Annotated in this window: 74 protein-coding genes, 2 pseudogenes, 1 CRISPR repeat array and 2 riboswitches (2 of these 79 cut by a window edge); of the genes and pseudogenes, 14 read left to right on the forward strand and 62 right to left on the reverse strand. The window is 39.0% G+C overall.

What is annotated here, in order from left to right:
* From GFC28_RS11090 to GFC28_RS11115, 6 genes are all read right to left on the reverse strand, one after another.
* A protein-coding gene (locus GFC28_RS11090; RefSeq protein ID WP_044745003.1) for a GNAT family N-acetyltransferase crosses the window boundary here: on the reverse strand, positions 1-464 show its 5' portion. The gene continues 82 nt to the left of window position 1, outside the view; only the first 464 of its 546 coding nucleotides appear in the window; its start codon is at positions 462-464; its stop codon lies off the left edge, out of view.
* Between the two features lie 293 nt (positions 465-757).
* A complete protein-coding gene (locus GFC28_RS11095) occupies positions 758-2,083 on the reverse strand; it encodes an NCS2 family permease (RefSeq protein WP_044745002.1) in 1,326 nt (441 codons plus the stop codon).
* A 121-nt stretch (positions 2,084-2,204) separates the two neighbouring features.
* A riboswitch (purine riboswitch) is annotated at positions 2,205-2,306 on the reverse strand.
* 86 nt (positions 2,307-2,392) lie between these two features.
* Positions 2,393-3,913 carry a glutamine-hydrolyzing GMP synthase gene (gene guaA / locus GFC28_RS11100; protein ID WP_044745007.1) on the reverse strand — a complete coding sequence of 507 codons (1,521 nt, stop codon included), beginning with the start codon at positions 3,911-3,913 and terminating at the stop codon, positions 2,393-2,395.
* Between the two features lie 96 nt (positions 3,914-4,009).
* Positions 4,010-4,111, reverse strand: a riboswitch (purine riboswitch).
* Between the two features lie 32 nt (positions 4,112-4,143).
* Positions 4,144-6,297, reverse strand: a complete 2,154-nt coding sequence (locus tag GFC28_RS11105; protein WP_044745001.1) for a transglutaminase TgpA family protein — start codon at positions 6,295-6,297, stop codon at positions 4,144-4,146.
* 2 nt (positions 6,298-6,299) lie between these two features.
* On the reverse strand, positions 6,300-7,406 hold the full coding sequence (locus GFC28_RS11110; RefSeq protein WP_231883408.1) for a DUF58 domain-containing protein: 1,107 nt from the start codon (positions 7,404-7,406) through the stop codon (positions 6,300-6,302).
* A 103-nt stretch (positions 7,407-7,509) separates the two neighbouring features.
* Complete coding sequence (locus GFC28_RS11115; protein ID WP_044744999.1) at positions 7,510-8,460, reverse strand: AAA family ATPase; 951 nt, start codon at positions 8,458-8,460, stop codon at positions 7,510-7,512.
* A 1,323-nt stretch (positions 8,461-9,783) separates the two neighbouring features.
* Between GFC28_RS11115 and GFC28_RS18885 the strand changes: the two genes are divergently transcribed.
* Positions 9,784-9,951 carry a helix-turn-helix transcriptional regulator gene (locus GFC28_RS18885; RefSeq protein ID WP_442854557.1) on the forward strand — a complete coding sequence of 56 codons (168 nt, stop codon included), beginning with the start codon at positions 9,784-9,786 and terminating at the stop codon, positions 9,949-9,951.
* 152 nt (positions 9,952-10,103) lie between these two features.
* On the opposite strand, the gene GFC28_RS11120 is transcribed toward GFC28_RS18885, so the two are convergent.
* Positions 10,104-11,705, reverse strand: coding sequence for an SIR2 family protein (locus tag GFC28_RS11120; RefSeq protein WP_044744998.1), 1,602 nt, complete (start codon positions 11,703-11,705; stop codon positions 10,104-10,106).
* Between the two features lie 190 nt (positions 11,706-11,895).
* Between GFC28_RS11120 and GFC28_RS20110 the strand changes: the two are divergent.
* Positions 11,896-12,147 (forward strand): annotated as a pseudogene (locus tag GFC28_RS20110) (recombinase family protein); the annotation flags it as partial.
* On the opposite strand, the pseudogene GFC28_RS20275 reads toward GFC28_RS20110, so the two are convergent.
* The 4 genes and pseudogenes from GFC28_RS20275 to GFC28_RS11135 form a co-directional block, all read right to left on the reverse strand.
* A pseudogene (locus GFC28_RS20275) lies at positions 12,137-12,295 on the reverse strand (sporulation protein YhbH); the annotation flags it as partial. The pseudogenes GFC28_RS20110 and GFC28_RS20275 overlap by 11 nt on opposite strands.
* A gap of 251 nt (positions 12,296-12,546) precedes the next feature.
* Positions 12,547-13,095 carry a hypothetical protein gene (locus GFC28_RS11125; RefSeq protein WP_044744997.1) on the reverse strand — a complete coding sequence of 183 codons (549 nt, stop codon included), beginning with the start codon at positions 13,093-13,095 and terminating at the stop codon, positions 12,547-12,549.
* Positions 13,096-13,113: 18 nt separating this feature from the next.
* Entirely contained in the window at positions 13,114-14,004 is an 891-nt protein-coding gene (locus GFC28_RS11130; protein WP_044744996.1) for an SAR2788 family putative toxin, read from the reverse strand.
* A gap of 15 nt (positions 14,005-14,019) precedes the next feature.
* Positions 14,020-15,057 (reverse strand): S8 family peptidase, encoded by a 1,038-nt coding sequence (locus GFC28_RS11135; protein WP_231883407.1) that lies wholly within the window; start codon positions 15,055-15,057, stop codon positions 14,020-14,022.
* Between the two features lie 164 nt (positions 15,058-15,221).
* Between GFC28_RS11135 and GFC28_RS19325 the strand changes: the two genes are divergently transcribed.
* Both GFC28_RS19325 and GFC28_RS18895 read left to right on the forward strand, forming a co-directional pair.
* Positions 15,222-15,398, forward strand: coding sequence for a transcriptional regulator (locus GFC28_RS19325; protein WP_156487533.1), 177 nt, complete (start codon positions 15,222-15,224; stop codon positions 15,396-15,398).
* Positions 15,399-15,464: 66 nt separating this feature from the next.
* Positions 15,465-16,999, forward strand: a protein-coding gene (locus GFC28_RS18895) for an IS3 family transposase (RefSeq protein ID WP_231883406.1) whose coding sequence is annotated in 2 segments (ribosomal slippage) — positions 15,465-16,083 and positions 16,083-16,999 — 1,536 coding nt in all. Because the reading frame shifts where the segments join, the coding sequence is not laid out codon by codon here.
* Positions 17,000-17,060: 61 nt separating this feature from the next.
* Here GFC28_RS18895 and GFC28_RS11150 read toward each other — a convergent pair.
* The 34 genes from GFC28_RS11150 to GFC28_RS19330 form a co-directional block, all read right to left on the reverse strand.
* Positions 17,061-17,657 carry a membrane lipoprotein lipid attachment site-containing protein gene (locus GFC28_RS11150; RefSeq protein WP_052661002.1) on the reverse strand — a complete coding sequence of 199 codons (597 nt, stop codon included), beginning with the start codon at positions 17,655-17,657 and terminating at the stop codon, positions 17,061-17,063.
* Positions 17,658-18,041: 384 nt separating this feature from the next.
* Positions 18,042-18,404: a CRISPR direct-repeat array (repeat unit 30 nt; unit sequence GTTTCAATTCCTCATAGTTAAGATAAAAAC).
* A 224-nt stretch (positions 18,405-18,628) separates the two neighbouring features.
* Positions 18,629-19,366 (reverse strand): N-acetylmuramoyl-L-alanine amidase, encoded by a 738-nt coding sequence (locus tag GFC28_RS11155; RefSeq protein WP_066329600.1) that lies wholly within the window; start codon positions 19,364-19,366, stop codon positions 18,629-18,631.
* Positions 19,366-19,782: a phage holin family protein gene (locus tag GFC28_RS11160; protein WP_044743187.1), complete on the reverse strand. Its 417-nt coding sequence runs from the start codon at positions 19,780-19,782 to the stop codon at positions 19,366-19,368. Before GFC28_RS11160 ends, GFC28_RS11155 begins: the two co-directional genes overlap by 1 nt.
* 37 nt (positions 19,783-19,819) lie before the next feature.
* Positions 19,820-19,957, reverse strand: coding sequence for a hypothetical protein (locus GFC28_RS19515; RefSeq protein ID WP_172798652.1), 138 nt, complete (start codon positions 19,955-19,957; stop codon positions 19,820-19,822).
* A 1-nt stretch (position 19,958) separates the two neighbouring features.
* Positions 19,959-20,174 carry a hypothetical protein gene (locus GFC28_RS11165; RefSeq protein WP_044743188.1) on the reverse strand — a complete coding sequence of 72 codons (216 nt, stop codon included), beginning with the start codon at positions 20,172-20,174 and terminating at the stop codon, positions 19,959-19,961.
* Positions 20,174-20,743 carry a hypothetical protein gene (locus GFC28_RS11170; RefSeq protein ID WP_044743189.1) on the reverse strand — a complete coding sequence of 190 codons (570 nt, stop codon included), beginning with the start codon at positions 20,741-20,743 and terminating at the stop codon, positions 20,174-20,176. Before GFC28_RS11170 ends, GFC28_RS11165 begins: the two co-directional genes overlap by 1 nt.
* On the reverse strand, positions 20,743-21,048 hold the full coding sequence (locus GFC28_RS11175) for a hypothetical protein (RefSeq protein ID WP_044743190.1): 306 nt from the start codon (positions 21,046-21,048) through the stop codon (positions 20,743-20,745). The genes GFC28_RS11170 and GFC28_RS11175 overlap by 1 nt, the downstream gene beginning before the upstream one ends.
* Complete coding sequence (locus GFC28_RS11180) at positions 21,049-21,471, reverse strand: hypothetical protein (RefSeq protein WP_044743191.1); 423 nt, start codon at positions 21,469-21,471, stop codon at positions 21,049-21,051.
* Between the two features lies 1 nt (position 21,472).
* Positions 21,473-22,018: a YmfQ family protein gene (locus tag GFC28_RS11185; protein WP_044743192.1), complete on the reverse strand. Its 546-nt coding sequence runs from the start codon at positions 22,016-22,018 to the stop codon at positions 21,473-21,475.
* On the reverse strand, positions 22,008-23,030 hold the full coding sequence (locus GFC28_RS11190) for a baseplate J/gp47 family protein (RefSeq protein WP_044743193.1): 1,023 nt from the start codon (positions 23,028-23,030) through the stop codon (positions 22,008-22,010). Before GFC28_RS11190 ends, GFC28_RS11185 begins: the two co-directional genes overlap by 11 nt.
* A complete protein-coding gene (locus tag GFC28_RS11195) occupies positions 23,023-23,445 on the reverse strand; it encodes a DUF2634 domain-containing protein (RefSeq protein ID WP_044743194.1) in 423 nt (140 codons plus the stop codon). The genes GFC28_RS11190 and GFC28_RS11195 overlap by 8 nt, the downstream gene beginning before the upstream one ends.
* Positions 23,446-23,449: 4 nt before the next feature.
* Entirely contained in the window at positions 23,450-23,719 is a 270-nt protein-coding gene (locus tag GFC28_RS11200) for a DUF2577 family protein (RefSeq protein WP_044743195.1), read from the reverse strand.
* On the reverse strand, positions 23,716-24,699 hold the full coding sequence (locus GFC28_RS11205; protein WP_044743196.1) for an XkdQ/YqbQ family protein: 984 nt from the start codon (positions 24,697-24,699) through the stop codon (positions 23,716-23,718). Before GFC28_RS11205 ends, GFC28_RS11200 begins: the two co-directional genes overlap by 4 nt.
* On the reverse strand, positions 24,696-25,373 hold the full coding sequence (locus GFC28_RS11210) for a LysM peptidoglycan-binding domain-containing protein (protein WP_044743197.1): 678 nt from the start codon (positions 25,371-25,373) through the stop codon (positions 24,696-24,698). Before GFC28_RS11210 ends, GFC28_RS11205 begins: the two co-directional genes overlap by 4 nt.
* Positions 25,366-28,542, reverse strand: coding sequence for a transglycosylase SLT domain-containing protein (locus tag GFC28_RS11215; RefSeq protein ID WP_052660958.1), 3,177 nt, complete (start codon positions 28,540-28,542; stop codon positions 25,366-25,368). Before GFC28_RS11215 ends, GFC28_RS11210 begins: the two co-directional genes overlap by 8 nt.
* 191 nt (positions 28,543-28,733) lie before the next feature.
* A complete protein-coding gene (locus tag GFC28_RS11220) occupies positions 28,734-29,165 on the reverse strand; it encodes a phage tail assembly chaperone (RefSeq protein WP_044743198.1) in 432 nt (143 codons plus the stop codon).
* Between the two features lie 51 nt (positions 29,166-29,216).
* Positions 29,217-29,660, reverse strand: coding sequence for a phage tail tube protein (locus tag GFC28_RS11225; RefSeq protein WP_044743199.1), 444 nt, complete (start codon positions 29,658-29,660; stop codon positions 29,217-29,219).
* On the reverse strand, positions 29,661-31,004 hold the full coding sequence (locus tag GFC28_RS11230) for a phage tail sheath family protein (protein ID WP_044743200.1): 1,344 nt from the start codon (positions 31,002-31,004) through the stop codon (positions 29,661-29,663). It lies immediately after the preceding gene.
* Positions 31,005-31,205 (reverse strand): YqzN/YkzM domain-containing protein, encoded by a 201-nt coding sequence (locus GFC28_RS11235; protein WP_003252898.1) that lies wholly within the window; start codon positions 31,203-31,205, stop codon positions 31,005-31,007.
* A 1-nt stretch (position 31,206) separates the two neighbouring features.
* On the reverse strand, positions 31,207-31,647 hold the full coding sequence (locus GFC28_RS11240; protein ID WP_044743201.1) for a phage tail terminator family protein: 441 nt from the start codon (positions 31,645-31,647) through the stop codon (positions 31,207-31,209).
* 10 nt (positions 31,648-31,657) lie between these two features.
* Positions 31,658-32,158 (reverse strand): HK97 gp10 family phage protein, encoded by a 501-nt coding sequence (locus GFC28_RS11245; RefSeq protein WP_044743202.1) that lies wholly within the window; start codon positions 32,156-32,158, stop codon positions 31,658-31,660.
* Positions 32,155-32,508, reverse strand: a complete 354-nt coding sequence (locus GFC28_RS11250) for a DUF3599 family protein (RefSeq protein ID WP_044743203.1) — start codon at positions 32,506-32,508, stop codon at positions 32,155-32,157. Before GFC28_RS11250 ends, GFC28_RS11245 begins: the two co-directional genes overlap by 4 nt.
* Positions 32,505-32,885, reverse strand: a complete 381-nt coding sequence (yqbG, locus tag GFC28_RS11255; protein ID WP_044743204.1) for a protein YqbG — start codon at positions 32,883-32,885, stop codon at positions 32,505-32,507. Before yqbG ends, GFC28_RS11250 begins: the two co-directional genes overlap by 4 nt.
* Before the next feature lie 6 nt (positions 32,886-32,891).
* Complete coding sequence (locus GFC28_RS11260) at positions 32,892-33,071, reverse strand: hypothetical protein (protein ID WP_044743205.1); 180 nt, start codon at positions 33,069-33,071, stop codon at positions 32,892-32,894.
* A gap of 15 nt (positions 33,072-33,086) precedes the next feature.
* Positions 33,087-34,028, reverse strand: coding sequence for a phage major capsid family protein (locus GFC28_RS11265; protein ID WP_044743206.1), 942 nt, complete (start codon positions 34,026-34,028; stop codon positions 33,087-33,089).
* 18 nt (positions 34,029-34,046) lie between these two features.
* Complete coding sequence (locus GFC28_RS11270; protein ID WP_044743207.1) at positions 34,047-35,258, reverse strand: XkdF-like putative serine protease domain-containing protein; 1,212 nt, start codon at positions 35,256-35,258, stop codon at positions 34,047-34,049.
* A 20-nt stretch (positions 35,259-35,278) separates the two neighbouring features.
* A complete protein-coding gene (locus GFC28_RS11275; protein WP_044743208.1) occupies positions 35,279-35,488 on the reverse strand; it encodes a hypothetical protein in 210 nt (69 codons plus the stop codon).
* A gap of 11 nt (positions 35,489-35,499) precedes the next feature.
* Positions 35,500-36,414 (reverse strand): phage minor head protein, encoded by a 915-nt coding sequence (locus GFC28_RS11280; protein WP_044743209.1) that lies wholly within the window; start codon positions 36,412-36,414, stop codon positions 35,500-35,502.
* Positions 36,411-37,937 (reverse strand): phage portal protein, encoded by a 1,527-nt coding sequence (locus tag GFC28_RS11285; RefSeq protein ID WP_044743210.1) that lies wholly within the window; start codon positions 37,935-37,937, stop codon positions 36,411-36,413. Before GFC28_RS11285 ends, GFC28_RS11280 begins: the two co-directional genes overlap by 4 nt.
* 3 nt (positions 37,938-37,940) lie before the next feature.
* Positions 37,941-39,239, reverse strand: coding sequence for a PBSX family phage terminase large subunit (locus GFC28_RS11290; protein WP_044743211.1), 1,299 nt, complete (start codon positions 39,237-39,239; stop codon positions 37,941-37,943).
* Positions 39,236-40,000: a phage terminase small subunit gene (terS, locus tag GFC28_RS11295; protein WP_044743212.1), complete on the reverse strand. Its 765-nt coding sequence runs from the start codon at positions 39,998-40,000 to the stop codon at positions 39,236-39,238. The genes GFC28_RS11290 and terS overlap by 4 nt, the downstream gene beginning before the upstream one ends.
* A 78-nt stretch (positions 40,001-40,078) precedes the next feature.
* A complete protein-coding gene (locus tag GFC28_RS11300) occupies positions 40,079-40,282 on the reverse strand; it encodes a hypothetical protein (RefSeq protein ID WP_044743213.1) in 204 nt (67 codons plus the stop codon).
* Positions 40,283-40,517: 235 nt separating this feature from the next.
* Entirely contained in the window at positions 40,518-40,976 is a 459-nt protein-coding gene (locus GFC28_RS11305) for a helix-turn-helix domain-containing protein (RefSeq protein WP_044743214.1), read from the reverse strand.
* A gap of 21 nt (positions 40,977-40,997) precedes the next feature.
* Positions 40,998-41,150: a hypothetical protein gene (locus GFC28_RS19330; protein ID WP_044743215.1), complete on the reverse strand. Its 153-nt coding sequence runs from the start codon at positions 41,148-41,150 to the stop codon at positions 40,998-41,000.
* A gap of 285 nt (positions 41,151-41,435) precedes the next feature.
* Here GFC28_RS19330 and GFC28_RS11310 point away from each other — a divergent pair, with 285 nt between their 5' ends.
* A complete protein-coding gene (locus tag GFC28_RS11310; RefSeq protein WP_044743216.1) occupies positions 41,436-42,443 on the forward strand; it encodes a hypothetical protein in 1,008 nt (335 codons plus the stop codon).
* Between the two features lie 240 nt (positions 42,444-42,683).
* On the forward strand, positions 42,684-42,821 hold the full coding sequence (locus GFC28_RS18900) for an aspartyl-phosphate phosphatase Spo0E family protein (protein ID WP_139788024.1): 138 nt from the start codon (positions 42,684-42,686) through the stop codon (positions 42,819-42,821).
* Between the two features lie 52 nt (positions 42,822-42,873).
* On the opposite strand, the gene GFC28_RS18905 is transcribed toward GFC28_RS18900, so the two are convergent.
* On the reverse strand, positions 42,874-43,005 hold the full coding sequence (locus tag GFC28_RS18905) for a DUF3954 domain-containing protein (RefSeq protein ID WP_082063637.1): 132 nt from the start codon (positions 43,003-43,005) through the stop codon (positions 42,874-42,876).
* A 274-nt stretch (positions 43,006-43,279) separates the two neighbouring features.
* Here GFC28_RS18905 and GFC28_RS18910 point away from each other — a divergent pair, with 274 nt between their 5' ends.
* On the forward strand, positions 43,280-43,381 hold the full coding sequence (locus GFC28_RS18910; protein WP_082063639.1) for a YjcZ family sporulation protein: 102 nt from the start codon (positions 43,280-43,282) through the stop codon (positions 43,379-43,381).
* Between the two features lie 400 nt (positions 43,382-43,781).
* Here the strand turns inward: GFC28_RS18910 and GFC28_RS11315 are convergent, their stop codons facing one another.
* The 13 genes from GFC28_RS11315 to GFC28_RS11360 all read right to left on the reverse strand — a co-directional run bounded on the left by GFC28_RS11315 (position 43,782) and on the right by GFC28_RS11360 (position 50,067).
* A complete protein-coding gene (locus tag GFC28_RS11315) occupies positions 43,782-43,994 on the reverse strand; it encodes an XtrA/YqaO family protein (RefSeq protein WP_257722548.1) in 213 nt (70 codons plus the stop codon).
* 413 nt (positions 43,995-44,407) lie between these two features.
* Positions 44,408-44,575, reverse strand: a complete 168-nt coding sequence (locus GFC28_RS19520) for a hypothetical protein (protein WP_172798653.1) — start codon at positions 44,573-44,575, stop codon at positions 44,408-44,410.
* 68 nt (positions 44,576-44,643) lie between these two features.
* Positions 44,644-44,835, reverse strand: coding sequence for a Fur-regulated basic protein FbpA (gene fbpA, locus GFC28_RS11320; protein WP_231883405.1), 192 nt, complete (start codon positions 44,833-44,835; stop codon positions 44,644-44,646).
* Positions 44,823-45,017: a hypothetical protein gene (locus GFC28_RS11325; protein ID WP_231883404.1), complete on the reverse strand. Its 195-nt coding sequence runs from the start codon at positions 45,015-45,017 to the stop codon at positions 44,823-44,825. The genes fbpA and GFC28_RS11325 overlap by 13 nt, the downstream gene beginning before the upstream one ends.
* Before the next feature lie 45 nt (positions 45,018-45,062).
* Positions 45,063-46,040 carry a DnaD domain-containing protein gene (locus GFC28_RS11330; RefSeq protein WP_044743217.1) on the reverse strand — a complete coding sequence of 326 codons (978 nt, stop codon included), beginning with the start codon at positions 46,038-46,040 and terminating at the stop codon, positions 45,063-45,065.
* Between the two features lie 50 nt (positions 46,041-46,090).
* Positions 46,091-46,936, reverse strand: a complete 846-nt coding sequence (gene recT, locus GFC28_RS11335; protein ID WP_044743218.1) for a recombination protein RecT — start codon at positions 46,934-46,936, stop codon at positions 46,091-46,093.
* A complete protein-coding gene (locus GFC28_RS11340) occupies positions 46,936-47,895 on the reverse strand; it encodes a YqaJ viral recombinase family nuclease (RefSeq protein ID WP_044743219.1) in 960 nt (319 codons plus the stop codon). Before GFC28_RS11340 ends, recT begins: the two co-directional genes overlap by 1 nt.
* Positions 47,892-48,086: a hypothetical protein gene (locus GFC28_RS11345; RefSeq protein ID WP_044743220.1), complete on the reverse strand. Its 195-nt coding sequence runs from the start codon at positions 48,084-48,086 to the stop codon at positions 47,892-47,894. Before GFC28_RS11345 ends, GFC28_RS11340 begins: the two co-directional genes overlap by 4 nt.
* Before the next feature lie 81 nt (positions 48,087-48,167).
* Entirely contained in the window at positions 48,168-48,302 is a 135-nt protein-coding gene (locus GFC28_RS19985; RefSeq protein ID WP_255363049.1) for a hypothetical protein, read from the reverse strand.
* A 23-nt stretch (positions 48,303-48,325) separates the two neighbouring features.
* The gene (locus GFC28_RS19525) at positions 48,326-48,478 is read right to left on the reverse strand and encodes a hypothetical protein (protein ID WP_172798654.1); all 153 of its coding nucleotides are present in this window, start codon (positions 48,476-48,478) and stop codon (positions 48,326-48,328) included.
* A 15-nt stretch (positions 48,479-48,493) separates the two neighbouring features.
* Positions 48,494-49,015, reverse strand: coding sequence for a helix-turn-helix domain-containing protein (locus GFC28_RS11350; RefSeq protein WP_044743221.1), 522 nt, complete (start codon positions 49,013-49,015; stop codon positions 48,494-48,496).
* 51 nt (positions 49,016-49,066) lie between these two features.
* Entirely contained in the window at positions 49,067-49,765 is a 699-nt protein-coding gene (locus GFC28_RS11355) for a Rha family transcriptional regulator (RefSeq protein WP_044743222.1), read from the reverse strand.
* Positions 49,762-50,067: a hypothetical protein gene (locus tag GFC28_RS11360; RefSeq protein WP_082063642.1), complete on the reverse strand. Its 306-nt coding sequence runs from the start codon at positions 50,065-50,067 to the stop codon at positions 49,762-49,764. Before GFC28_RS11360 ends, GFC28_RS11355 begins: the two co-directional genes overlap by 4 nt.
* 71 nt (positions 50,068-50,138) lie before the next feature.
* Here GFC28_RS11360 and GFC28_RS19990 point away from each other — a divergent pair, with 71 nt between their 5' ends.
* On the forward strand, positions 50,139-50,267 hold the full coding sequence (locus GFC28_RS19990; protein ID WP_255363048.1) for a hypothetical protein: 129 nt from the start codon (positions 50,139-50,141) through the stop codon (positions 50,265-50,267).
* A gap of 520 nt (positions 50,268-50,787) precedes the next feature.
* Here the strand turns inward: GFC28_RS19990 and GFC28_RS11370 are convergent.
* Positions 50,788-51,012: a helix-turn-helix transcriptional regulator gene (locus GFC28_RS11370; RefSeq protein ID WP_044743224.1), complete on the reverse strand. Its 225-nt coding sequence runs from the start codon at positions 51,010-51,012 to the stop codon at positions 50,788-50,790.
* A 144-nt stretch (positions 51,013-51,156) separates the two neighbouring features.
* Between GFC28_RS11370 and GFC28_RS11375 the strand changes: the two genes are divergently transcribed.
* Positions 51,157-51,567 carry a helix-turn-helix domain-containing protein gene (locus GFC28_RS11375; RefSeq protein WP_063504913.1) on the forward strand — a complete coding sequence of 137 codons (411 nt, stop codon included), beginning with the start codon at positions 51,157-51,159 and terminating at the stop codon, positions 51,565-51,567.
* A gap of 41 nt (positions 51,568-51,608) precedes the next feature.
* Entirely contained in the window at positions 51,609-51,971 is a 363-nt protein-coding gene (locus GFC28_RS11380; protein WP_044743225.1) for a hypothetical protein, read from the forward strand.
* Here the strand turns inward: GFC28_RS11380 and GFC28_RS19335 are convergent.
* Together GFC28_RS19335 and GFC28_RS11385 are read right to left on the reverse strand one after the other, a co-directional pair.
* Complete coding sequence (locus tag GFC28_RS19335; protein ID WP_156487534.1) at positions 51,943-52,107, reverse strand: hypothetical protein; 165 nt, start codon at positions 52,105-52,107, stop codon at positions 51,943-51,945. The genes GFC28_RS11380 and GFC28_RS19335 overlap by 29 nt on opposite strands.
* Before the next feature lie 42 nt (positions 52,108-52,149).
* Positions 52,150-52,377 (reverse strand): helix-turn-helix transcriptional regulator, encoded by a 228-nt coding sequence (locus GFC28_RS11385; protein WP_044743226.1) that lies wholly within the window; start codon positions 52,375-52,377, stop codon positions 52,150-52,152.
* Between the two features lie 266 nt (positions 52,378-52,643).
* Between GFC28_RS11385 and GFC28_RS11390 the strand changes: the two genes are divergently transcribed.
* The 4 genes from GFC28_RS11390 to GFC28_RS11405 all read left to right on the forward strand — a co-directional run.
* Entirely contained in the window at positions 52,644-53,081 is a 438-nt protein-coding gene (locus GFC28_RS11390) for a helix-turn-helix domain-containing protein (protein ID WP_044743227.1), read from the forward strand.
* Positions 53,082-53,104: 23 nt separating this feature from the next.
* On the forward strand, positions 53,105-54,205 hold the full coding sequence (locus GFC28_RS11395) for an SAP domain-containing protein (protein ID WP_044743228.1): 1,101 nt from the start codon (positions 53,105-53,107) through the stop codon (positions 54,203-54,205).
* A 4-nt stretch (positions 54,206-54,209) separates the two neighbouring features.
* Positions 54,210-54,623 (forward strand): ImmA/IrrE family metallo-endopeptidase, encoded by a 414-nt coding sequence (locus GFC28_RS11400; protein WP_231883403.1) that lies wholly within the window; start codon positions 54,210-54,212, stop codon positions 54,621-54,623.
* A 317-nt stretch (positions 54,624-54,940) separates the two neighbouring features.
* Positions 54,941-55,754, forward strand: partial view of a serine/threonine protein kinase gene (locus GFC28_RS11405; protein WP_044743230.1) — the 5' portion only. It continues 95 nt past the right edge of the window; only the first 814 of its 909 coding nucleotides appear in the window; its start codon is at positions 54,941-54,943; its stop codon lies off the right edge, out of view.

Consider the following 55,754-nt stretch of genomic DNA (forward strand, 5'->3'; position numbering starts at 1 on the left):
ATGGTTCCTTCATTAACAAAACCTAAACGCTCTGGAATGGCTCGGCTTTTTTGATTTTCTACCGCACAGCGAATTTCAACTCGATTTAATTTCAACTCTTGAAAAACGTAGTCGATGCAAGCCTTGCATGATTTGGTCATCAATCCAAGCCCCTGAAACGGTTCGCCCAACCAATAGCCGATGCTCGTCTTTCTATTGTTGCGGTCGATATAATGGAGACCGATGACCCCTGCAAGTACCCCTTTATACCAAATTCCCGCTTCAAATCCATTGCCCGCTGCGAATTTTTTCAAAGTCCCTTCAATAAACGCTCTGGAATCTTCTACTGCTTTCACGGCATCAACCCAAGGCAACCACCGCCGCAAATGCGGTCTGCATGAGTCAACTAAAGCAAACAAACGCTCTGCGTCTTCACGTGTTAACAACTTCAAATAAACATCCCGATCAATAGAACAAATAAACATATGTATTCCCCCTTTTCCTTGTGTTTTTACGATAAGCGGACCTCTTCCACCTTTACTCCACTTAGAGACGAAAGACTTCGTGATAAATATGTTATTAAAAATCATTTTAACATATTTATCCAAAAATTGGACCAAAAATCTTTTTTGTAGATAGAAGCATGGCATTATCGTATTTGGATTTAACACATTCACCAAGAAGTCGCCCACCTCTAAATGGAGTGTAGGTGGGGAGGTTCATAACAAAAAGACCAATTCGCAGTTAAACGAATTGGTCTCGATCATTTCAATCTGTTCTACTCTCTTAAAAACACAAAGTAAGCAAGAAAAACAAAGAACAATACATAAAGAATCGGATGAACTTCTTTTCCTCGGCCTTTCAAAATCATAGTAATTGGATAGAAAAGAAAGCCAACTGCAATTCCTGTGGCAATGCTGTAAGAAAGCGGCATTGTAATCAACGTAAAGAAGGCTGGAACCGCGATCTCGAATTTTTTCCAATCAATCTCGCCAATCGATGATGCCATCAAAACACCAACAATAATCAGCGCTGGCGCAGTAACAGCTGAAGTAACAACACTCAACAGCGGCGAGAAGAAGAGAGCAAGCAAGAATAGAATGCCTGTCACCACTGCGGAAAATCCTGAACGCCCTCCTGCTGCTACACCAGCGGAAGATTCGATATAAGAAGTCGTCGTCGATGTCCCGAAAATAGAACCAACCCACACAGCTGTTGCATCCACAAGCAAGGCTTTCCCTGCACGAGGCAATTTGTTATTTTTTAATAATCCTGCTTGATTCGCAACAGCCAAGAGCGTGCCTGTTGCATCAAAAAAGTCAACGATAAAGAAGGTTAAAACAACGCCTATCATTTTCCACGAGAAAATATCTGGCAAATGCTTGATGGCCATGCCAAACGTCGGTGAAATGTCAGGAATCGCACCAACAATTTGATGCGGCACTTTGATTAAACCAAAGATCATACCGACAATCGCTGTAATGACCATGCCATAAAAAACACCGCCATTTACTTTTCTCACCATTAAAATCACTGTAATAAATAAGCCAAAAATCGCTAATAATGTATCACCTTTTTTTAAATCGCTCAATCCTACCAGCGTCGCCGAGTTATCAACAATAATTCCGGCATTTTGCAAACCGATAAATGTAATAAACAAACCAATTCCGGCACCGACCGCGTATTTTAATTCGATCGGAATAGCATCAATAATTTTTTCTCGAATACCAGTCAGAGAAAGAATCGTAAAAATAATTCCAGATACAAATACCCCAGCTAATGCTGTTTGCCAAGGGATTTGCATATGAAGAACAACGGTAAATGCAAAAAACGCATTCAATCCCATCCCTGGCGCTAAAGCGATTGGGTATCGCGCAAAAATCCCCATCATGATCGAACCGTATGCAGCCGCTAGCGCTGTTGCCACAAACACGGCCCCTTGGTCAATTCGTAATTCATTTGGAAAGTCTTCTACCGCACCTAACGAAAGTGTAAAAGGGTTGACGAATAAAATATAAGCCATTGATAAGAACGTTGTGATCCCCGCTATAATTTCCGTGCGGTAATTTGTGCCGAGTTCATCAAATCGGAAATACTTTCTCACTTCTCGATCCCCCTTAAAAAATAATAAACGCTTCCGGTATGCTACCAGAAGCGTTGACTATAAGGATAACGAACATAAAGAAAGAACCATCTTCTAACACAGCATATAAAGAAGACCTACTTTCTCCTTCATTATACCCCGTAGTCAAGCTATTTACGGTAGCTTGGTAGAGACTCTCAGGCCATATCCCCGAGATTATACGACGCATTTTGACAATATTCGTTTTTGCATTTCTATTGTATCAATCGAAATCAAGGTGGTCAATAAAAAAACGAACATTTTATAAAAAATGTTCGTTTTTGTTCGTTTTTATTCCCACTCAATCGTCGCAGGCGGTTTGCTTGTAATATCATAAACCACACGATTCACATGCGGTACTTCATTTACAATACGTGTAGAGATGATTTCAAGTACATCCCATGGAATCCGTGCCCAATCTGCTGTCATTCCGTCAATCGACGTTACCGCACGAATCCCCACTGTATAATCATACGTACGGGCATCTCCCATCACACCAACGCTTCGAATGTCAGGAAGAACGGTGAAGTATTGCCAAATTTCACGATCCAATCCAGCTTTTTTAATTTCTTCGCGCAAAATGGCATCTGATTCACGCACGATCTCCAGCTTTTCTTCCGTTACTTCGCCGAGCACGCGGATGCCTAATCCTGGCCCCGGAAACGGCTGACGCCAAACAATCTCATGAGGAATGCCTAGTTCCGTTCCAAGAGCACGCACCTCATCTTTAAAAAGAGTATTAAGAGGTTCAATAAGCTTGAATTTCATATCTTCCGGTAAACCGCCCACATTATGGTGCGATTTAATGGTTTGTGCTGTCGCTGTTCCGCTTTCAATAATATCCGTATACAGCGTTCCCTGTACTAAAAATTCGATTCCTTCCAGCTTGGCCGCCTCATCGTCAAACACATAAATAAATTCGTTGCCAATGATTTTGCGTTTTTGCTCTGGATCAGACACGCCGTGCAACTTGCTTAAAAAGCGCTCTTTCGCATCGACCTTGATCACGTTCATGTGAAACCCTTCACGGAACGTTTTCATCACGCTTTCCGCTTCTCCTTTGCGTAGCAAACCATGATCAACAAAAATACATGTCAATTGATCGCCAATCGCGCGATGCACCAGCACGGCCGCAACAGAAGAATCAACGCCCCCGCTTAAGGCACAAAGCACCTTTTTATCGCCGACAAGCTCGCGGATTTTGCGAACTTCATTGTCAATAAAGCTTTCCATCGTCCAATCCCCGCGGCATTGGCAAACATCAAAAACAAAGCGCTTTAATAAATCGTTCCCATAGACGGAATGGCGCACCTCTGGATGAAACTGCACCGCATAAAACTGTCTTGATTCATCGCTCATCGCCGCAATCGGACATGAGACGCTTGTCGCATCGACCGTAAATCCAGCCGGAGTTTCAGTTACTAAATCTCCATGGCTCATCCAAACGACTTGCTCGGAAGGGAGTGTTTCAAACAATTTTGAAGCGTGCTGCACCTCGATTGTTGCTTTTCCATATTCCCGATGTGTCGCTTTTTCCACTTTCCCGCCTAAATGGTGAGTCATTAACTGCATGCCATAACAAATTCCTAAAATCGGCACACCTAGTTCAAAAATTTTCGAATCGCATGTAAACGCGTTTTCATCATATACGCTATTCGGTCCGCCCGAAAACACAATTCCTTTCGCGTTCAAAGCTTGAATTTCTTCGGCAGTAATCGTGTGCGGATGAAGCTCACTATATACACCGAACTCGCGAATGCGCCGAGTAATCAATTGATTATACTGGCTTCCGAAATCAAGCACCACGATCATTTCATGGTTTTGTTGCACAATGATCACCTCAATCGAGTAATAAAAAACTAGAATCCATACCTTCTTCCATAAAAAAACGAAGGCAGAATTCTAGCACAGAGCATCATCTGCCTTCGTAGTCGGGTCATTTACGGTGTCCCGGTAGAGACTCTCGAACCGTATTATCGAGGATATACGAAGGGATTTCGTCTTAAATTTTAATTCATTCTATCAACTCTTTCCCTTTACGGTCAAGATGCTATTCTTTTAATTAAATTTTCCCATAATTCTTTCACTTCTTCCCATTGCTGATCGACTATTTCATTTTTATAAATCACCCGTTCATATAGCTGTGTTAGCTGGCTCATTTCATTCGTCCCAAACCAATTATCAATGTAAGCTGCGTATTGGCGCAACGTCTGCCCTTCCTTCCGTTTTAAACCGCAGCTTTTCAGATGGCGGAGCAATGCGTTATAAGCTTTCACAAATGTATCTCCACCATGCCGATATTTAAACTGGAGCAATGTGATATACGGCCACCATTTTCTTCTTGTTCCATATAACAGAATAGTAAGAACCATCAACGAAACCGTTAGAGATAAAACGCTCTTCCAATTGACGATCGAAAGCAAGCGTTCTTGGTTCTGCTGCGGCGATGATGAAAGACGATCCTGCTGCAGTTGTTCCTCCAGCCTTGTACGATTCGGCGCCGTTTGTGTTTGCTGCTGTTCAGGAACTGGAGTTGATTCGACAGCTGATTCAGCTTCCGTAAACTCGTATGGATTATTAAACCCTTGAGTTGGTTCAAATGGAACCCAGCCAATTCCGGAAAAATATACCTCCACCCATGAATGGGCATTATTGTTCGTCACTCGATATAGATCTTTGCCGTCGTCTGTTTCATCGACCCATTGCCCCGATGTATAGCCCTTTACCCAGCGTGCGGGAATATCGATCGAACGAAGCAAGACAATCATGGCCGTTGAAAAATTATCACAATACCCTTTTTTCGTCTCAAATAAAAATTGATCGACATAATCCTGATTTCTGCTTGGCACAGCTACATCCTTTGTTTCATAAGCAAAACCGTTCAAATGAAAATATTGCTCAATGGCTTTTACCTTTTCATAAGTTGTTGCTGCTTGTTTTGTAATTTGCTGAGCCAGCTCTTGAACTCTTTTCGGCAAATGATCCGGAAGTTGTGTATACCTTTTTAAGATCTGTTCATCTGTTACTGGAGGGGAGGCTTTCAATTTTTCAATCGAAAAGGTCGGATATTCATAAGTCAATTCATATTCCTGCAAAGGAACAAGATAAGACTCACGATCTGTCGGATAAATTTTTTCATTGGCCGCTTCCATGCGAAAGACGATATCTTTTGAAACATGAATGGTTTTTAATCCCTCTGGATAAACCAAATAAGAAGCCGGCTGAACCATCCGCACATGCGCTGCCAACTGCTTTTTCTCAACGCTATTTTCAAACCATTGATGAACGTTATTCTCTTGTTCAAACGTCTTCACTTGAACACTGTCACTAATATCCCACCCTTTTCCCGTATAAATATCCTTTGTTTCCACTCTCCAATAATGAGTTTCTTCATCCTCCGCTGTAAAAACGACGGTATTATCAGCAATGAACGGACCGCCTAATCGCGAATCATTGTTTCCATAACCGATCTTTTTAACAGCAAACTGGTTCGGATCTTGTTCGCGGTCCTCCGCTGCATAGCTTTTAATAAATGCAACAGGATCAGGCCACTGAGGAGCCAGCTTAGGGCCCGCGTACCCGCAAAGCAGTGCAGCGCCTACTGCGACAACCCCCATGACCAACCACTTTGCAGGCTGCTTTGCTGCTGGCAAACGCTCATAATGGAGCCAGCTTAATAGAAAAAAACCTGCTCCTACCAGCCGGACAATCGCCCCAGTCCCCGAAAAAGGAGTAAACGTGTCCAGCACCGCGACATAGATAAAAGTCATCACTAAAAACAGCCAGATCCGTTTCTGTTTGACAAGCCAATATTGTACAAGATAGCACATCATCCACAGCATCAGAAAAAATAGGAAAGTACGAAATCGATCGGTCATGTCTTCCCATTGAAAATGACGGATTAATGAAAGATGATAAACGGCTTCTTCTCCAAACATGAAAAGCCATTGGAAGGACAAAAATGGAGCATGAAAAAACAAATCGTTCAGCGCATAGAAAAGATAACCGATTTTTAGACATACCGACAGCCAGAGCGGCACTCGCAACAGCTCTAAAAGAAAGTAAAAAGCAACAAATACGATAAACACTTGGATATTTTTTGTATCCGATACAACAGTTAGCGGCGCAAGCCATTCCCATAGCAGCCAAAAAGCGAACAAATAGTATGCAAATGTTTTGATCCGGCTTTGTTCCACGTTTACTTCCCACCCTCAACGAAAGCATTAGCAAAGTGCTGGGGCATCGTTACCTTTACGGTGACCCCTTTTTTTCTAAGCATCTCGATCCATTCTCGCTCCTCTTTCGATAGTTGGCCTTCTGCTTTTTTGATTAAAACCACCGTACCGCGGCGATTTTTCGAAGCTAAATCAGCCATGATGGAAGCAATTTCTTTATACAGCTGCGACGTGATGCAGCAAAAGGAAAACGATAACGGCCACTGCATAGTCTCACGATACATGATGCGTGCAAATGATTCCTGACTATCACAGGCCACTTTCGCTAAGTGATAAAATAACCGCTGTAAATGCGTCTCTCCATTTTGCGCTTGAATCACGATGCGATCCCTTCCTACCGATACGAGACCGGTTTTCACTCCTGCTTTTACCGTCATTCGAACAAAGGAAGCGGTAAATGTGACAACCTCTTCAAATAAGGCTGTAGGAGTGCGATCCAAAAAGACCATAAGATCCTCGCTCTGCCTTTCTTCAAAATCTTTTGTCATCAATTCGTTTTTTCGTGCCGATGCTTTCCAATGAATCCATGAAAAGCGGTCTCCTTGTGTATACTCGCGAGCGCCGATCGCCATTGCCGTATCGCGATGGAGCGGAAGCGGCGATACAACAGACCCGTCATCTAGCTGTTGTCCCATTTTCCGAGCGTTCATTTCGACATAGCGCGGATAGACAAGGATGCTATCTTCAGTGGAAACGATCGCTTCTTTTGCCACCACTCCCAGTAAATCAGTGATTTTGAAATGAATGGATGAGAAAATATGCTCTCCACGCGGCAATTCATCCATTTCATATACATATGTGCACATACGCCGTCCTAAAGGCATTAACACTGTACGAAAAGGCGTCATTTTTGCTAAGGACGGCGGCAGCTTTTCTTCGGCTAGTATATAAATGAGCGGAAAAAAACGCGGTAAATCGATTTGCACAGTGACCCGCAATTTTTCACCTGCGTAATAATACACCTTCTGATTAAAGGTTCGTTTTACTTTTATCGAATGGAGGGGATAAAATATTAAAACGAAAGCGTACAGTCCAAAAGGTAGGAAACTGTAGAATAAAAACCAGCTCACGAAGCCTCCCTGAAACATCGCATATGAAAAAAGAATTGCCAACAATCCAAGCACTCTTATGAATTGCCACAAATTTTTCCTGTGTTTTTTCATCAGGCTGTCCCTACCTTTGCACCGGTACTGGCGTTCTGGAAATAATTTCACTAATGATATGCCCTGCAGAAATTCCATCAAATTTCGCATGAGCTTTCAAAATGATCCGATGCGCAAGGACATAAGGAGCTAAAGATTGCACATCATCTGGAAGGGCAAAATCACGTCCATGCACGAATGCGTATGCTTGTACAGCTTTCATTAATGCCACCGATCCGCGCGGACTGACTCCTAAATAGATCGACTCATGGGAACGGCTTCGTTGGACGATTTCAACAATATAGCGTTTCACACGTTCATCTACATACACTTCCTGTACTTTTTCCTGCAATAAAAGCAAATCTTTGATGGTGATCACTGGTTGCAGTTGATCAATAGGAACCACCTTTTCGGTTTTGTTCAAAATATCCATCTCTTCTTGTATGGAGGGATATCCCATGTTTAGCTTCAGCAAAAAACGATCGAGCTGCGCTTCAGGAAGAGGGTAGGTTCCTTCATATTCAATGGGGTTTTGCGTCGCCATAACAAAAAAAGGACGCGGCAATGGCCTTGTTACACCATCCACCGTTAGGCTTCCCTCCTCCATCGCCTCTAGCAAGGCCGATTGCGTTCTAGGAGACGTTCGATTAATTTCATCAGCCAAAATAATATTCCCCATAACGGGACCTGGTTTATATTCAAATTGGCCTTCTTTTGGATTATAAATCGATACGCCGGTCACATCGCTTGGAAGCAAGTCCGGCGTAAACTGAATCCGCTTAAATTGGGCGCTCACGGATTTTGCCAATGCGCGAACAAGCATCGTCTTTCCAACACCCGGAACATCCTCCAGCAACACATGTCCACGCGCTAACAGCGCAACAATGCTTAATGTAGCAACCTCTCTTTTTCCCACGATCACCTTTTCGATATTTTCAACCATTGTACCAATGACCGGATGTAATTCTTCGTTTTTTGGCATGTTCATTCTCCTCTAATGAAATGTTCTTAATCATGATTCATGACAGCACCATTTGGTGATTAGAATGCTAGGACCATCTCTTTCTTAATAAAAGAAATCGGTTATTTTATTTTTGGAAGGATGAGCCTCTAAAAGAGGTTAGCCACAAGCTTCTCTGACTAGTGAAAACATCCGTCACCTTACCTTCTAGAATGATTGGGTCCGTTTTTAAGCTACATGATTTATTTTATATAGATTTTATTGTTTTCACATGCTCGGCTACTCGGATCATCTTTTTATAAAAAATCAGGTCTATCACTACTATTATTCACCTAATAAATCTCAACTCCTTGTTTTGATTGATCTCTTCTGAAAATTTCGTCTTTACTAAAATCATAACACGAATCATTGATTATTCAACATTCAAAAGGATCATAGCCCTTCATTACAAGATGCCGGAAATCGCTCAGCAACATAAGTTGTCCTACCTGTTCATTTTATTTTCTATCATAAGGAAACGGACGGCTGTTGGACCGCTCTTGCCGTCAACAAAAGAAAGGTTGTAATAAAGAGAAAAAACGAACCGCTTTTGAGCCAAATGAAGACCGTCGAAGTTTATGGATGAAACACAACCATCATAAAGATGATCGCTTTTTTGATTCCTTTGTCAGATAACTAATGACTAGAGGGGACATACTCCCACCACCTACGCTTCGCTTAGAAGTGGGGGCCTTCTTTCGAAGGGAAGTTAAAATGCTTCAGCCTGACTCTTGATGATGCCAAACGTTCTGCTCTTCCATGTAAGCTTAATAGAATGGGATTCGGTCTGCAAAACTTACGAGAAGCCTTCTAGACAATTGATGACGATTTCGTGGGCAAAAAAGAAAAGGAACACTGGGAAACCCCAGTGTTCCAAGATATTTAGGCAATGATTACATCATGCCGCCCATTCATTAGCTAATAATTTCGCACAACATCAAGTGATTTGTCCTTGTTTTTTCCTATTTATATGTTGGTCTTTTCCGCCAAAAATTCACCGAACAATATGGAATCATATTTTAATGGGCACCATTATGGCATCAAAAATATTGCTATCACAATCCAGAATTTGAAAAACAGAGGACAGGAGATTACTCCGCCTTTTTATCATAACATGAGTCAGGTAAAATGTTATGAACAGTTAAACGGGGATATACCTAAAAATTAAATTTTAATTTAATTTTTATTAAATTAATGTATTAGAGGAATTGAAGTAATGTTGAAGAAATAATGTCATATTAACTTTCGGGAGGGAGAAACCATTAAAGGTGTTTTTCGCAACAGAATAAAATACTGGCTAAAGGATTGATTCAAAAACGCGTGGCCGAGAAAATGGAGGTATCGGAACAAACTTTCCATAAATGGTGTAAAAATGTTACGCAACCAAACTTGGAGGAAGCTTATGTACTTTCGCGCATAATCGGTGCGTCTTTAGAGGAACTGTGTGAATTTGAGGAAGATAAAGAAAAATAACCCTTCCCAGATAAGAAGAGTTATTTACAACGCAGTAACATACAGTTAAACTCCATCGAGAAAAAAATATTGACTACAGCTAATAATATTTATATAATGAGCATATAATGTTACTGCAATAAAAAAGAGGCAATGGCAATCACATTTGGTGGTTAGGCGTTGTCTCTTTTATTTTTCTTTAAATCATACAATAATATAAGCCTTCTTAATTCCGTACTAATGCGAATTTCTCCGTTTTCCTTTAACTTTTCAACAGCTTTTTTTACATAGAGCTCCACATCATTCAAATTCAAATTATCAATATTATACGCAATTATACCGTATTGTCTTTCTAAAGGATAATCTTCTTTTAATATGCTCTCTAAATCATCAAACTTGATTTGATACCATCTGTTTGTTATCCTCTGTTTCTCTTTCAAGAAATCACCATGATTCTCAAGTCTCTGCCTTAATTTTTCCTTTTCACCAGGATGAAGGTTACTGTTTGAAATCGTTTCGATGTTTACGTGCCGCAAAAACGGTAATCTTGATTTTGAAGGCTGGTTGGCTAAAAATCTTAATACAATATCAGTGTTTAATTCGTCCTTTTCAAATATATAATCGTAAACATATGTTATTACATCAGGGATTGCAAATATATAGGTACTGTCTCCGAGCGCAACAACAAGTTTTTTGTTACCGATATTTTTTTCTAGCTCATCCAGTTGGCTCGGTGCAACAAGCAGAGATTTCAAAGTACCCTCTTTTCCCCTTTCAATGATTAAGTTTTTGATTATATGTTGGTATTTTCTAACCTCCGATGGTGCTACTCCTTGATTTATTTCCGCCATTTTTTTATAAATTTCCCCAAAATTATCAGTCCTTATATAAGTAAAGCGACAGTTCAAATCTCTATCATTTACCGTCTCCTCTCTAATTTCGTTTAATCCCTCTTCCCTTTCAATAACAATGATTTTTGACTCGAGCTTCAGCAACTCTTTTTCACTCAAAGATGAAGAAAAATCCCTTATTATATTTCTGATATTCTGATCTGTAAGTGAATATCCTAGAAACACTATAGGGGAATGTAACAGCTGTGAAATAATTTTTGCACTAATTAATACAGAATTTTTTTCAAACCTTCTGTAATCATTCTCACAAATAATCAACGATTTAGGATCAGTAACACAGCCATGCAACTTGTATAATTCTGCATAACCCATCGTTTGCTCAAAAAACCCTTTTTGCCCAATATAAGTTTTAATGCCATAATCACTAATCGAATTATATGCATCTTCAATTAGAGTATCGTAATTTGTTGTTAGTATAATCTGTGTTTTTATTAACATTTTCTTGAAATACTCGAATTCATCTAACATCTCATCTTTAAATTCATAGTTTAAAAACCTATTCGATAAAACCTTTTTAAAAGGAGTGATGTTCTTCTCAAATGCCTCTTTTTGGGTGAAATTATCTATTTTTATTTTCTCATCATAAAATAACTTATTAATTTTTTGTTCTAACATTGTCCCAACTCTAATATTTGTTAAATAATCCAACTCGGATTGTTTTAGATTCGGTTTTTCTTTTTCAATATCGTTCCTTGTTCTATTAAGAAAAGCATAAAAATCTGATTGTTCTCCCGTTAAATTCCATAAATATTCAAGCAAACCTCTCCAGTTAGGAAAATTTTTTAAGTACCTTATCGATAAGCCTGAACCAATAAATACGATTGGAAACTCATTATTTTTAATTAGCTTGTCCAACGCAGCCATTTTTGTTCCCCCTGCCTGTTTCCTGTACTAATACAATCTTACCAAAGAGGAAATTTTCTTACCATTGATTTGTAATAAATCGAAGATAAACGCTCAATAAAATCTTTCTAAGAAAGGCGCAAAGCGCCGGCCTATCGGTGAAAGACGCACAAGCCCCACCGAGGAGGCTTAGCCGCCGAAAGAAGGGGCGGAGCGCATCAAAAAAACACAGGAAGAAATAGCTCAGCTGCAGCAAGAAATCGAAAAAGAACAACTCAAAGAAAAAAACATCAACGAATACATTCCAACAGTGAAAAAAGTGTTAGAAGCATACCGCCAGACGGATGACGTAGAAAAGAAAAATCGCCTTCTCAAATCAGTACTTGAGAAAGCGACATACTTAAGAAAACCCGAATGGACGAAGAAAGATCAATTTTTGATACAGTTATACCCTAAAATCTAGAGGCCATGGCCTCCTTTTTTTGTGACGAAAAGAAGTGTTTCAAAGCTTGGAACACATCTGATTTTTGTTTTAAAATGTAGTAGTTAAAGCGTTCGTCTTTAATATTTTGATACGCCCTCATAAGTGTAGAGGGTGTACGATTGTACTGATACAACTATAAACACTGTACACTTCTGCGTATTAAAGTTTAATTTATAATATCTAATAAATATTATGCACTGTGGGAGATGTATCCTCTACTGTAATACAGATTGAGCTTTAGGAACATTTAAAAAAGGCATCATATTAATTGATGCCTTGTAATTTTAAGATTCTTAGTGTTCTTGGTTTACCGAGTTCCCATGTAATATAACCTGCTCTTCGTAATTTTTCTAGATGAGCGAAGTTTCTTACCATTTTTTATTCCTGTAAATAACCTGCTTTCACCAAAGCTTCCAAATACTCATCCAAAATAGGGTTCCCTTCTACACAATCTGCTGGATCAATTCCTTTAAATACCTTTAGTTCATGATATAATTTCTCACACATTGCACCTTGCATTTGAAAACCACTGACATATTGTCTATCTATACTTTCTAAAATAACTGCTATTAGTCTTCCCTCTGCAAAATTAGTATATCTAACCTGCAAATCATAATCTTCATCACTCGGTTGCGGAATAAGAAGTTCACCAGCCGCCCTCATCTCTTGAATACACTCTCTCATTCTATCAATGTCCGCTTTCTCTTTCTCACTATACAAACTATTCAAAATCTCCTCATTTTGAATAAAGTAACTTTTCACAAATGTTGAATAATCAACAAAAGGATCTTTTTTAAACTCTATAAACTCATTGACAGGAACTTCAACCGCTTTATATTTCTTTTTTAATATATTGTCTACCTCAGTTACTAAAAACTTATGAGGCATATTTAATTGTTGGTATTTTTTAAGTAAGTTATTTTTCAAGTGGTTTTAACCTCCCTATTAATAGAATGAGTGCCCTCCACTTCTATTATATATATGCCAATGTGGAAGGTATCCCTCTCCACCATGTGCAGAATCATGTATAGGTGGTTTGCCATTCCCAGCTTTTGCAGCAACCTTAAATGCCTTAACTGAATCTGTAGACCATACATCATTATATGGAGGTGCGCCTTTCAATCTCGATGCAGCTTCATCTAATGTCAGCGGTTTGTTCCCAATCATTACTCTGTCTTTCTTTTTATCTATATATGCTGGATAGTGATCGTACTGTTTTTTTCTTAGTGTCTCAGAGACGCTAGAAGCTACTGTATAAGTCACTCCTGCAATAACTGCTGCAAGTCCTATGGCGATTAAGTGTTCTAAAAGTGCTTCTCCTATAATAACGCCTATTGGAATTAGAAATGCAAACGATGCATGTAATTCGTTTGTATTTAATTCGTACTTTTCACCTGTACCCATATCTGTAAAAGTTGCAACTATTCCGTCTTCTGTAGCGTTCTCTACGTCTACTTTGTATTCTTTCTCTACTTGGTTTCCTTGGGAGTCTGTTTCTATAGATGTTACTGTAAATTCATTCGTCCCCTTATCCAAGGACAGAGAAACAGTAGCATTTGTTGTTTCGTCAGTAGTCGCATTTGTTGTGTCGTCAGTAGTTGCATTTGTTGTATCGTCAGTAGTCGCATTTGTTGTATTATCAATTGAAACCTCAGTCTGAATCTCTAATGTTTTTTCGTTATTTTCAACAATTTTAATATTTTCTTCATTTATTGCATCAGTTTGGGTTTGATCATCCGTTATCTCTTCGGCTAATGTGCTACTATTCGTCGGTACTATTCCAACAAGAAGAACTAAAGTCAATAGAATGGATATAGCTTGTTTAAATTTAAACATTAATATCCCACCCTTTTATGATAATTTTATGAATCCATTCCCGTAATATGTTTTGTTTCCTATATCTATAGAGTATTTTTTTAAGATACTTATCATCTTTGATGATAGTTTTTTATCCCTCATAGAGATTCCGAATTGTTCATGTTTCTCTAAAATAATCGAAATAATTCCCGTCACATAAGCTGCCGCTAAAGAGGTTCCGCTATACATAGCATAACCACCATTTTTTGATGTAGTTAAAATATCTACACCTGGAGCAGAAAAATCAATCTTTCCACGAGCTGAAAAACCAGCCACTTTATAATTACTATTTACTGCCGTTACAGAAATAACATCTTTATAACTAGCAGGGTAATCTGCCTTGCCGCCATAATTGTTTCCTGCAGCAGCTATAACTATTATTCCTGAGCTAGTAGCAGCCTCAATTGCTTTTCGAAGTTGTGGATGATCTGACGACATACCAAAACTAATATTTATTATCTGTACCTTATTATCAATACACCATTGAATACCTCTTACTAAGTTTCTAACATTGCCATGCCCCTTGTCATCCAGAACTTTTACCGAATATATTTCTACATTTGGAGAAACACCTCGAATGCCGACCTCATTATCATTAGCAGCTATGATACCAGCAACAGCGGTTCCGTGACCATAGTTATCAGACACGGGTTGTCTTGGGTTTATTGCATTAAATTCCTTTACTACTTTTCCTTTAAGGTCTTCATGCTCTTTGTTAATACCACTGTCTAAAATAGCAACCTTGATTTTTGGGATAGATACTTTCTTAGCTTGTAATTTGTCTATACCTAAACTATTTACCCCCCATGGAACTACTTGTTTTTTTTTGCTAATCAATAACTGCAAATCATTTACTTTTCTCTCCGAATTATTCACTAACTTTAGGTTACTTGATTTCTCCTCGCCACTGTTAGTACTACTACTGACATATGTTTTGGGATTATTAACCCCCAAAAAATCCTTTGAAATATAAAACGAAATTACTAAAGTTAACACAAGTAAAAATAAAGTTACTTTTTTAAAGATAATCACCCCCTCTTAATGATAGTAAGATCGGACTACTTAATTATAATTAATCAAATAAATTTTGCATATATATGAAAAATGTCGAATTTTGTCCTATTTTTTATAATATTGTCGTTAAATTACAATAAAGTTGTTTAATTTTAAAGTCTCAAATCAATGAGGTGAATATCATGAATATAAAAACCGAAACAGGATATATATGTAAACTAAAAGTAATCTTAGCTGAAAGCGGAATAAAACACGGCTGGTTTGCGGAGAAAATAGGGGTTAGATATGCCATCTGTGAGGAATTGGGGCTGCCAATCAATGAAATATGGATAAAAAAAGAGCCTACTCAAAGTGATTGATATGCTCCCCCTAAGGTAGACAGATTAAAAAATAAAAATCTGTTTTCTCTTAGGGGGAGTTTTTCTGTGTCTGGCAAACATTATTCTGAAGAGTTTAAATATGAAGTTATTAAAGCTTATGAGAAGAGGGACTACTCCATTAAAGAGCTCTGTTCTAAATATCAAATATCTCAAAATTCATTAAGAGAATGGATTGTGGGATTTGAAAGGTATGGATCGGAAGGATTAAAAAGATCTACATCATGGAAACCTTATTCTAAGGAGTTAAAGGAAGCAGCTGTAATCGATTATTTGTCAGGTGAACTTTCTCAATATGAGATCGTTAGAAAGTATGAAATATCAAGCAGGTCCGTACTCCGAAGATGGATTAGCATTTATAATAGTCATAGAGATTTAAAGGATAGGTCGAAAGGAAGAAAAACGACTTGGGATGAACGGATTCAAATTGTCCTTGATTGCTTAGAAAACGGAAAAGATGATCAAGGAACAGCTGAGACCTATGAGGTCTCTTATCAACAAGTATACCAATGGGTGAGGAAGTATGAAGCAGGTGGAGATGAAGCACTAAAAGATAAGCGCGGAAGGAAGAAAGAAGAAGCAGAATTAACTCCAGAAGACATTATCCAACTCCAGATTAAAAAGTTAGAAAGAGAAAATGAACGGTTACGTGCAGAGAATCTATTTTTAAAAAAGTTAGAGGAAATCGAAAGGAGGCGAAAATAAGTCAAATCCGATATGAAGATATGTATACCGCTATCCAAGAACTTCATGAGAAGGAAGAGGTAGAGGTTATTCTACTTTGTGAAATCGCTGGAATATCTAGGGCTGCATATTATAAGTGGTTGAATCGTACGCCTTCTGCTCGAGAACTTCAGAATGAAGAGATCATAAAAGAAATGAAAGCACTTCATGAGGAAGTTGATGGTATATACGGATACCGTCGAATGACATTGAACATGAATCGCAAGTTCGGCCAAAATTTCAATCATAAGCGAATCTATAGATTAATGAAAGTCGCAAGAATACAATCTGTCATTCGAAGAAAGAAAACCCCTTATAAGCGTTCTACTCCTCAACATGTGGCGGAGAATATATTGAATCGTGAATTCACAGCGGAAAAGCCGAATGAAAAATGGGGAACAGATGTCACGGAATTCAAATATGGCCCCTCAAAGAAAGCTTATTTAAGCGCTATTCTTGATCTATATGATGGATCAATTGTTAGTTATGTCTTAGGCCATTCTAATAATAATCAACTTGTGTTTAAGACGCTTGACCAAGCAGCAGGGCTTTTGGCTGGAGACCATCCCCTTATTCATAGTGATCGTGGCTTTCAATATACCTCTCATGGGTTTAAACGCAGGATAGATAAAGCGAAAATGACACAAAGTATGTCGCGAGTAGGTAGATGTATTGATAATGGACCAATGGAATCTTTTTGGGGAACACTCAAATGTGAGAAGTATTATTTAAATAAGTATGAGACATTTGAAGAGCTTTCTAAAGCAATAGATGATTACATTTGCTTTTATAATCATGATAGATATCAAAAACGATTAAATGGCCTTAGCCCTATGGAATATAGAGCTAAAGCCGCTTAGATCATTTTTATTATTTCCACTGTCTACTTGACAGGGGGCAGTTCAAAGCGAGTAGGCCTAATTACTTCAATTTCAATTCAACTTCATATTCTTTCATTTCTCCGTCAAACTCATCTTCTCGTCCAACATGTGCAGACCATTTTAATTTAATCCATTGAATTTTTTCTGCGTTTCCGCGCTTTAGATACCAAATAACATCTCCTTCTTTTATAACACCTTTATCAATTTCTCCACCTAGATGATCAGAAACAAACATGTCTGGCGTTTCAATTTGTTCACCTGTACTTGTGACTAAAACAGCTTGGTCTGGATAAGTAGTAAATTTTCCTTCAGTAGTATTCTCTATTTGAAATTTAACACCAACAGCCGATGTTGTTATTTCATTTCCTTCTTCATCAAGTCCAGGAGCTTTATCACTTACCACAACTTTTTGTATGGTTGTTTTCAACCCTTTGAAATCATCAGACCAAGTTGCATTTTCGTAATAGGTCCAAATATCCTCCTTTTTCTCTTTTGCACCCTTATCCGTATCTTCATTCTTTGCACTTTCTTCTACCTTTGCTTTAGCTTTTTCATCCTCACTTTGCTTAATCGTATCCACATCATTGCAGGCAGACAACAAAAATGCCGCCAAAGGAATCATTAGTATTTTTTTCATTGTTTATCCCCCTCTTTTGTACCTTTTTTCTTACAAAATATCACATAAAGACCAAAAATATTGTCGAACAATGTCGTAAAAATAAAAAATCCCCTGCCTTCAGGCGGGGGATGTAATCAAACGATAATCGCTTGGCTTCATTTTCTCTTCAACGCGATACGTCCCGTTATACAGAAAAAAAGAACCTACTCAAAATGGGTAGGTTCTTAAATCAAAACATTTTTTTTCATTAGCGCTGCATAAATTTTTTCGTTGATTTCCAAAAGGCTTTTCTTCCCGTCTTTAAATCTGATAGCCGCCACATGAACACCTTTGGTTTTTGCAGAAAGACCCGCAGGTAAACCAACAGGTCCTCAATCGGCGTACCGTATTTCACAAACTGAAGTTTCAATTCCTCATAGTTAAGATAAAAACTTGGAGTGGGCCGATCATAGAGTTCAACCCATCGAGTTTCAATTCCTCATAGTTAAGATAAAAACCGGCAAAAACGGTACCGTCCACATAGATAATCTCCATGAGTTTCAATTCCTCATAGTTAAGATAAAAACAATCATCAGTACTCATTTGATTAGCAAGTTCGAACACGTTTCAATTCCTCATAGTTAAGATAAAAACGGTCATCGAGAATACCAACCGACGCCTGACAGTTGGGTTTCAATTCCTCATAGTTAAGATAAAAACTGCTACTGGACTTGGCATTCAGTATGGCGATGAGATGTTTCAATTCCTCATAGTTAAGATAAAAACTCTAAAAAATATTGTTAAATCAACATTTGGAAAATCAATACAACATTATTATAAACTTATCTAAAGATTCTATCAATATTTTATTTCTCTTATCACTATAGGAATTTTGGCAAATAGAAAATTGTCGTCGATCCCCCGGGGTTTGTGCGCTATTGGAGGTCGACGACAAATCTTTTTCAATGGATTCAACAAAAAACCCTGCTAAACGGCAAGAGGCGCTATTTCTATTTCTGTAACATATTTTGTGCTAATCGATGCAACATCAAAAAAACTTGTGCTCGTGTCACGGGTTCCTCTCGTCGATCCTGTGTCACCACTCCGTGTTGCTTCAAAAATTCAAACGCTGCATCGACCGCTTTGTCATACGCTGTTTTTTCAGGTGCTGGCATCTTTGGCTCCTCCTGTTTTTGCTGTGTTGCTTTCCTTTTCAAGCCAAATGCTTTCGCAATCCCTTCGACATGGCCATGTGCCACTTGTAAAAGGAATGGTTCTGATTTCAATTTGGCCGCATCGTTCGCATTATCAATGAACAGGTTTTCTGTGAGCAATGCCGGCATCTTCGTTTCGCGCAGTACCGCGTAGTTCGCTCGCTTTTTACCGCGATCCTGCACGCCGGCGATCGCTTTCATGATCTCGCTGTGGATCGTGTTCTGATACGCAATGGTCGACGGGCTCACATTGCCATTGTAAATGTAGGACTCAAATCCTGTTCCACTGCCGGCATTGATGTGAACGGATAAGAAAAAATCGGCATCCGCCCTGTTCGCGATGGCCGCACGCTCCGACAACTCCACGAAACGGTCATCCGTCCGCGTGTAGATGATGCTGACCCCTTCGTATTCAGCGAGCAACCCCCCGATCTTTTTGACAATATTTAACGTCAGATTTTTTTCCTGTAGACCGTTCCCTACAGCTCCGCTATCCGTTCCACCATGCCCTGCATCAAGTACGATTTTCACCATTATTGATCCGCTCCTTTTTCACCTTTATCACTTAATTGTTCTAGTGCTTTCACAAGAAAAATCGGAACACGTAATCCTAATTTCCCCAAATTCTCAATAATAGAGATGCCCTCTGTAGCAACCAAAAACATCAGCATCGCATCGCGCAAGAATCCATTCGAATTTCCAGTGATGATATCAAGCTGATTAGCGACGATCACAAACGTAATCATGCCTACTTTCTTAGCTAATCCACGAAATGCGCGGTAGGAATTTACTTGTTTTTCTTTGAATCCCACCATGACACCCGTGACGTAATCACACGCCATGAAAATAGCAAAGGCGGCCACAAGGTTATCAAAGCCGCCTAAAAGATATGCTAATGTTATAGATGTTCCTCCCATAATGGCTGTCCATAGAGTATCCGTATTTTTCATTTTTTCTCCTTTCTTAGACATAAAAAATAGCGTTGTCCTACTCTGTAATTAAATTTTCTCGACCCTTTTCTCGTAAATAAGCGTCAATCCCTTCTTTCAGATCAGGCCGACGCTGGATCACAAATTCGTAAGTATACGCACCATCTAAGATTCGTTGAGCGAGATAAGCAGCCATGTTACACACCTCCCAAAATCAAGTCGTCTAGTGCTTGTTGCATGATTTCAATTCGCTCCTTTAATTCTGCATTTTCTTGTTGTAATTGCAATAATGGATTTGGTGGGATTTCAATCGTTTCTTCTAAATTTTGTGACGCTAAATATCTTACTTTTGCCCCACTTTCATATTCAACCACTATATAATCTCCTTCAATATATTGATTAATAATTGACATCACTTAATCCCCCCACTAATTAATGCTGACCCATAGGAAAAGTATCCTGATTTTCTCATTTCAATAATTACACTTGTCTTAAAAATTAAAGGTACATCTAAGACTTTAATTTTATCAATAGTATTTATAGGGAATGGATCTTCGGGTAAAATAGAAACCATCCTCACACCTTGTTGTAGTGCGCTAAATATCGGTGTTTCGTTAGTTTCGGTACTACTAATAAGCCTGTATCCATACCCTATATAAAAATCAGAATTATAAGGTTTAACTTTGTTTCTGTCATAAAAACCATTATATCTAATACCTGTGTTTGTTCCCGAATAACTTGTATCAATAATAACATTACCGTCTAATGTGACCTTAATTCCACAAGTATTCGTTCCTCCAGACGAATATCCAGAGAAACCAGCAATAAGAAATTCTACAAAACCCTCACCTTCTAAGCGTACCACTTCTGTAAGTGTTGAATTGATATATTGTGCTGGCGAATAAATAGTAAACTTTTTAGGATACAACGAATAATTAAACACACTTCCATTTGATTCATTTTTCAATTTAGATATTCCCATCACGCCACCTCCACGCCGGAAATATATACATTGATTGCACTTGTTGTTCCTGACTGTACTGTAATTGTTTCCGTTGCATTCATAACAAGAGATAAATCAATTACAACCGTATCATTTGCATCAATGGAATAGTTATTCACAACCTCTATTCCAGCAATTACAACCGTTGCCGTTGCCGCGCTTGCGCTTTTGTTTGTTAATACAATGTTTTTTACTATTGTCATTGTATTCGCAGGAACAGTATAAGCCGTTGTTGGAGATGTTTCAGCCGTTCCTTTATATAAACGTTTCGCTATTGCTGCCAATTAAATCCCTCCCATCCAGTATAAGATTTCAAGATCATCAGATTTTGCTTGCGCTGCGTTCCAAGCCGCTCTTTCTGCCGCGGATATATGTTTCGTCGTATCGGACGCGTGTGCAGCAAAGTTTTGTTCTGCAGTTGTCAGTCTATTAAGTACAGTTGTAGCAAAATTAGGGTCATCTCCCATTGCTTGTGCTAATTCTCTTAATGTATCCAGTGCTTCTGGAGCACCATTGATAAGACCTGCAATAGCTTCGTCGATTTTCTGCTGAACACTTTCTGATGTTTCTACCTCCGTTTTTAACGCAACCTTTTCATCGATTTTCCTCCAATTCTGATTTAGCATGGTTTCGATGTTAAAAGTATCATTTCCATCGGTAACCGGATTTTTTAAATATAACCCTAGATTTGGAGTAATTTCAGGCACATTATGCACCTCCTGCAAATTTGTTTAGTGGAATTTGCTCCATTTCAGCTATCGTTTTCACATTGTGAATATCTTTGATTAAGAGATAAGTAAACTCAAATAAGAGTTCGAGATGGCAAGGAATAATTTCTTCTAATGCCTTTCTGACATCATCTAGATTGCTGGGAACACCATAAGAAGATATAAATTTCACGATTAATTCTAAATCCTTTGGTTTTTGGATGACTTCAACTTCCCCGCCGTAATAGGCCTCAGCAGTGTTTTTTATGACATTTTCTTTTACCGTGCCAATCCCACGTTTTTTAGCTTTTAAATTTGAACGCCTTTCTTCTATTGATTTGCTCGGATTAGTAGGAATTCCGTAATCCTTCTCCCACAGTGCTAGACCCCAAGTTGCTAAGTCTATAAACGCTTGATTTAAAACATCATCGATAGCCGCCTCCAGTTTATCAAATTGTTTTCCCTCTGCATGGGCTATGGCTTGATATTCTGGAGAGTTTCTAAACAAGTCCGGTAACAATTCAATAATTTCATCTTTAGATGACATTAAAAATCACCGTCCCGACTACCGCAATCTCATCATCACCAAGTATTAGATTTGACGTCTTATCGTTGATTAGAAAATTTTGATAGTCTATTACTCCGTCTTGTTCCAAAATCATTGAAGATAGCTGGGAGTATCTAACAGTGTTAGTTGTAAGAGCTGAATCGGAAAATAGTTTCTCAATAGCAGTTTTATATCCGAATTCAATAGTTTCTATATCTACACCTGGTTGCAGTATAAGATCAGCTGTAATATTTATCGGGACTTCAACTGCTGTATCAACAGTAAGATCAACATCTATTGGCATTTCATTCGAAATACGGTTGAATACCTCTGTTACCTTTTCTTGCGAAGGTGCCCTTCCATCAGAGCCTACAACAACTACACGTACAGTACCTTTACCTTGCCATCGCGGAAAAACTTTCGCTGCCCTGATACCAGGTACTTCCTTAGCCCATTGCAAGTAGTGGTAAATATTCCCACCAGTTGCAGGCTTAGAGGCTTTTTCTTGATAGCGCGCATATAGATATTGATCTTCTTCCTCTTCTTCTCCTGGAGCTATGATTTTTCCTAAAATAGCCGTTTCGAGTCCATCAATATTATCTAGTGGTAACAATACCGATCCCTCAGGAGGTTTATTTCCAATGGTTCCTGCTTCTTCACATTGCAGTTTGGCGTTCGTTCCTGCTTCAGTAACGACATAATAAACACCATCTACAAAGAAACGGGATCCCACATCTACAGGTATGTTAAAAATTCCTTCTCTAATTGCCTTTATAGCCCGTTTTTTAAATACACCAATTTCACTTGTTCGCCTTTCAAGATACTCACCTTCACTTGTTGATGCAAAAACCAGATTAAGCACTCGATCCAGCTGCACATATGCATCTGCTAGTTTTTTCGCTGCCGGAGCCAAAGCTATATAAATAGGAGATCTTTCTTGTTTGTCAAAGTCGTCAGGTATGTCATCCAACATTTCTTCCAAGATGGTTTCAAACGTCCGATCTTCAAACACCTTCTCCAAACACCTCCTCTATTTCAATAGGCCCTTCAGTTGTGTAAACCACAAAATTCACATAAAAAGCATCATCTTTGTGTTCAATCTCAAACTCTTCCACGCTCTCCACGAAATCCAAATGAATAAGAGCCTCCTCCATTAAACGGGGAAGCTCCATTTTTTTGTATTCAACTGTTGTTTCGTTATCCGCAATCAATTTTTCATTCTCGTTACCAAAATCACTGGACAGTATTGGGTAGGCATACCGAGGAATACGAAGGACGAACATAATTATTTGTTTTGCCGCTTCAATACCATCAATAACCTCACTGGTGAGAATATTTTTTTCAAAATCAAATCGAAAAGTTTTTAGGACAGGTCGCAAATCTTCCGCGGCAATTTCCTCAAAATTTAGTTCAGGTGATAAAGCCATAACATCACTCCGCAATCCTGTCGATAATAAAAAATGATTGCCCTCCCTGAATGGCAGCAACCATTACCCTATCACCGATTTTTAGCTCTTTTCCAAGCTCAGTCAATCTTTCAGCAATCGAAATCAAATCTTCTGGAATAATTAATTTGTTATTATCCCTTAGTTTGATCTGGAAATCGGGAGGTGCAGAAACAACAATTGCTTCCAAAAAACGCAAAGGCGATTCAGCTTGTACAGCTTCCAACGCAATTTTTTTGATCATCTGAACCATCATAGAACCACATCCTCTGGCAATGAGTTATCAGTAATGAGATCAAGGCTCATCTTATGAACCCTGCCGGCAAATGTATGAGTGTCTGAAGCGATAAAGTAGGTACCACGTAATTTTGCATCTGGAATATTTACATATACAGGCATTCCACTTGTTAATTCTGTGATTCCTAATCCCTCTATGCTTAACCGTTTTTTCGGAGTCTTTTTCTTTGATAAAAGATTATTTGCGCGTTGTGTCAATTGAGCTTTGTTCAAGTTATCCGTCACTTTTTCGTAGTATTGCAGTACACCATACCTCTTTATGCCGTCTTGATCAGATACCACCACTTTTGTTGTCTTTTTATCTTCACCCGCCTCCAATTTCACACGCGTAGCAACTTCTTCAATGGAAATGGAATAAGTAAAGTCTTCAATGTTAACACCCGTTTCAAGTACCCATTGAGAAGTTGGATTTGGCCATTCCTGCAAGTATATTTTTCCTAAACGTGAATAAACTCTGTATTTCTTCTTTGTCTGTTTTTCGGTTTCTATTAAAGCCTTTAAAACCATATCGTACAAAGATGTTTCGCTATCAAACACAAGTGAATTAATGGTGTATTTTGTGTTTACAATTTCAGCATAAGGAATTTGAAAGTCTTTGCACATTTGGAGCAAAATTTGGTCTGCTCTTTTCTTTGAAAAAACATAAACATCTTTATTTAAAAGTAAATACTGCAACATATCATATGCAGTGAACATTAATTTTCCACTTTTTGTGATGTTATGATTGAGTATAGTCCCTCTAAACAACTCTGTACCTTTCCATTTAAAAAGAACCGTGTTTCCTTCATCAATTTCGGAAAGTATGTCATATCCGACGTTTTTATACAGAATGTTTACATCTATTTTTCGAGCTGCATTGAAACGCTGTCCACTCCAAGTTATGGTTTCTGTCGGTATTTCCAATGTATAGCTGGGTTTAACGAGCAATAATTCTATCATGGAATCTTCAGCACCTGCCCAGGATATATCCAATGCCCTGGCTGTTTGATATTCCTTTTATCACGTTTGATTAGCATATCTTTATTGGCTTCCCAAAGTTTTTTTAATTGAGAACTATCGTTATAGAATTTCCTTGCTAACGCCCATAACGTATCTCCTTTTTTTACAGTATAGGTCTTTGGTTTCGTTTGTGTATTTGGTCTTTTTGTGGCTGTTGCAACTGTACTAGATTTCGGTCTAGTATCGACCTTACGAACAGTTACAAAACGAAATTCTTTTAGCGTAATTTCGTAACTAATATCACCTACATCATACTCTCCCTCTTTATAGTTAAAATCTTCAATCGTTACGGGATAATTAATCGGTGTTCCCGTCACGATAAAACGAGCAGGTTTATCAGATTTCTTGAACATATTAATCCTTTCCACAAAGACCCAGGGCGCTGAAAAGTTTTCATATTCGCAAATAGGGCTGTATTGTGCAGGAAATATAGAAGAAAACGATATGGTTTTTGCTGCTGGATCTTGTATAATTGTGACTTCCCCTAGTCCTGCTATATTGATAGATTCATTTTGCGATCCGTTGCTGATATTTAGTTCAGAAGGAAGGACAGGCAAACGAGATTTTGTGCCATCTGGCCATGCGAACCAAAACTCATATACACTTTTACTCATAGATCGCCATCGCCCCTCCTTCGAAATATTCTTGCTCAAGTGCTTTTTTGACTGCCTTTACTGCTATTTGACCGACTTTTTCCGCATCCATTTCATTACTGAAATGATTTGCCCCAGTAAAATGAAGAACAATGTCGCCGATCATTCTAGGTAGAGACAAACGAACATTAGAAACACCACTTGCAGCTTGTACAGCTTCAGTTGGCAGTGTTTGTGGCTGAACACCTAATTTGTTAGCCGCGTAAGATAACAGCCCTAAAGCTCTGTTTCTGTGTTGCTCTAACGGGATGATCGCTTCTTTTTTGTTTTTCTCACCAACCATTGCTAAATGCTGCCGGTTAATAATACCGCCTTTTTCGTATCCTTTGTATCCTCTGCCACGAGACATGTTTTTGATTCCTGGAGTGTTAAAAACCGATCCATAACGAGCTTTGATGTAACGGATTGCTGCAATCGCATTGTGGATCGGATTCCATATATCATTAAACCCTGGTAGCTTGTATGCATTGAATGTTGGTTCAATTGTTTGCATCAAACCCTTAGACGGCGTTCCTCTCTTGGCATTTATATCCCACAAGTTGATTGCCCGAGGATTCCCGCCGGATTCTTTCATTGCCATTGTTGACAATGGACCTAACCAACTCATAGGTGCTCCGGTGATCATTAATGCAGCTGTTATCCACTTCTTAACATTCCCGCCAACCTTGCCACCAAAAGACGAAAATGACCCTATTTGTTCCTCCATAAACTTTTTGATGTCAACCGAACTAAAACCTTTCACAACCCCCATCGCAGACCAATAACCCAGTTCAGCCATCTTTCGCGAGGGAGAATGAATGCCCATTTCATCACGAAACACTCTTTCTATTGCTCTCGCTAATTCTTTAGCTTCTGCTGAAACGTCTTCTTTTCTGCTTCTCATTCCTAAGATGAAATTTCCAACGAATGCGCTACCGAAACTTGTTCCATTACCTACAGCTTGTAGAATAGGTTGATAAAGGTTTTTGCTAATCCATGGATGAATATCTATTGACGTACTATTTACACCCAACCCGATATTTTTGGCATATGCTGAGCCAAATGGCTGACCATTCCCGACTGCTTGAAGAGTTGGTTGATAAAGTCTTGTTGAAATCCATGGATGAATATCAGTTTGTACTTGTTCCATTCCGATTACAAAGTTTTGAGCAAAAGCCCAACCGAAAGACTTAGCATTGCCCACTGCTTGCAATATCGGATTGTATATTTTCTCAGATATCCAGTTGAAAGGTGTTTGTTTCGCTGAATTTATTCCGATCAAAAAAGCTGCAGCAAAGGCCTGACCAAATTTTTGAGCATTCCCAACAGCCTGATTCAAAGGTTGATAGATTTTAGTTTGTAGAAAACCTTGCATGTCAACATTTTGGGGTATTGCTGCGTTTGCAGGTTTAGCAGGCTCCTCTTTTTGGCTAAATTTACTGCCTATCCACCCGCCTAGTTTTTCAAATAAATAACCACCTATGGCCGCACCTCCGATTGTTCCAAGTGGACCTAAAAAACTGCCAAGTGTTCCACCGATTACAGATCCTATAGCTTTCCCTTTCCCTTTTGCCCCCTTTGCAGTAATGATTTCTAAGCCACTTAATGCAGTACCTAGAAAAGGAATCTTTTTAGATATACCAGATCCCAATTTTGATATTTTTGAGAATCTCAGTTTTTTACTAGACTTGTTTTGCTGCGTCATTAATCGCTTCATATGATCGTCATATGACATAGATAAAGAAGAAGGAGGTTTTTTGTTATTTCGGTTTGGCCATTTATTTTTGACAGATTTACTAAAATCCCATATTCTCTTTGCTGCCTTGCCTCCACCTTTTAAACCCTTAATAATCGGAGATAAAAGCATGCTTGCTATTCCAACTCCTAAAAGAGTAGATACTGTAGCTCCTCCTATTGAACCGATACTAGGATTCTTAAAGGCTTCCTTCCACATACCACCTATGGATTCCAAGCCTTTTTGAACCCCATTTGTTATGCCTTTGAAAATGGCTTCTCCCATGAAAATGCCAACATCCTCAGCCCAGGGTTTTCCGGATGAATTCCACCAGTTATCGAAAGATGGTTTACCTTTATCGTTCCACCATTGATTGATGTCTCCGAGGACAAGTTTCACTTTCCCTTCAAAGCCAAGATTTTTAAATTTCGGATCGCTTAGATATTTATCTAACCTTTTTACGGCTGTATGAGCTTTTTCGACACCCCACACGATACCGTCACTTAAAACCTTTCCGAAATTGTTAAAAGCTTCACCATTTACAATTTTGGTTAGATCATCAATAAGAGGCTTGGAAGCTGCCAGCCCTCTTTTCCCAAATTCAGTAAACTTCAATTTTGTACTATCAATTAATTTTTGCCAACGAACATAGCCGGTTTCGTTCACTCTGTTTAGATATTCTTGGCTGTATCCCATTTTGCTTAATAGTTGGTCTAATTTCTCAAGTTTTTTCTGTAAAGTTGGAGCTGCTTTGATAGATTCAAGCATTGTTTTCGGTAAATTAAATCTTTCAGCCAAACTGATCATGTCACCAGACAATGCTTCGCGTATAGCAAAAGATGCACCTTCCATGCCTTCTAAAGGATTAGAAGCTGCCAGTCTTTCAGTTATTTTTACTGCATACTCCAATTCCTTTAAATTTTTTGTTAAAGGAACATAGGCTCGGCCTGATCCAAAAAAGTCTTCTTGACTGAACATGGAATTAGCTCCTGCTTTATTTAGAAAATCAAAAAAGTTTTTCGCCGCTTTTTGATTTTCTCCAAAAAGGCTAGTTACTTGAACTTGAGCTAACTCCATTTGTGCCGCGGCACCTATTGTTGCACGTGTTAACTTCTCCAGACCGACGACAGAAACACCGATCGTAATCCAAGCAGGCAAGCTATTTAGTGAATTCCTTATAAAACCAATCGATCGAGAAGCCATATCAACACTTTTGACCGTAACATGATAGCTTCTTGAAGCCAGCCGGTGGACAGAACGATCAATTGATCTTATTGTCTTTGAAGCTCTGTCAGTGGCTTTAATGAGAATGGGTTTATCTGATTCGCTTTTTAATTTCTTAAAATCTCCAGTAATAGCCCTTAGCTTTTTGCTCATTCGATCCTGCATGTCAAATAAGGTAGTTAATCGCGGCATCTTTTACTTCCCTCCTTTCTCTAGTTTTTTTAATTCTTTTGCCAACTGCTCAAGTTTTATCTGAATCGAAGCGTAATAAAATGCTTTTTCATTTCTCGGCGCATTGAATATCTCTTTTAGCTGTGATGGGGAATAGTGAAGTTCGTGTATGCAATAATGCATATAAACCGCATCTCTATCCCCATCAATGATTAGTTTTTTGCCTCTTCAACAAGATCGTCGAATTCGTCATCGAATCCATTGATTCGTACAGCCGCTTCAATCCACACGCTATATTCTCCACCGATGGAAAGAACACGTTTAGATACCTCAACAGGGTCCTCGGTTTTGTACGAATTTCTCATTTCCTCGGATTTGAAATCAGGAAAGACCGTGGACTCGATAGCCATACGGGCGTAAAAACGAGAAGTATCAAGGCGCTCGCCGACTTTTTTCCCGTTTTTCATGACAGGTTTCATACAACTTTTTTCTAGCTCTTCAATGTCCTCAGTTTTCATCGGTTTCATGATAAATGGAATGACTTTACCTTCTTTATCAAGATAACGTTTAGATACAATTACTTCTTCCTCTTCTACCGGTTTTGCATTACCTGCTAAGAAAAAACTGATATCACGTTCTGCCATTCAATCATCTCTCCTTTAAATTATTGTTTTTAAAATCAAAAAAGGGACAACTTAAAAGTCATCCCGTAATGATTGTGGTAAATCAGCATCTTCAAATGTGAAAGGAACTTCTTCCTCCAAAGCTTCTGAATCAACATCCAGACCCGCTACCTTTACACTGTCAAAGTTCACATCATACAGTGTTACGCGCTCCACACCACGTCCAGAGCTTTTATCATCTAGAACGGCCTGCAATGTAAAATAAGCATCCTGACCATTTTTAACATAATCAAGCATGATTTGAATAAATTTAGATGTGACTTTGTAAAATGTAGATGTCCCGGTCCCTTTTGCACCAGTTGTCTTATGACCTGTCATTCGCCGGCCCATGATATTGACTTCAGATTTATTTTTTTCAATCGTCGCTTCAAAATTTTTGATATATGCTAACTCTTCTCCATCAAGAAAAAGTCGTCCTTCCTTTCCACTGATCGTATTCTGAGCACGAAAAGCCATCTATCGCACCTCCACTCCAAAATAAAACTTCTCCGTACTGTCTATCGGTTGAACTCCAATATTGATATAGAACCCGTCTCCATCATCATTGATAGAGATTTGGATATCATTTTGACTATTGAAGTTCTTTATGGCCCCGCCATTTTGTAGTTCGGTCATGTAAATCGTTACAAGAGTATTCACAATCTGAATGCCATCATCGTTTGCCGGGATATCACTTCCACGATCTTTTCGTTCTTTTATTTCTTTTTTCAGTTCACGAGTAATATCGTTGTTGATTGCGTCTAAAATGCGGATGATTTTATTCTTTTGGAATTTCTTATCTTTTTCTTTTGTAAATGAAACAAAAGAGTTTATGTCTTTTTCTACTATCGCCACTTTGTCTCGTGGATCATATGTGAATAGGAATTCCCCATTTGCTAGACGTTCGATAATTTCATCGTTATCGAAACGGGGGTTAACGTCAATTGCACCGTCATATTCGACGAATGTAAGCGATTGATTGATAGTTGCCCCTGCACTTGCTCCTGCTACCCATGCAACTGTTTCAGCAGGTGTAAGAGTTTTTTCCGGCAACACTACACCGTTAGTTACATTGATAATCCCTTCATAATCTGCTGCATAATTAGGAACGACTCCGACAATTTTAATACCTTGTTCGTCCCTAACACGTTTGATAAAGGAGACAAATGTTGTTTTCAATTGTTCATCCCCATCAACAGGCAGCCCGATAGTATCAAAATGTTCTGTTTCGGCCGCAGCAAGAAAGTCCGTGTAATCCAGATTGGTAGGTATTCCATCTTGTCCGCCTGTCAATTTTGTTCCTGCTGTATCGGATAACGCTCCGGTTCCGGCAAATGTGACATAACCATTTGCTTTCAGTTCACCAAAATCAGCTACTGTTTGCTTGTCCACTGCCTTAGTGCCAACAAACGTAGTGACATCTTTTTTTGTGGGATCTAACACATTTGGTCCAATGACAATAGTGATATCATTCCCTTTTGAACCGCCATAAACAGCTGTAGCCGTCTGTCCTGTTCCAAATGTTGCGGTTGCTTTAGTTCCTTCATTAACACGATATGCCAGTACCGTTTTGCTTCGTTTTTTTGCTTCACGCAGCAATAAAAGAGATGGGTCACTTATGTCTAGTCCGATTTTCTTTTGCACATCGTCAGGCCCCGTAATCTCTATAAATTTTTTCGGCTCACCCCAGCTAAGAACTAACGGAATCGCTACTCTTCCACGTTCACCAACGGACAATCGTTCATTTGCTGCAGAAGTAAAACGAAAATAAATACCAGCACGTTCTTTTTCAACGCCTGGTGTCCAAGTACCGCCGTTCATCTATTGTCTAACCTCCTTTTTCAGAAATGCTTGAATTCTCTTTTCTGCTTCTTTTTTAGTTGCTCGCGTTTCTTTGTAATCAAAAAAAGCACCATCAAAAACTTCTGGTTTTACACCAAATAGTTTTTGAGAGTGCTGTCTCAATTCATATAAAAAGAATTCCTGTTCTTCTTTGACATTTTCCACTTTCTTTTCAGCCACTTTATTTCACCCCGCTATCGACACCAACATCTTGAAGTGGTGTATATTGTTCTTTTTCGTAGTAATATCTGCTATCCCAGGTTAGCTGGATAATCGCTACTCCGCTGTCCGCTATTCTTGTTTCTATTCGGCTAATTCGGATATAATCACCCGTTTCCGCCCCATCTGGCTTCAACAAAGGAATGAGATTCCTCTTTGTTCTGATTGCGTCTGCTATCCTCTCTGCTTCATCAGAAGCCTTCTGCGAATCCTTATGAAATAACTTAACTGACAAGTTATAAGTCTTTTTAAAAGTTGAAGTTGTATCATTGCTGTCGAATGAGAAAGGTTCCGGGAAATACAGACTCGGAATAGCAAAATTTTCAGGAACTTCTTTTGTGTAAACCCTACAAGGGAAAAGTTGATAAAAACAGCTCATAATAGACCCGACTTCCTGGTTCATACGCCGCCTCCTAAAATGTATCCAGCCATTGTTGGACCTTTTTTTCTAAGCTTTTTGAGAACATTTTTTCGAAAATCACAAGGGCGTTGTCCCAATAATGGCTGCCTTCGACCCATTGAAATTTAAGTAACATTCCGCTTTCTTTCTCGTCAGGGTCATATTCAAAACGATCCCCTTTCCACCTTCCTGGGACCCATCTACGATCTTGGTTTTTGTTAGGATCTATTGTGAAATGTCCATCATTAACATAGGAAGCATAATCAAGATTGGTTCCAACATGAAGAGCAAGTCCACCGCTTTTTAGCTCCCAAATGTTATCTCCATCTCCTTTTTTGAAGGAGTTTAAGAGATTACGTGTATCAACTGTTTTGGTACGTATAATCTCATCCTGAACGATGTCCAGAAACTCCATTCCCATACCCTCGAGCCATAGAGTCATTTCTTTTCTGAGCCCATCATTTGCAGCCTTATCGAGTTTTTTAATCAATTCATCCAATCCTTTTATTTTCATAGGTTTTCGCTCCTAACAGCTGTTACTTCGATATGATGATTTCGAATCTTTTTAGGGATTTGGAGCTTGAACTCAATCCCATTCCAAACCACTTTGTCATTCTGTCTTACATCAGCATTCGGTAAAAAATGGACCAGAAATGATTGAATGACTGTTGGATTAGGATCCCCCTGTGTGATTGTTTGATTCTTTTCAGTGAAATAGCAAGGTTCATTCAATAGATCGGGAACATCATTGTAAGAAAATTCTTCTTCTAAATCTTCAGACGGGATCCCCCATGACCCACCGTTTTCTTTTTTCGTTAGATGGTAAATATCACAACGATGGATGAGTAAGTTACGATAACTCATAAGGCTCTCATCCTTAGATTTACCGAACCTATTCGAGAAGGTTCAGTTTTGATATATTCTTTCAATAAGTTGTAAACGTCAGGCTTTTTAATGCTTTGACCATCGGAGAGAGTGTATGAGTAATCGCCAATCTTTTCGCTTTTAATGCCTTTTGTTATGGATTCGTCGCTGTTGATCAACGCAAAGAACTGTGCCATCTTCAAAAGAGCAAGTTTTGCTTTTTCCGGAAGTGGATCATATTCTGAAAAGTCATGGCCAACAATACTTTCGATTTCAACTTCCGCTTCTATGATGTCTTGCTCCAATAGTGAATCAGGTCTTTCCTTCACGACATCAAAAACAGAATAAGCTTTTAAATCAGCAGGAGTGATGAGCATGTGTCATCACTCCTCTTTAGATGAACTATTTTCCTTTTGTGTTTTCACTTCTTCCAAGTCTTCGTATTTACTTAACAACTCATCTCTCTCTTTCGCTGATACTTCAACAGGTTCATTTGCATAGAAAAAACGCCCGCCACCAATATGAAGAGCGCCTTTTTTGTGTTTATATTGAATTTTAGGCATTGATAAACTCCCTCCTTAAAGCTTACTTCCTGTCATCCATGCAACTGCATCTACTTCACGGACAACTGCATCGAGATAAGCGTAAAGAACATGGTATGTTGCGTCCTTTGCAGCCGCAGTGGCTCCTTCAGCAGTACGGATATAGCGTAATTGACGAGTAAACACCGGTTTCAAGTTACTCATCGGAGTTAAAGCAGCAAAACCACTTTGCAATTCTGCTACTACCTCAACAGGATATCCTGCTAATCGTGTAATTTTACCATCTTGCAGAACCGCGTCACCAAATCCAGTTTGGCGTTGTGATACCATAGCAACTAATTTATCATTTGTTTTTTGTGTGATGAACCAAGTGATGTCTGAAAAGCTTTTATAACGTTCTGGTAACAATTGAATGTGATTCACGAAATCTAAAATGGTAGGTTCGTTGTTTGCCAAATCCGTTTTGTACGGTGATTGTTTCATTTTCTTAACAAAACCATCTAGGATGCTTAGGAATGGATCTGGAGTAGTTCCATCAGGAAGTTTTGCATCCGTATCGCCGTTAAAAATTAAATCTTGAAGATCCACACCAAATTGTTTTTGGATCATATCGATTACTTTTTGTTCGATGTTATCGTTGCGTCCTGACATAGAGTAGAACACATCATCATTTTGCAACCATTCATCCCATTTCACTTTTTTAACAGCATACGGAATTTGACGGTTACTAATCGAGCCTGTACCTGTTGGAGTATCATCCTTTCCGGCTTGGCGAATTTTACGACGACCGACAGATAAAGCATCAATGTTTCCAGCAGGAACGTTTTTAAATAATGGTTGTAGTTTAGGCAATGTAGATGCCTGGTTTATCGTATCTACAAGGAACGCTTCTGCGTCACTTGTAGCCATTGGAATATCCAAATTCTTTTTGATTGTTGCCACTGCAGCTTCCTTCGTTAAAATTGTTTGATTATCCATTCTTTATTCCTCCTTTATTTACTGAAATAGACGCATATATCCTTTTTGCACGTCAGTTTGTTGTGGACTCGGCGGGTCCTGATCAGCTTGTTTAGAAATTCCTCGTGCTTTTTCAACGGCATCCAAACGTTTCATGATAGGATCCAATTTTGCATCGAGAATTTCACCAAGCTGTTTTGCAATATCGTCCTCACCAGATTGCTGGCCTTCACCTTGGTTAGAAACGCCTTCTCCCTTTTCAATTTCATCCAGACGTTTTGTGATCGCTGATAGCTTTTCATCAAGTAGTTTTTCGATATCCTCTTTTTTCACTTCTTCTTCCTCCTCTTCTTCGAGCGCAACTAATTCAGCAAGTGCTGCGTGCGCCTCTTTGATTTTTTGCATGTTAGCAGCAGAAATTTTCTTTCCTGCTTTTTCAACTTTTTCTGGCGGTTTACCAACAGCTTTTGCTATGTTTTCGGAAGCGAGTAAATCAATTAAGATGTCAGATAAATCCTGTATTGCTTCGCGAATTTTTGTTTCATCGTTCTCAAATTCGTATTCATCTGTTTGCCAATTGTAACGACGTAAAACGGATTCGAACGAATCAATAGCAACCCAAAAACGATTTGCTTTTGAACGTTGTTCGTATTTATCCTTCACAGCACCTTTTTGAACATCCGTTTTTCCTGTAAAGAAATTTTTGACCAAATAAAAAAAGCCCTTCACTTCGTCATCATCACTTGACGTTTGAGTGATAGGCTTTTCTCCTTTTTGAACATCAACAACTTCAGCTGTTCCAGCCATAGAGTAACCTGTAATTTCACCTTTTTTTATTTGCTCCCATATTTCATCAGAAGCCTTTGTAACAAGTACCCAGGAACCTTTTTTTATTTCTTCATTGCCAATCGTGAAGTCTGTCGGGGCGATATATGACTCGACAACTTCACCAACACCAGGGTTGAAGTCATGCTGCTTATCAATGTTACGGGCATCTTTCAAAAACCCATGAGCTGCTTTTTCAATTTCAGCTGCAGTCATGAAATCTCCGTGAGAATCTACCGCATCCGGCTCATAGACCACACCGTAGACTAGCTTTTGCTCTTCTTCCTCTTTGTTGACGAACACCTTCACTTCTTTTTGAAACGTCGGTTTCTCTTCTGATTTTGTGAGAAAGAACTGTTTTTTATTGGCACCCTTGTCCACATAACTAACATGTGTTATGTGAGCATTTTTTAATTCCCTCGGCACAATAGTTCACCTCCTTTCAACTATCGTTCAATAACAGCAATTGCGCTATTGCATTCTAAAATACATTCACCCGTTTCGGTATCAATAATTTTCACATTGTTCATGTCTAGGTATTTTGAATTCAACACATCCCCGATCTGCGACATTGCATAATCGCCTCTTGTGAATCCACCTTTCCATGACTTGTATATCTCGTCAATTCTGTTCAATTTAGCATCAGAGATACTCATTACCTTTCCTCCTACTTATTTAATTCTTCCAAGGTCTCTTGCCGCAACTGTTCCTTTTCTTCCTTAGAAAGCCCCAGAATATTTTCATCAACTACCGGACCCATTGCACAATGACAGTTTACCCTCTCACTAGCCGGCAAAGATGGATCCCTCGGGTAATCTGCTTCATGACCATTCACATCAAACTTTTCATCAACACCAACAATGGTTCCGTCTAACTCAACATGTGCAGGACGTGGATTGTTTTTCTTTGAACCGCTATGTTTCCACTTCTTACCCGTTACCGCTGGGCTTTGCATATAAGATTCCCATTGCGCCCTACTGGAAGCAGTTAAAATTTCTGTAATTGCAGTTTTCCGTGCCCTCTTTCTATCAAATTCAGGTAAATTCTTCATTTTTAGTTCTACATCTTGAATCGAGTCCCCATTTTCAATAGCAGATGTTAGTACCTCTTCAATGGCTTTATGGGTATTCAACTTCATCAAATCTGCTAGTTTGATAGACCAATCTTTAATCCAGTTCACCGTTTGGGCAGATGTCTCGACAAAAGGGATATCAGGATCAATTGATTCCATCAACTTTTTGCATAATTCTTCAATTGTCAATTGAAGAAATTCTGCCGTTACCTCACCGAACTCTTCAACAAATTCGTCGGCAGCAAAAAGATCATTGGTAAAGTACTGTAGCAACGCTTCTAAGGTAGGTTTGTCATCCTTAGATACAAATCCCTTAATTTCATTCAAATAAAGCTTCCGTTGGTTCCTAAGCAACCTAGAGATTGCCTTTTCATAATCTTCAACAATTTTGGGTAAACTCTCTAACCCGGGGAAGTCTGGTACAACCTCTGTGAGATCTTCATCATCTTCTTCCTCGGCCTTAGCAATAAAATCATTTAGGCTTTTAAGAAGCTTTTCTACCTTGTTCATGGTTTCAGCTCCTCGAGAACATCCCGCATATCTTTCAGCAACATAATTAAATCATTTTGTTGCTCTTTTGATTTCTGCATCATAATAGGGAAAGTTGTTTGCTGTTCCCTCAATATCATTTGGAATGGCAAGTTAAATTCTTCTGGCCATTCCTCAAGTGTTTTGCCTAAAACCCTACCTAACAGGTCTCTAAGGTCATTCGGCGAAACAGCTCCAGCATTAATAAAAGGCGTTAAGACCTTTGCAATTTCTACTGGGTCCCTAAAGTCAGGTCCTTTCAAAGTGATTTTTACACGTTGCAATTCCAACGCAGGAAGAAATAATGTGTTTAATTTGTTTGCTAGGGAATTTCTTTCTGGCTGAAATACTTGCTCCTCTGTTATTTTTCGAGCTGTATCCGCCGTTGCTCGGTTGTATTCATGAGCTTCACCGGTATAAAGTGGCGGCAATCGAAAGGCTGAGCGCAACTTTTCTCGCGTTTTTTGGTCATATTCAAGGAACAAAGCATCCTGCTGTAGAACTTCCGCTAAGGATTTTATTTGTACTTTCACAGGTGCTGGTTTGTCCATTCCGGTATCGGTTGTTGTTTCAATCCCTTCTGCTTCTAACAGCAAAAATTTATGCGCATTTTCCACTCCTTCGATGCTGTTCATATATTCCTGTAGTTGGTTAAAAGATGTTTCCGAAAGCATTCCGTTTTCCACAATAATTGCAGCAGGAGTATGTCTGCCTTGTTTGAAGTACATGTAATTCAATTCTTCTGCTTTTCTTGCTCCGTACAAAGAAACAATATGGCCAATCCATCTAGGAATACCGTATGTTCCGCTGCCTATTTTAAAATGGATTACTTCCGTAGCTCTCAAGTGCTCTGGTGTGTTTTCATCAAATTTGCCATTTGTCAGATTCATCACTCGAGGATCGCCATACTCCTTAAAAAACACCTTCTTGCCGTTCACCATTTGCACATATCGTCGGAATTTTTTCCAGCGTTTGATTTTTTTAGGCACTCCGTTTTCTGTGATGGTAAATTCAACTTCTTCCGGCACTGTATAGGAGCACACTCGCATATTCTGACAGTCAACATATTCAATTCCAGCTGGCCTTCCTAGCCCATCTCTCAAAACCTCGATAAAGCCGTTTCCCGTCTTTTCACGATCTTCAAGAGCATATCCTAAAATTGTTTCAGCCGATTCATCAAAATGGAGATACTTGATGAATTCTTCTAATCTCACCCATTCATTTTCAACTTGTTTCTTTACTTTCTCCGAAACATCTTTTGCATTGATATCGAAAGTGTAATCTGGTTGGAGTCCAAAACCTACAATATTGGTTCGATAAGCATCGACGCATTGCTGAAGTATCGTCGAGTATTTAGCAATGCGTTTCAATTCCTTTAAATTGTACGGAGGTTCGATTACTTCATCGCTGTACAAATTCTTGAATTCATCTTCATATATTTGGCGTGTCGTTGCGCTTGGTGCTTCTACCTTCACAACGCGCACTCTCATTTGCTGCTGTGCCATAGCCTACCTCCTTTCTCTGTTTGGTCTTTGCCGTACTTTCGGTTTTTCTTTCAGGTCTGCGACTTCATAATCATCGAGCGCATACCATATAGCCGAAAGGGTATGAGGGTCTCTATTAAATTCGTCTTCAATGATGTTTCCGTTTTTGTCTTTGGCATATGTTAAATCTTTAAGTTCAAAAATGGTATTAGTGCATCGGTCTGAACAAATAATTTTCTTGAACCGCTTTATCTTTTTTGTATATTGCAGCCTGGATCCTTGGAATTTTCGTGCACCAACCATATTAAAACCGAGCTCTCGAAAATAACGGATGGTTTTTGGTTCGGCGCTATCTGCCTTTATCAGTTCTTGGGTCTCTTTAAACTCTTTTATATCCTCTGCTGTTTTCGGGTCCGTTTTATCCCGATCGTAATATTCCCAATAGATATAAAGAATTTTCTTATCATGATCCACCGCCAAACGTATTAAGGCGTTGTAAGAATCAACAAAACCGAAGTCCATGCCAACACGTTTTATCGGCTTACGAATGTTTGAAATAGCTTCCATAACTTTATCATGCGGAGCTACTTCAAATTGAGGAAATACCCGAACTCCGTTAACGCCAAAATGACCTTTCCGGGCAATACGGTAAAGGTCTGGATCATAATCTTTCAATTCTTCCAGCTGGGCTATATAACTTTCAGGAAGAAACAAATTATCATCGGCCGTCGAATGATGATAATAGGTATCGTTTGTTATGATTGTACGTTTTTCATACAGTTCTTTGTCATCAAGAATTAGTCGTTTATTTTGTTCATCTTTAAAGAAATGCTTATACGTCCAATTATCTTCACCAACAGGATTTGTTGAGAGAATCATATGAAGCTTCAATGTTGGATGACGTAAACGTCCAAGCAGTTCTTTAAAGCCTTCATATTTGACTTCGGAACACTCTTCAACCCAAATAATTGAGACGTTATGAATTGATTTCAGCTTGGCAGGCTTGTCCATTCCCTTAAAAATGATTTTTGATCCGTTAGGGAAACGGATTTGCATTGGAGAAACGCTGCATTTAATTTTATTTTCAAAACCCAGATCGTTAATGATTTCTTCAAACAATGAGTAACATGATTCCCTTATCGTTTCATAAACTTCACGAACAACAAGTGCTGTTCGTTTTTCCTCTAATAGCTTTAAAATCAACTTGAGTGCAATATGATAACTTTTAGATGAACCGTAACCGCCGACAAGAAAATAAAACTTATGGTTCCAATCAAATAGGAAATCTTCAAAGTGAGGGTTCACTTCTTTTTCAATAATCATGAATCCTCACCCTTGCCTTTCCGCTTGATGAGGATTTCAATCGGCTTGTCGTCGGAACCGGAAGAAATTTTTTCAACCTCCGCCTTCGTTTTCTCGATTCCTAACCGCATTTGCTCAAGTTTCAATCGACGTTCATCATCCATGCTTGCCATCTCTTCAAATTGTTTAATCAGACTTCGCAATTCAGACATTGCCCTAGATTGAGCGTTTAGGAACGTAGCATGACGATCCCAAGCAAACTGGAATTCATATTCTCTTTCAACATAAGTCGGAATTGATTCAACATTCCCTTTCGGATCCTTGCTAACTTCCAATTCCGTTTTCTCTTTTTTGAGCTCTTTTATCATTTCATTCTTGTCTTGAACGAACATAATTTTCTGCGCCCGAATGATGGCTGCGTATTGAATCATGATTTGATCCCAAACAAGATCAGCAGGACTTTTCTCTCCCAGCATCCCCATGATTTCTAGCGTTTCTTGCGGGATGTATTTCGAGAAGAAGCCGTGCTTCAACGCATTTTGATTTCCTTTGGGAGCCGAACCACCCTTATTACCCTTTGCATTTATATTCCCGATAGGTGCGCCTCTTTTATTTTTTGTGTGCACACCTTTTTCTTTGTGTGCGCCCTTTTCGCGTGTCCAGCCATACCGTTTTTTCCATGACTTGACCGTATTCAAAGACACCCCATATTTTTCAGCAATGTCTTTGTATTTCATCCCTTTGACATAGTCCTTTTCTGCTTTAATATGATCAGCTGCCATCTACATCACCTGCCACCTCCGCGTTTGTGTTTGTTTTGGAGCAAAAGAAAAAGCACCCCGAAGGATGCCATCATAAAATTAAAATAATAGTTCTATTGATTTGATTTCGCCAACTTTTTTCGTTTCCCCAGTAGATTCCTTCATCACTTCCATATTTTCTGATTTCTGTTGATGCTTGAGTAAGATTGCAATTTGGTCTGCTGTTAACGCCACATCATGAGATTCTGGCCCCCACGAACTACCGTCTTTAAAATGATAAACCAATTTATACCTTTTATACATATTATCCCTCCTCTTCCCTCATTCATTTCGGTACAAAGGAGTATCTTCCCTACCATATTCGTTCGTCAAATTCCAACAAAAGATTCATTTCATAAGTCCTTTACATTCAGGAAACAATGTGTTATTTATATGTTAAGTAATATCTTCTCATCCTCCCTTTGGTCTGTATCGTCCCTTCCACCAAAGGGATTTTTTTATGCCAGGAAAGTTCCTCCTCCCCGTCCTGCCTTCCATTTTACACAGCCGATAGTTCATCTTGCAAAATTGTATCCTTTGGAACATTTGGAACATCTGGAACATTATTCGCTAGTTGTCCCACTATGGAATCCTTTAGTCTGCGAATATGCGAATGAGAAAGACCCATATGCATCGCGATCCAGCGATAACTTTTTCCCTCAAGCAACCAATGCAGTACCTCAAGTTCCCGTTCATCAGTAATCAAGTGCATTCTCTCCTGAATCGCTTGCACTTTCCACTCATATTCCTCAATTTTCTTCCATCGCTTTTCCCGACGGAGATATTCTCTGTAGATCGGATCCCCGGTTAATCCCTTAGGCTTTGGAAGAGTTGATTCATCACCATATTGAGCAGTAATTCCTTCTCCTGCATGTTTTAGCGAATCCCGCATGATCTTAATCGAATTGATCATCCAGTGATAGTCTTTTAGGATTTGTTCAACTTCTTCTTTTAACATAGAAATATCACTCCTTATCCCTTATCGTTGTCTAAAAGCTCCGCCTTTGCCGCGGCGATAAACCGGCCGATCCATTCCCATGAGTTCCCTCAGTTCACGCTCCGAAAAATCTTTCCTTGCCCGCTTGGGTTTTGGTTCCTTTTGATTTCTTGCTGGGCGATGCATCGTTCTCATTATGCATTCCTCCTAATTTAAAAAATAAAAAAGGACACCAATCATACAGAAATAGCCATGCTATTCTGTACAATCAGTGTCCTCACGCTCTCGGTCTTGGACATATTTGGTTCTATTCCCATTATATCAAGCTGTTTAAATTCTGTCTTTCAACATAATAGGATGGGAATTTTTACCCATTAACAAAACCAAGATTACTCATTAAATAGGTATTATTATCCATTTACTACAAATGTAATCATTTATAAAATTTAACTTGTAAAAAATTGAAGGGAAGGTTTAAAAATGAAATTAAAAAAGGTTAAGATTCTCATCGCATTAATTATTAGTTTTTGTTTTGCTAGCATGGTAAATCCTGCGGAAGCAGCTTATCTCGTCAGTATGACACAAAGTGGAAACAAATATATCTACTCTAATAATCCCGAATCTATTCAAGGGACAATGGTAAGTTCTTCTCCATACGGAAAATATACTATTGATCAACCTCTCCAAAGTTCAACAACCTATGTAGCAGAATTTTATCACCACAATTATACTGGAGATTCTTTGCGTGTAGGAATTGCTATTAAGAACAATAACAGCTATACAGCAAATGTAAGAGTTCAAAATAAGGCAATTTTAGCTGGTCAATATACTTTGGAAACCTCTACATCTGTTCTTAGAGATTTTGGGAATAGCACAAACGATCAAACAATTTCCATTCCTGCTAACAGTACTGTAACAATACTTTACACAGATGTACCAACTCAATACATTGTGAATGGGAAAGTAAAATTTACTCCTCAAGCAGGGAATATGAATGCGCGTGTATTCTTTATTTCAACAAGCAAATACAATGTAAATAATATTTTTAGTTTGCCAAGAGCAACATCTGCAAACAGTTCAATGACTACCGCTTTCTTTAACTATGATACACGTACTGTCAATGTAAACGCAGCTACTACTCCTAGTTTCTATCTATCAGCATATCAAGACAACCCCGGAGAATACGAAACGGGTACAAATGTTTTAGGTAGCTCTAAGTTATTAGGAAACTATGGAATTGTTTATGATGTTTATTTAAGTAACGCAGCCGGAAAACGAATTAAAATTACACCGAACTTAGCTTCCCAAGGTGCTACTCAAGCGCAAATTGTATTATGGACAGCTTCTAACTCTTGGTATAGAACAACTTATGTGAATCGTTCTAGCTCCCAGCCATATTGGTTAATGTCTGTACCTAGCGATGGCCATTTTAAATTTACCCTTCCTGGTGGAAACTTCGGAAACGTTCTATTCGAAATAATCAACTAATATAGTATTAAAACAAAACCTGCCAGCAATAACTGTTGGCAGGTTTTGTTTTTCTAATAGTACCTCCTTAATGAATAACACCAAACAAACGGCTTATCCCGTTCATTTAGTGTCCTCGGTTCTTCCGTAGGACTTAATCATTATTTTGAAGTAAAAGCTTGCTTTCATTAAGAATTTAGTAGATAATCAAGTTTAATATATTAAAAAGTAGGTGATATATTGGGTAATGATGCGAATTTGATGTCAAAAATATACGATTTAAGAATGATGATGATTCAGCATGGAATTAACAAAGGCTTATCTGACCCAGAAACTATCAAATATAGTCAACTGCTTGACCAATTAATTTTACAAGCACAATTAAACAACGACTTCTAATTACTAATATTAAATTCCCACTCTTAATCACATCTAGCACTTTCCCATCTTTCTAAATTACTGTATATTCGCCGTATCCAGTTTGAAGAACTTCTATTTTAGTAATTCTTCCGTCTTTCACTACATACAACGAGTTTTCCATAAGAGAAATTTCTACAGTCACTTTATCATTATTTACGTTCATCAGAATCTCTCCCATTAGTATAATTTAATTAGATTACGGAGATCATAGTATTAGAACAAGGCCACATCCAGTATTCCGCCTCCACCAGAACGGCCTTGTTCTTTTTTGTTTTTATTCTTTAAATCTTTAATAAGCATGTCCTCTATAGATAGACAGTATGAGTTGAAAAATTGGTTTCATTTATCAAATTAAAGTAAAATCCATGTTTATCCAAAACACGATGTAAACTTTTTCATACACTAACAGTATCCTTCGAACGAAAGGAGGAACTTCCATGTCTCAATACGGTGGTGGATCTTATAATAATGGTTTTGTATTAGTTATAGTATTGTTTATCTTATTAATTATTGTCGGCGCATCTTTTATGAGTTACTAACATCTAAAAACAAGAAACGCCGATCTAACCAGCTGCCTCCTTCACAGGGATATTCTGCTCAGTTGGGATATCCCTTCTTTCTCAGGTCCATATATTGTTTCAAACAGTCTGAATGTTTATAAATATTTTAAGAGGTGATTTTTCTAATGTTTAATAGACCAGTTGTATGTCCACCTAGATATATGGTGCGAGACCATTTTGTTCCTCGTGTAGTTCCTTATATCCATCCGGTTGTCAATATTAATCGTTACAATATCGTCAATGTTCCTAGACATATTTATCAACCTATTACAAGAAATATCATTATTGACCCTGGATATCCTACTCGTTGCTGTTAAATAACAACACAAAGCGTCCTGCATTTTTCTTATGTAGGGCGTTTTGTGTTGTACTTTTCACTTTAAAACAACTCGCTTTCCTCGAATTTGATTCTTGCTGTTTTTCCCTTTGCTGTTTCAATGATCGTAAAACCGTGTTCGACGGCTTCCGCTACCTTTGCTTTCCCTTGCACACCGTCAATCACAACGACAAGCACTTTTCCTGGAACAACCGGATGCGAGACTGTCATGTTATCTATATCAATCTGCAATTCTTGCGCTCTTTTACTACTCACCGGAATCCCTCCATGTGGTATAATGAAGTTAGGTGGTCGGGAGAAATCTCGGCTTTTTATTTATCTGTTTGATAACTGACTATATTCAAAGTCAATTTTTAATAGGTCGTTTGTTCGAATACAATAGCGACAGCTATTTTCCACGCTACAATTCCCCGCAAATACTTCATACACTTCCGAAGTACAACCGCAATTCTGGCACATTTGCGCTGGATAAAATCCTAGAACAACCTTCTGGCAACATGCACATTTGGAATCATAGCAGTTTGTTTCTTTATTCCAGTACGGCAACATACACGATCCGCAGTCTGTGCACCAATGGTCGTTTTTTGAGATTAAAGCAAAGGTATAAAAAGGCACGTATTGATCTTGATCTTCAGTAATAAAATCAAAGATCGTCATCTGTTGGGCCATCATCTTCCTATCCCTCGTTTCTTGCGATTCTGCGGCCAGCGCCAGTCAATGAGCCGGCGCTTGTCATGATCGTACTGCTTTGGCCGTGGCCGATTCCGATAGGCTTCCAACTCCTCGGGCGTCAAATAGCTGACGGTCACCGGGCCATTGAATGACTTTTGTTTCATGTGTTTTCCCTCCTAATCGGCGTTTCATTTCATCACGCGCCCGCTGTTTGTAGCAATCAGGGCATTTTTCATAGTGAAGAATGACGTGCAGCTGTTTGAACGTTGCCTTTGACCAATCCACGGCGCTCCTCCCTTTCCAATCGCTCGTATTCCTGCTGAATTTCCTCAAGGGTCAACTTGGAGAGCAATCGGCCGGCGCTTGTCGCAAAAATGACTCTTCTCCGCAACCGCTGCATGAGTACATGCTTTAGCAACAGCACTCTCCTTCCTCCTTTGCTTTTACTTTTTCAAAAAAATGATCGAGCGTTGATGGTGGGTACATTCTCCCGTTTACCCGAACCGACACGAGCCGCTCTCTCGTAATCTCATATCGCTCCAATATCTCAATCAAAGCCGCTTCGGATTGAATGCTTCCGGTAAATCCGGACGATTCGCCCAACATCGTTGCGATACTCCAAACGGATCCATAACGGGTAGCCCATCAACATCACCCGTCAGGATTGTTTTTATATTTTTTTAGCCGTTCTTCTAGCTCACGCCGCTTGCGTTCCAATTCCTCTTGGTTCGAATGTTTTTCATCTTCTTCGGGTTGTGAATAGTCAGGATTGAGCCAATCCGGGATCATTTCCGTGCGAGTCGGCTTTCTTGATCCGTTAGAGCCATTGCGTTTTTTTGCTTGCTGCTCTTTGAACGCTAGTTGAGCAGCACGAACCTGCTCGACCGTTCGATATCCTTTCGAAGCCCAGTCGCGCAAAATGGTTTCGACGTAGCTCCATGATTTAGCGCCGTTCTCCACCGCAATTTTCATCGCTTCTAAAACTAGCGCCTCGGATGTGTCATCGATCCAAGTTGATATTCTTTCGCTTATGTAGCTGCCGATGGCGCCGAAGCCGTTTTGTTCAAAAAAGGCAAATGGATTCATAGATTGGCGCACGCGCACGTCTTCTTCTACTTCTTTTTCTATATCTGTAGTAATCTCTGTAGTATTCTCTGGTATTGGTCTGTTCAAATTGAGCAGCTCGTCTGTGCAAAATGAACAGATGGACTGTTCATTTTGAGTAGATGGACTGTCATTTTCGTCAGTCGACTGCTCATTTTGAACAGTCGAAGTATCAACTTGAGTAGTCGATTGTTCCTCTTGAAGTTGCTGCAGTTTTTCGTAGTTGATTCGATACCACTTTGTTTTATCAATTTTAGACCGATTAAAATTCCCGGTAATAATTAGCCCTTGCTTCTCTAATTTTGTGATAATACGGCGGATTGTGCTCTCCGACCAGAAAGGAAATTGCTCTTGCCATTCCTCATAGGTGTTGTAAACCCACTTGTACCCTTCGTAAGTGTGGGTGCTACGCTCTAACCAATAATGCAATTGTTGCAAAATAATGCTTTCGTTTAACCCTACTGTTTTCGCCAGCGATGGCAAAATCACCAACGGCTCGTCGTCTAAAAGAAGATTTGTAGACACCAGTATTCCCCCTTGCTTTCTCAAACTCCGTCAGGAAAAGGGGAAGCTCCCTATTCCTGAACAGTTCCTTCCACTTCCGTTTCGATTACTTCCCCTTCCAGGTATTCCGCTTCCATATCAACATAATCCTCGACGTGTTCCGGTTCTTCGTTGAAATCGCGACGAACTGTTTCATCAAGCGAAACATTGCGCTGAATTTCGATCGAGATCGGCAAATATTTAATGAGTTGGCGAATAACCGTTTTCTTGGCCATTGCTTCGTACTCCTCACGCCACGGCCCGGACTCTTTCGCCCTAGAGTATTTGTCACGAAGGCGATTGATTTCTTCGACCGACATAACGTGAAACGCATGTCCACCATCTTTGAACTTGGCGTACGCGTAGAACCCGATCAATTTTCCGCGATCGCCGAACAGCAACGGCTTGTGGCGCAAACGTTCATCAAGTCCGTATTCAAATTCAAATTCATCGTTTTCATAGACTGCTTCGGCTTTAATCGTTTCAACCTCGCCGGATCGGCGGACTAAGTCGATTAGCCCTTTATAGCCGATCACGAATTGGACTTCTTTCGTTCCGTTTTTCCGATTCTTGAATGGGATGAGGTAGCAATGCCCGAGCAAGCCCGGCTCAAGACCTAATTGAGCCGCCTGCATGATCGCACCGAGCAGGCTCTTGATTTCGCACGATAGCAGTTCAGGATTTCGACGCATTTCTGTGAGAGCAATTCGAATAAGACGATCGCCATTAAGATGTTTCGGCAGTGCACGTTCTAATTCCGGTTTCATTTGTTGAAGGAGATCGGCGACGGTGACCTTGCCGCCGTTTTGTTTTTTAGTCACTTGGCCGCCGTTTGCTTTTGTCACTAATTGATTTTTGATTTTTTCCGCTTGTGTCATCACGATACCACCTTTCTAGTTTTTTTATTTTTAGAGATACTGAATCGACGATAGGTCGCCGTTTGGACGTATTGACGATACAAATCCGGGTGTTCTTTGGCAAATCGTTTAGAATCGAACCGGTTCGAGTTCACGACCGACCATTTCACGACGTACTCACTCGTACGGCCACGCTCACGTTCGCCCAACAGAGCTTTGATTTTGTTCTCAATCTCCGCCTTTTTCTCGCTCTTTTCCTTGATCTCCGCGTTTACTGCCTCTAATTCGGCGATGAGCGCATCCACTTCCCCAGGCAGCTCTGCTTCGTCATCCACGACAGACTTCACCGGATACAAGAGGTTCAATAGGTTTGTACTTGCTTCGCTTCCGTCCACTTCCGGTGGACGCTTTTCGATGACGCGTTGCCAAAATTCCGCCTCAATTTCAATCAAGTAATTGATGATTTCTTCGTCGCGTTCGATGACATCCCAACGAAACTTGTTACCACCGATTAAGACCGCGATGTACCATTTAGAGCGACCGGTAACAGCCATGTAGTGCTGGCATTGGATGAAATATTGATCCGGAATCTTTTCACCTTCCACCCATTCATCCTTGAGATATTCGCTCGCCGTTTTGCACTCCAGCCCAGCATCTTCGCCGACAACGAGCCGATCCACGTTGGCAATCATAAATGGGTATTCGGGATGGCACAGGATCGCATTCCGGCGTCGAACTTTCAAGCCTGTTCGCTGGCTGAATTCCTGTGCGACGATATCCTCTAGGATTGTCCCCCAATAAGCTGCTTCGCTCGGCACGGATTCCTTCACACCTTCCACTTTTTCGTAATACACTTGAATCGGACTTTTATATTTGTTAAGGCCTGAAATGGCGGCCGCATCCGAGCCGCCGATGCCTTTCTGACGTAACCGCAACCAATCTAGACGGCTCATATTCGCCGTTTCAGCAAGAACAATCATAGAATCACCTCTTCGTATTCGACTGTTTCTAATAAGTGCTCTGCTAAACAATGAGTGTCACAGAACAAGTCCCCCTCATAACGAATAGCTTCATGTTCTTGATATAATTCACGGTAACAATGCGTACATTTGGCAACTTCCGGTAGAGATTGTGCGTCGCGTAAACCGATAGCAAAACGATCAAGATTCATATTAAGTTCCTCCCGGACAAAAATTGTGTTATACTTTTCTTGATTGAAATTTTTAGACATTCTATCTTTTTAGCTCACTTGTCAGAGTGAGCTTTTTTCTTTTTTAATCATTTGTGACACAAAATCGATTTTGATACCGCGACGACGCATGTCTTGGACAATAGCCGTCAATTGTGCACGGCGAGCTTTCTGGAGCAAATCCACTTCTTGCAACATGATTTGTTCGCCTCCCTTTCTTTTCAGACAGACTGAGCTATTTTTCTTTGATAAATTTTTTCTTTTGCCGCAAGTTCAGTGGCAAGCAACAACGCTGGATTATTCCGTAATTTCGCACAAAATTCGCGAACCTCAGAAGCTTTCATTAAACGACTTGCCGTAAAGCAAATACTCATTGTTTATCTCCCTCCTTAGCATTTGATAAACCCTTTAGATTTGAGCTTAGAACGATGTTTTTGCCACATCTTTAGCCATGAAAACCCATAGTCTACGCAGATGACCGCCACGTATTGCGTAAGCGCAACAATCGCATCGATCGCCTGCATAATCGCTTCTTCCAAATGATGTTTGTCAAATTCTCGAATGGATCGAGGATGATTGGCGACGCAGACGTTTTCAATCGCCTGCAGCGCCTCTGCTAGTTCCTCTTTTGTTTTCATGGCGACGCTGGCCCGATGGAGATCCACGACCTCGCCATCCAGCTTCACCGGCCCCCATCCGGTATACTCGGCGGCCGCCTCCATCGCGACCCACGGATTGTTGTGTTTTTCGGCGAAATATTTTGAAACGTTGGGCTGCACTCGATACCGCCCGTTCTCCTGATGCGATACCGATTCGCGAGATTCATAGATTTCAAAGGACAATTGCTGCTGGGTCATGTTGGCTTCCTTTCGTGCTTCTTTTGCCGCATCGGCGGCTCTACCACGTTTCATGCTCCCTTTTCTCCTTTCTACCATCCACATTGTCAGAACATGCTACTATTACTACGAAACCTTTTTTGGCAACCAGCTTTCGATATAGCGCAATGCTGCTTGTAACTCTTTTCTCTTCACGTCTTTGTAACTGGCAACGCCGAATCGATCCTTGATTTCCCTATATAGTTCACGAAAAAGGCGAGATCGCTCTTTTGGATCCGTTTCAAGCTCATATACTCTTTGAGCGACGCCTTTTTGAAGTCGGCGTTGTTCGCCGCTTGTGAGTGTGATTTGTTCATCAACTTTGTATTCGATTTCTAAAATTTTGCGTTGCTGTTGACTCACAATTTTTTCAAGTTCATCTGTTCTTTCTACAGTTTCGGCAGTGAGTTTTAATGATTGAATCAATGCTGTACGATCATCAAGGACTTTTACCTTGTTATTTTGGATGTATTCCCGCATCCGTTTGAATTCTTGAAGAAACTTAACTTTCATTTTCATAGCTTCAGGTGTTACATAGCTCATAGCAACTAAGGCGAAAGCATCTTCTGTCATGTTAATTTTTCGATATTCACGACCACGCTCGTTTGTGTATGTTGACTCCTCAAAGTTGTGGAGTGAAAATTCTGGTTCACCTGCTTCTTGGAGCTTGGTTATTTGATTTTCAATATCCCGTAATACAATGTCATGTCGTTTACCGAATACTTCTGCAACAATCAGACTGTCCGTTACCGGTTGGTTATTAACAAGAAAAACCAGTTGTTTCATTTAATCACCTTCCTTAAATATTCAGTATTGTTTTCGATCCACTGGAATACAGCGTCGCGCGGATAACGCGCTTTAATGTTTATCAGCCTTGGAAAAGTAGGATTCGAAGTCACTTTGATAACAGTCGGCATGGCGATTTGGAGAATTTCGGCTATGTGCTTATTAGTTAGAACTGGCGGGTATGAAAAACGTTTCATGCCGTCTTCAACCCCTTTTTCATAAGCCTGCCGAAACAATTCTTCCATGCGCGCTTTAAGCAAGTTAGCTTCGAGTTCATCAAAGGTGATAACTGTTCTTGGCAATGTTAGATCACCTCCTTTGAAGGTGTTCCTCGCTTCCTGTCGAATATGGTAGACGGGAAGGAGGTGAAAATATGGCTAACAGTAAACAAACGTCAAAATCTGTGGCCAAAAAGGCTAGTAAGATTCTTAGAGATGGCCGTTATAGTAAAACTTCTAAAAGTGTTGCTGGCAGTGCACTATCCCAAACTAAAAAGAAATAACTTGAATTTTCTCTTGCTGAAGTTCAATGGATACGATCATTGAACTATTGATGATTACTCGGAATGTGTCAGACTTCACACCAATGAAATCTTCTGGCACATTCTTCTTTAACCACTCGGGAATATCTTTTGTTAATTCAACTTGTTCATATTCATCACCAGTAACAAGAACCAATTTTTTTACTTTTATTTAGATCACCTCCTTACATGTAGCTGGGGCTCATCTGTTAAGGAACCCGGTGCTTTTCAATGATTGGCAATAAATCGTCTAAGAAAGCATGAGCCGCTGCCAAATGGGTGTCTGTAATCTTTTCTACACGCTTCACGTCCACGATAAAACGAATGAGTGTGTAGAATCCTTGTTGATACTTATACTTTTTTGGAGATTGCGACTCATCGAAGTACTGCGTTAGGAAATCATCAAATTCGCTTTTTTAATTCATGCCAATGTGCGCGGGGCTGGTGCTGCCCCAACTCTTTAAGCACATCTTCGCGAATTTGCTGATACAGTTGCTCATATTCAGCTTGCGTGAGTGGCATCGTCATCCTCCTTTAACAGTTCATGGCTCGATACACCGAGGGCTTGGGCGATACGTTCAAGCATTGAAAGTGATGGGTTCGCCTTGTTCTTTTCAATCTTATTTATCGTAGAAACATCCGCTACTACCATATCTGCCAACTGATATTGAGTAAGACCGCGTTTTGTTCTGATTTCGCGGATTTTAAGTCCTAATTTTTTGTTCATTATTGGATTTGCCTCCTTTCTTACCTAAATTTTATTGATTAAAATCCAATAAGTCAATATTAATTTTGAATTTTATCCAATATTTTTAGCTGTTTATTGATGTGGTAGAATTTTTATTGAATATAATCCAACAAAGGTGATATTATGTTTGATATTGGAAGTCGCATTATTGCTTTAAGAAATTTACATAATATATCAGCAAATAAATTGTCGAAGGAACTAAATGTTGACCCATCAACTATTAACAAAATTGAAAAAGGAACAGCTAAGCCATCAATTGATTTGCTTTTTAAGATTTGTAGCTACTTTAACATCACTCTAGCTGAGTTTTTTGACACGCAGACTTCCGATCTGCCTCCCGATCTCTTGCAACTCATTGAGACTGCGAAAAAGCTGACTCCAAAGGAAAGACAAAAGATAACCGAGTTAATTCAGACCTTTTTAGAAACGCGCTCATCATCCATCGTTTTGCCAGCAAGTTCTCTTAAAGGTGAGCTCAGATATAAAATCGCAGAGCACTTCAGCAAATCGCCCGATGCTAATGAAAAGGCGTAGCCCTATTCCTTCTTGTCGAGTGAAGACGATGGAAGGAGGTGATGGATGAAACAATGTACGAGCCGAAAGCTGTCGATCATATCACTTCAAACGGTAAGCTCGTTTTAATGTACGACTACTTAGACAACGCTTACTCCCTTACAATTATGCTTGCTAATGATATTGTTGTCGGTATCAATCCAGAAGCCGATGAGATTTGCTTTATGGCACCTGACAAAGATGGAATATATACAGATGTTACCGATATCGTTTCTGCTAAGCCAACACAGGGAACAGTTGAACTGATGATGGGTGCACATCATCTTTGGTCTGTTGAGAGTTACAAAAATGCTCAGCAAATTGGCAAACAATTTCTGAATAAGTCATTAACGCAAATTAAGCTTTGCTATTATTCAAATCGTTAATTTTCGCCCAAACCTCTGGGAACAGCTCCTTGTGAAGCAGATCGACCGCTTCTTTTAGGTCTGCTTCACTGAAATTGTTCTGTTTCAACATGAGATGAAAATGGGCAATAATTACGTATTTGTTTAAAACGCTCACCTTACTCACCTCCTTACGTTATGCGGATGTGGAGAGGATTTTTTAACCCACTCCTTTTGTATGAGATTCTTGTATCTTGTTCCCAAATAAAATAGAGACATCTTCTTCAAGGATCTCAGCGACTAATAGCGCTTTATGCAACGGTGGAGTAGAATATCCGTTTTCCCAGTTACTCACAGCTTGTTTTCCTTTATAGCCAACCATTAACGCAAGCTCTTCCTGGCTTAATCCTTTTCTGTTTCTTGCGTTGATAAGATGGATATTTTTCAATCAAATCACCCCCTCTTTGTATGGGATTCTTGTACTTTGTGATTTTATTATAAGTACAAGAATTTCATATGTCAACACAAAAATACAACTTTTTTGTACTTTCGTTTATTTTATATACTTTTGTTGTACAATTTACTTGTACGAAAAAGTTTTTTATCTTGCCTATGAAGAATTGAAACACTCTGTGCTATCAGTCATGAGCACCTAGCCTTCTTATTTTTATCTTACCTATGAGGAATTGAAACCGAAAAAGGAAGGTGCAAACCTTGCTAGCTCAAAGACTAAGATTTACTAGAAAAGCGAAGAAGCTAACCCAGGAAGAACTAGCTAAGATTGTTAACACTACTAAAGGAACCATCAGCAATTATGAAAACGGTCATAGTACACCTTCAAATGAAATGCTATCTTTATTGGCGGATGCGCTTGACACTACTACTGACTATTTACTTGGCAGGACTGATAACCCATCATCCACATCAAAAACCCGTCTACCTGAACTATCGGAAAAAGACGAACGCGACATCGCTAAACGTCTAAAAAAATTTAAAGAAGAGATTGAAAAATCTGATGGGCTAGCTTTTAGTGGTGAGCCTCTATCAGAAGAAGCAAGGGAATCTCTTATTGAATCGATCGAACATATTTTTAGAATGACACAAAGAATCAATAAGAAATATACACCGAAGAAATATAGTAAGGATGAATAATTTAACTTTCAGGGGTGGTTTTCATGAGTTTTATAAGAAAACTCGCTAATTTATTTTCAAAAAAAGAAACTCAAATAACGCCTATGAACCACCAACCAAGAAAAGTTCTGGATGATGAAGTTACATTGTCTCCCCAAAAATTTGAAATAAATCGGCTTATCAACAATGGTGGTTTAACGATCGAAGAAATTTTAATGCTCGCATTGATTGAAGAAAAGGATACTAACAACGATTTTTTCCCAGGGTTTTGGCAATACTCTTATAACGTAAATCCAAAGTTATTATTTGCCAATCTCATAAAAAAAGGTTTCTACTTAAAGGAAAAATCTTTAACTACTACTCTCGAGAGAAAAACTGTTGATGAATTAAAGGAAATATTGAGAAAACACAATTTAAAAGTAAGTGGAAGAAAACAAGAATTAATCGATCGCATTTTAAACGAACTTTGTGAAGAAGAATTAAATTCAATTGAATTAATTGAGGTGTATAAAAGAAACGAGAAAGCTAAAGAGATAATTGAAAAAAATGAACATATTATATTCTTTCATAGAAATCAGACAGAGATATCAATTTATGAAGCACATGATTTCAAAAATAAAAACCCACATTACTCCCCTGTCGAAATAGCGAGAGAATTAATAGATTTAAAAGCTAAAAGACATATTGCCAACAAGGATTGGGGATTATATCGTAACACAAGGGTTTCTTTAGCGGAAATTGAAATAAAAGAACAAAATTTTGATATCGCTTTAGCTTTACTATTTGAAGTTTGTTATCTCGATTTAAGTGGAATGAGCAATAATTTTGATCTTAATTTTTTGTATATTTATGAAGATCGTTTCTTCCCTTATGAAAAAAGTATACATACATTAGCACCTGGAATCGTTAATTACATTCGGAAATTAAAAGTAAAACTCGAACTGACAGACGAAAATCTTAAACATCTCTATCTAAGTACAATGCATAAATATCAAGTACCGTTTCACTTATTTACAAAAGAAGAAACCGCAAACATATTAATTGCGGAAATCAATAATGATGTAAACACTTTAAAAGAAATATATAAAACTGCTAGAAAAAGATATTTTAATAAAAGTAAGTATGGTTCAAACAAAAAGTGGTGATTTCATGTGGTTGAAAGGAAAAGTAAATGAATTGATTAAGAAACACAAAACCACTAACCCCTTCGATATAGCATCAAGAATGAACATACATATTATCAAGTGGGATTTACACGAGGAAATTAAAGGGTTTTACAAATACGATCGCCGGAATCGATATATAGTCATTAATTGCAACCTAGATGATAATTTTCAGCGCTATGTCTGTGCTCACGAACTTGGACACGCAGTATTGCATACCAAGGTCAATACACCCTTTCTAAGAGCTAACACTTTTTATTCAATAGACAAAATCGAACGTGAAGCAAATGAATTTGCTGTGCGTCTCCTTCTTTATGACAAAAATTTAGAAGATTATGAAACCAAATACGATGTTTTGAGAGAAAGTGGGATTCCATATGAAATGGAAAGGTTTTTATAAAGATTCAGCAAAGTTTATAAACCCTATCTAGGGTTTTATATAAACTTTATGTGGGAGGGGATTAAATCAAGGTACTTAAATTTTTTTACTATTTTATTAGTCATATTTTACTAGGTATATAGGATGGTGGTTAATGTCTGCTATAAAAGAAAACATCAAAAACAGCAGGATAGAAACATAAAAAATATTAATGCATCTAGGATAAGGCATCTAAGATAAACAGGCATTTGTTTATTTTATGGGAGGGATAATATGAGAAAAAACCTACTTAAGGAGAAAATAATTAGATTTTCACATTAGAGTAAGGAGGATTTTAGATGAGATCGCCAACTTTAACTGTTGAAGATGTAAAAAAAATTATTGATAATCAAGAATCTATATCTGACTTAGAATTTTTAAGTAAAGGAGGGCAAAAAGTAGTTTTTAAATGCAAAATTAACGATGATTACTATACCCTTAAATTCCTTGAATTATCTGACTGGGATGATTCAGGAGATTTAAACGAGACTCATGATATTCAGTCAGAAATTTTAGCTCGGGCAACTAGAGAAATAGATATCATGAGAAAATGTGACACACCAACTCTTGTAAAATTAGGCCCAATAGGTATGACACTTACTGAGTATAATGGAAAAAAGTTTCTTTACTTTTCAGAAGAATTTGTAGAAGGAGAAGATTTATTTCAAATTCTAAGCAAGAGAACACTATCCCAAATGGAAGCTATACAACTTGGTATTGATATCGCTACCGCTATAGAACATTTATGGTCTATCGGGATGGTTCATCGTGATATCAAGCCTAAAAACATAATGCGTAAAATGGATGGAACTTTTGTATTACTAGACACAGGTATTGCCTTCGACACCCAAGGAAAAGCTCTGACCCAAGCCTTTCATATTGTTGGCACAAGAATTTACATGTCACCGGAACAATTGGCAAATATTAAGGCATCCCTAGATTTTAGATCTGATCTTTATTTATTGGGGATTGTACTCTATGAATCATTGACAGGTAAACATCCTTTCTTCACCCCTGGTATCAACTCTGTGCAACTTGTTTCTAGGGTGATCGGCGGTGAATATGAACCAATTTCTCAATTATGTAAAGACATACACCCTAAACTAGAACGAC

Source organism: Anoxybacillus sp. B2M1 (assembly GCF_001634265.1).
In the GTDB taxonomy this organism is placed as follows: Bacteria; Bacillota; Bacilli; order Bacillales; family Anoxybacillaceae; genus Anoxybacteroides; species Anoxybacteroides rupiense.

Bases quoted from the DNA above. Each gene is read 5' to 3' on its own strand.
- GFC28_RS11205 (WP_044743196.1), bottom strand. From the start codon at position 24,699: ATGATAGAATTATTGCTCGTTAAACCCAGCTATACATTGGAAATACCG.
- GFC28_RS11290 (WP_044743211.1), bottom strand. From the start codon at position 39,239: ATGATTATTGAAAAAGAAGTGAACCCTCACTTTGAAGATTTCCTATTT.
- GFC28_RS11400 (WP_231883403.1), top strand. From the start codon at position 54,210: ATGTGGTTGAAAGGAAAAGTAAATGAATTGATTAAGAAACACAAAACC.
- GFC28_RS19330 (WP_044743215.1), bottom strand. From the start codon at position 41,150: ATGAGAACGATGCATCGCCCAGCAAGAAATCAAAAGGAACCAAAACCC.
- GFC28_RS11225 (WP_044743199.1), bottom strand. From the start codon at position 29,660: ATGGCTTTTCGTGCTCAGAATACGATCAGTGGAAAGGAAGGACGACTT.
- GFC28_RS11250 (WP_044743203.1), bottom strand. From the start codon at position 32,508: ATGAGTTATCGTAACTTACTCATCCATCGTTGTGATATTTACCATCTA.
- GFC28_RS11380 (WP_044743225.1), top strand. From the start codon at position 51,609: ATGGATGAAACAATGTACGAGCCGAAAGCTGTCGATCATATCACTTCA.
- GFC28_RS11240 (WP_044743201.1), bottom strand. From the start codon at position 31,647: ATGAACCAGGAAGTCGGGTCTATTATGAGCTGTTTTTATCAACTTTTC.
- GFC28_RS18905 (WP_082063637.1), bottom strand. From the start codon at position 43,005: ATGAACGTAAATAATGATAAAGTGACTGTAGAAATTTCTCTTATGGAA.
- yqbG (WP_044743204.1), bottom strand. From the start codon at position 32,885: ATGCTCATCACTCCTGCTGATTTAAAAGCTTATTCTGTTTTTGATGTC.
- GFC28_RS11375 (WP_063504913.1), top strand. From the start codon at position 51,157: ATGTTTGATATTGGAAGTCGCATTATTGCTTTAAGAAATTTACATAAT.
- GFC28_RS19520 (WP_172798653.1), bottom strand. From the start codon at position 44,575: ATGAAACAAAAGTCATTCAATGGCCCGGTGACCGTCAGCTATTTGACG.
- GFC28_RS11310 (WP_044743216.1), top strand. From the start codon at position 41,436: ATGAAATTAAAAAAGGTTAAGATTCTCATCGCATTAATTATTAGTTTT.
- GFC28_RS11300 (WP_044743213.1), bottom strand. From the start codon at position 40,282: ATGTATAAAAGGTATAAATTGGTTTATCATTTTAAAGACGGTAGTTCG.
- GFC28_RS11370 (WP_044743224.1), bottom strand. From the start codon at position 51,012: ATGAACAAAAAATTAGGACTTAAAATCCGCGAAATCAGAACAAAACGC.
- GFC28_RS11245 (WP_044743202.1), bottom strand. From the start codon at position 32,158: ATGAAAATAAAAGGATTGGATGAATTGATTAAAAAACTCGATAAGGCT.
- GFC28_RS11325 (WP_231883404.1), bottom strand. From the start codon at position 45,017: ATGTTGGGCGAATCGTCCGGATTTACCGGAAGCATTCAATCCGAAGCG.
- GFC28_RS11350 (WP_044743221.1), bottom strand. From the start codon at position 49,015: ATGAAACGTGGTAGAGCCGCCGATGCGGCAAAAGAAGCACGAAAGGAA.
- GFC28_RS18900 (WP_139788024.1), top strand. From the start codon at position 42,684: ATGTCAAAAATATACGATTTAAGAATGATGATGATTCAGCATGGAATT.
- GFC28_RS19525 (WP_172798654.1), bottom strand. From the start codon at position 48,478: ATGAGTATTTGCTTTACGGCAAGTCGTTTAATGAAAGCTTCTGAGGTT.
- GFC28_RS11155 (WP_066329600.1), bottom strand. From the start codon at position 19,366: ATGGTGAAAATCGTACTTGATGCAGGGCATGGTGGAACGGATAGCGGA.
- GFC28_RS11220 (WP_044743198.1), bottom strand. From the start codon at position 29,165: ATGGCAGAACGTGATATCAGTTTTTTCTTAGCAGGTAATGCAAAACCG.
- GFC28_RS11170 (WP_044743189.1), bottom strand. From the start codon at position 20,743: ATGGGAATATCTAAATTGAAAAATGAATCAAATGGAAGTGTGTTTAAT.
- GFC28_RS11215 (WP_052660958.1), bottom strand. From the start codon at position 28,542: ATGCCGCGATTAACTACCTTATTTGACATGCAGGATCGAATGAGCAAA.
- GFC28_RS19990 (WP_255363048.1), top strand. From the start codon at position 50,139: ATGGCTAACAGTAAACAAACGTCAAAATCTGTGGCCAAAAAGGCTAGT.
- GFC28_RS11115 (WP_044744999.1), bottom strand. From the start codon at position 8,460: ATGCCAAAAAACGAAGAATTACATCCGGTCATTGGTACAATGGTTGAA.
- GFC28_RS11355 (WP_044743222.1), bottom strand. From the start codon at position 49,765: ATGAAACAACTGGTTTTTCTTGTTAATAACCAACCGGTAACGGACAGT.
- GFC28_RS11230 (WP_044743200.1), bottom strand. From the start codon at position 31,004: ATGAACGGCGGTACTTGGACACCAGGCGTTGAAAAAGAACGTGCTGGT.
- GFC28_RS11185 (WP_044743192.1), bottom strand. From the start codon at position 22,018: ATGTCATCTAAAGATGAAATTATTGAATTGTTACCGGACTTGTTTAGA.
- GFC28_RS11345 (WP_044743220.1), bottom strand. From the start codon at position 48,086: ATGAATCTTGATCGTTTTGCTATCGGTTTACGCGACGCACAATCTCTA.
- GFC28_RS11165 (WP_044743188.1), bottom strand. From the start codon at position 20,174: ATGTCAATTATTAATCAATATATTGAAGGAGATTATATAGTGGTTGAA.
- GFC28_RS11285 (WP_044743210.1), bottom strand. From the start codon at position 37,937: ATGGCACAGCAGCAAATGAGAGTGCGCGTTGTGAAGGTAGAAGCACCA.
- recT (WP_044743218.1), bottom strand. From the start codon at position 46,936: ATGACACAAGCGGAAAAAATCAAAAATCAATTAGTGACAAAAGCAAAC.
- GFC28_RS11200 (WP_044743195.1), bottom strand. From the start codon at position 23,719: ATGATGGTTCAGATGATCAAAAAAATTGCGTTGGAAGCTGTACAAGCT.
- GFC28_RS11280 (WP_044743209.1), bottom strand. From the start codon at position 36,414: ATGAACAAGGTAGAAAAGCTTCTTAAAAGCCTAAATGATTTTATTGCT.
- GFC28_RS11130 (WP_044744996.1), bottom strand. From the start codon at position 14,004: ATGTTTAAATTTAAACAAGCTATATCCATTCTATTGACTTTAGTTCTT.
- GFC28_RS11210 (WP_044743197.1), bottom strand. From the start codon at position 25,373: ATGAGTAAAAGTGTATATGAGTTTTGGTTCGCATGGCCAGATGGCACA.
- GFC28_RS11395 (WP_044743228.1), top strand. From the start codon at position 53,105: ATGAGTTTTATAAGAAAACTCGCTAATTTATTTTCAAAAAAAGAAACT.
- GFC28_RS11150 (WP_052661002.1), bottom strand. From the start codon at position 17,657: ATGAAAAAAATACTAATGATTCCTTTGGCGGCATTTTTGTTGTCTGCC.
- guaA (WP_044745007.1), bottom strand. From the start codon at position 3,913: ATGATCGTGGTGCTTGATTTCGGAAGCCAGTATAATCAATTGATTACT.
- GFC28_RS19325 (WP_156487533.1), top strand. From the start codon at position 15,222: ATGAATATAAAAACCGAAACAGGATATATATGTAAACTAAAAGTAATC.
- GFC28_RS19985 (WP_255363049.1), bottom strand. From the start codon at position 48,302: ATGTTGCAAGAAGTGGATTTGCTCCAGAAAGCTCGCCGTGCACAATTG.
- GFC28_RS11340 (WP_044743219.1), bottom strand. From the start codon at position 47,895: ATGATTGTTCTTGCTGAAACGGCGAATATGAGCCGTCTAGATTGGTTG.
- GFC28_RS11275 (WP_044743208.1), bottom strand. From the start codon at position 35,488: ATGAGTATCTCTGATGCTAAATTGAACAGAATTGACGAGATATACAAG.
- GFC28_RS11160 (WP_044743187.1), bottom strand. From the start codon at position 19,782: ATGAAAAATACGGATACTCTATGGACAGCCATTATGGGAGGAACATCT.
- GFC28_RS11265 (WP_044743206.1), bottom strand. From the start codon at position 34,028: ATGGATAATCAAACAATTTTAACGAAGGAAGCTGCAGTGGCAACAATC.
- GFC28_RS11260 (WP_044743205.1), bottom strand. From the start codon at position 33,071: ATGCCTAAAATTCAATATAAACACAAAAAAGGCGCTCTTCATATTGGT.
- GFC28_RS11120 (WP_044744998.1), bottom strand. From the start codon at position 11,705: ATGGCTGCGTTGGACAAGCTAATTAAAAATAATGAGTTTCCAATCGTA.
- GFC28_RS19515 (WP_172798652.1), bottom strand. From the start codon at position 19,957: ATGGCTGCTTATCTCGCTCAACGAATCTTAGATGGTGCGTATACTTAC.
- terS (WP_044743212.1), bottom strand. From the start codon at position 40,000: ATGGCAGCTGATCATATTAAAGCAGAAAAGGACTATGTCAAAGGGATG.
- GFC28_RS18910 (WP_082063639.1), top strand. From the start codon at position 43,280: ATGTCTCAATACGGTGGTGGATCTTATAATAATGGTTTTGTATTAGTT.
- GFC28_RS11195 (WP_044743194.1), bottom strand. From the start codon at position 23,445: ATGGCTTTATCACCTGAACTAAATTTTGAGGAAATTGCCGCGGAAGAT.
- GFC28_RS11305 (WP_044743214.1), bottom strand. From the start codon at position 40,976: ATGTTAAAAGAAGAAGTTGAACAAATCCTAAAAGACTATCACTGGATG.